This window comes from Undibacterium sp. (genome assembly GCF_030683615.1).
GTDB classification, from domain to species: Bacteria; Pseudomonadota; Gammaproteobacteria; order Burkholderiales; family Burkholderiaceae_D; genus Undibacterium; species Undibacterium umbellatum.
In genome coordinates this window covers 57,672-115,342 of record NZ_JAUXQE010000036.1, presented here as the reverse complement: position 1 = coordinate 115,342, position 57,671 = coordinate 57,672, and the positions used below count along the sequence as shown (strand labels likewise).

Below are 57,671 nucleotides of genomic sequence, written 5' to 3'. Positions count from 1 at the left end.
ATGCACAGCAAAAATGCAGATTGGCATTTTGTTTCGACAGTCGATGACCTTGCCTGGATTTTCAATTTGCGTGGTGCCGATGTCAGCTATAACCCGGTATTTGTTGGTCATGCCTTGATCAGTCAGACTGAGGCAAAGCTGTTTGTATCCGCTGGCAAAATCCCGGCAGAACTGGCAGCAATATTGGCAAAAGATGGTGTCAGCCTGGCGGGCTATAGCGAAGCCGCTGCTGCATTGGCCGCCCTGCCAGCAGATAGCAGCATCATGATAGACCCGCGCAGGATTACTTATGGCTTCCGCCAGAGCATACCAGCAACTGTCAAAATCATCGAAGCCATCAACCCATCGGTATTTGCCAAATCCCGCAAAACCGCAGAAGAAGCGCAATTTGTCCGTGAAGCCATGGAACAGGATGGCGCAGCTTTGTGTGAATTCTTTAGCTGGCTGGAAAGCGCGCTTGGCAAGCAGCGGATCACCGAACTGACCATCGATGAAGCAATTTGTGCAGCCCGTGCGCGACAGCCTCACTTTGTCTCACCGAGCTTTAATACCATCGCTGGCTTCAATGCCAACGGAGCCATGCCTCATTACCGCGCCACCCAGGAATCACATTCAGTCATCGAAGGGGATGGCCTGCTGTTGATTGACTCTGGTGGTCAATACCTGAATGGCACGACGGATATCACCCGCGTTGTTCCAGTAGGCCAGGTATCTGAAGCGCAAAAGCGCGACTTCACTCTGGTCTTGAAAGGCATGATCAATTTATCGCAAATGCGTTACCCGCGTGGTACCTTGTCACCCATGCTTGATACCGTGGCGCGCGCCCCTATCTGGGCCGATGGCGTTAACTATGGTCATGGTACTGGTCACGGCGTAGGTTATTTCCTGAATGTGCATGAAGGCCCGCAAAGCATTTCCCCTGCGATAGCAGAAGCCCATATGGCGATGGAACCTGGCATGATTACTTCTAATGAGCCTGGCATTTACCGTCCGGGCAAATGGGGAGTTCGTATAGAAAACCTGCTGCTGAACGTGTCAGCCATGCAAACCGAGTTTGGCGAGTATCTGGAATTTGAAACCCTGACACTCTGCCCTATAGACACACGCTGCATCACGGTAGAGCTATTGCGTGAAGATGAAATCAAATGGCTCAATGACTACCACGCCATGGTTTTGCAACGCCTGGTTGGCTGCGTCAGTGGCGGGGCATTGGAATGGCTGAAAGAAAGAAGCAAACCCTTGCTGCGCCCCGCCAACTGATCGCCTCTTGCCCATCCCGTCCATTTCACTGTGAAGAAACAAGCTATGGACGAAACTGAGCTTTTGCAGTGCAAGAGTTTTCGTAGCGTTGATAGAGAGGGGCTGCTGTTTCGCAGATGCGCCGTTCAAGTACGCGCTCATCAAACACAGTGAGCTTAAGTGCATGAATATCAATGGCATGCAAGCCTCTGAGTTACTGCGCGTCTATCAGTAAAGCAAAAATGATGAAAGCCGCATATGCGGCTTTCATCATTCTAAGTCTTGATTATTACCCACTCACTATTGAAACTGGAAACTGCACGCAAAATTTACTGCCTACATCCGGCGTCGATTCGATCAATAAATTCGCTTTGTGCCTGAGCAGCACATGCTTGACGATGGCCAGGCCGAGACCGGTGCCCTGGGTTTCGCGGGAACGGCTTTTATCGACGCGGTAAAAGCGTTCAGTCAGACGTGAGATATGTTCAGCGCTAATGCCAATACCATCATCCTGTACGGCAAATTTGGGGCCATTTGCGGTATCTATCCAGCTAATTTTGATGTTGCCGTTTTCTGGTGTGTAACGGATCGCATTCGTCACCAGATTGGTCAGGGCGCTACGTATCTCATCATTGCTGCCGCGGATATCCGGGCCTGTACATTCCAGCGTAATTTTGTGTTTGCCAGCAGACAGGGCATGCGCCTCCTGCATTATCTGATCCAGCAGACCTTGCATACTGATGCGTTCTGGGCGTGGTGGATAATCTACCGATTCCAGTCTGGTCAGGGTCAGCATGTCTTCTACCAGGCGCTGCATGCGCTCACCCTGCTCGGTCATTAGTTTAAGATGCATATTGCGAGTGTGATTATCCAGATCACTTTGCATTGAGGCGATTTCCAGGAAACCGTTGATCACGGTCAGCGGTGTGCGCAATTCGTGCGAGGCATTGGCAATAAAGTCGCGCCGCATCATGTCTATGCGCTCGGATTCGGTGACATCATGTGTCACCAGAATCTGGCGGCGGTTTTCAAATGGAATGATATGAGCAATCAGCTTGCGGTCGCGGAAAGACAGCGTCAAGGGCGTCTCGTAGCGCCCCAGGATAATGTAATCCATGAATTCAGGGCTGCGTACCAGATTGGTCACACGCATGCCCTTGTCCTGTGCATGGCTCAAGCCCAGATGACTTTCGGCTGCAGGATTACACCACTCCAGAAATAAAACGTCATCCATGATGACCACACCGTCTGGCAACAGTGTCATGGCCTGGCGAAAACGTGCCAGCCATTCTGCCAGCTCAGCCTGATTTTTCTCATCACCACGACGCAATTTATACAGACGTGAAAAAATATCAGTCCAGGCCCCCCAGCCATCCGGCAAGCGTGAACTACTGGGATGGTCTAGCCAGTCAGCAAGGCGCTGCAAGTAAAACAACTGTACGCAAAACAGAGCGACCATACCAAATAGCCCCAACACCAATCCTGTTACCGCCCCCCACAAATAGATAGCGCATGCCGTTCCCAGAAAGACCAGGAGGATGCGGACAAATGCAGAAATCCAGAAAATAAGGCGTGGAGACATGATGGGTCCTGAATATTGCTTGGAATGTGATGATGATATATGGTTTGAACTGATATCAGTGATCAGTTTCACGCTACCCCATTCCCATTTTGAAATGAGGTAGCGACACAAGCGCTGGCCGTGACGTTTGCATCAACTGCGCGTTTGCTGAATTATTTTTCAGAAAGCATGTAGCCAACGCTACGTACAGTCTTGATCAGGGATTCCGCATTCTTCAAGACTTTGCGCAAACGCAGGACATGGACGTCCACCGTTCGCTCTTCGATGACGACGTGATCGCCCCAAACTTTATCAAGCAACTGGCTGCGTGAAAACACACGCTCAGGATGAGCCATGAAAAATTTCAGCAACTTGTATTCGGCGTGACCGATATCGACCTTGTTGTCCTCTATCTTGACTGTGCAACTGACAGGATCAAGCACAACAGGACCTGCTGTCAGGGCAGTCTGTGCATGTTCAGGGCTCTTGCGGCGCAGCAGGGCCTTGATCCTGGCGGTCAATTCACGCGGCGAAAACGGCTTGGTAACATAATCATCGGCGCCATGGTCAAGGCCGGCGATCTTGTCTTCTTCCATGCTTTTTGCAGTCAGCATGATGACTGGGATTTCATTGAACTGGCGGTCTGAGCGTATCTTGGACAAAAGACGCAAACCACTCTGATCTGGCAACATCCAGTCCAGCAAAATCAATTGCGGCGTGCGGCGCTGCAAATATTCCCAGGCTTCAGCAGTTGTATTGACGGCAAAAGTGTTCCAGCCTGCCGCACGCAGGGAAAAACTGACAAGTTCTACAATTGCCGGTTCATCCTCGACGATGAGTATTGTTGTGTCTGTAGCCATCATCAATAATTAACTCAGTTTTTCCTGCTTGGTCGCTACATAATCCGAATGGCGGATATCCTTGCCCTCTACGATATAAATCGTATGTTCGGCAATATTCTTGGCATGGTCCCCAATACGCTCGATTGCCTTGGCCACCCACAGCGCATCCAGGGACGATGATATCGTGCTTGGATCTTCCATCATGAAGGTAATCAGATTGCGCATGATAGAGCGGAAATCATTGTCGATCAGCGCATCCTGGGCAATCAACTGCACTGCCTTGTCGCCATCAAGACGGGCAAAGGCATCCAGCGATTGATGCAACATATCTGCCACACTGCTGGCAAGCACACGCACAGTTTCATAGCCGCTGAACATGGGCACACCACGTCTGGTGCTTGCAGCATCCCTTGAAATACGCGCGATTTTGGTTGATTCATCGCCTATGCGTTCAAGATCAGTGATGACCTTGCCAGTCGCCATGACGGTACGCAAGTCATTCGCTGCTGGCTGGCGCTTGACGATAAGGTGGCTGCACATATCGTCCAGCGCCACTTCGAGGCGATTGACTTCCAGATCAGATTGAATCACGGCTTCTGCCTGTTCAGCATTACCGGTACGGAAGCAAGACATGGCATCGTGAAAATGGCTTTCTACCAAGCCACCCATTAACAAGACCTTGGAGCGTATTGTCTCCAGGTCCATATCGTATTGTTTTGAAGAGTGTTCGCCTGTCACAGGTTTCTCCTGAATTCGCAATTGCAAAATGTAAACGTCGCTGCTTTATAAAGCTTCACTTAAGCAGCATCGCTTGTCCACGCATTTGCATGGACAAGCAAGCGCAAATGTGCGTCGTTTGTTAGCCGAAACGGCCAGTAATATAGTCTTGAGTTTCTTTCTTCACGGGGTTCATGAAGATATGATCAGTCTCGCCAAATTCGACCAACTCGCCCAGATACATATAGGCAGTATAGTCAGAGCAACGCGCTGCCTGCTGCATGTTATGGGTCACGATGGCGATGGTGTATTCCTCTTTCAGCTCATTGATCAATTCTTCAATCTTGACTGTAGAGATAGGATCTAGTGCTGAAGTCGGCTCATCCAGCAGCAAGATTTCAGGTTTTACTGATACGGCACGGGCGATGCACAGTCGTTGTTGCTGACCGCCAGACAGGCTCAAGCCACTCTTGCTGAGTTTATCTTTCACTTCTGTCCAGATCGCCGCTTTTTTCAATGCCCATTCAACACGCTCATCCATCTCGCCCTTGGACAGGTTCTCGTATAAACGAACGCCGAAAGCAATATTGTCATATACCGACATAGGGAAGGGAGTCGGCTTCTGGAAGACCATGCCTACACGGGCGCGCAGCAGGTTAATATCCTGATCTGCATCGAGGATGTTTTTGCCGTTATAAATGATGCTGCCTTCCGCACGCTGACCGGGATACAGATCGTACATGCGGTTCAGGGTACGCAACAAAGTCGACTTACCACAACCGGATGGACCGATGAAAGCTGTGACTTTTTTATCGTAAATATTCAGATTGATATCGCGCAGGCTACGTGTTGTCCCGTAAAAGAAATTCAGCCCGCCGATTTCGATTGCTTTTTTCTGTTGATTGTCTTGTAGAGTAGTCATATCGAGGTCAGTATTAATGCTGTGTTTTTTGGTTAAACAAAGTACGCGATAAAATATTCAAACCGAGAACGCTGAAGGTGATCAGCAATGCGCCACCCCAGGCCAGTTCACGCCAGTTGTCGTACGGGCTCATGGCGAACTGATAAATCACGACTGGCAAGTTAGCCATCGGTTGATTCATATTGCTGCTGAAGAACTGATTATTCAAGGCGGTGAACAATAAAGGCGCCGTTTCACCAGAAATACGTGCAACTGCCAGCAAGATACCAGTGACGACACCAGCTTTGACAGCGCGCAAGCGTATCATCAAGGCCACCTTCCAGCGTGGTGCACCCAGAGCAAATGCGGCTTCACGCAAACTGGCAGGCACCAGGCCCAGCATATTATCAGTGGTACGGACGACCACAGGTATAGCGATGAGTGAAATGGCGATACTGCCAGCCCAACCAGAGAAGTGTTTGACGTTGGCCACATAAATCGCATACACGAACAAACCAACAACGATGGATGGGGCCGACAACATGATGTCTGTCACAAAACGGGTAACGCCCCCAAACCAGCTCTTGTCGCCATATTCAGCCAGATAGATACCAGCCAGTATGCCTATAGGCGTAGAGATCAATGTGGCAATGCCCACCATGGCAAAGCTGCCGAAAATGGCATTCATCAAACCACCGCCATCACTACCTGGTGCCGGTGTAGATTCTGTGAACATGGCAAGATTGACTGCTGAAGAACCCTTCATCAACAACGTGAGCAAGATCCACATCAGAAAGAACACGCCCAGCGCCATAGCAATAGAAGACAGAGTGATACCTATCTTGTGCATCAACAAACGCTTGCGATACACCGGATTACTGGCAGATTGCATTGTAGAATTTTGCATTATTTTGCTCCTTCTTTACGTGCCAGACCCAGCAACATTAGCTTAGCTGCGGACAAGACGACGAAAGTAATGACGAACAGTATCAAACCAAGCAGGAACAGGGATGATGTATGCAGTGGTGATTCAGCTTCGGCAAATTCATTGGCAAGTGTAGAAGCGATACTGTTACCAGCAGCAAACAACGACCAGGACAAGTGATGGGAATTACCAATCACGAAAGTAATCGCCATGGTTTCACCAAGTGCACGACCCAAGCCCAGCATGACGCCGCCGACCACACCAATTTTGGTATATGGCAAAACAATCTTGCGCACTACTTCCCACTTGGTACAACCCAGACCATAGGCAGACTCTTTCAGGACGGGAGGCACGACTTCAAACACATCGCGCATCACTGAAGCAATGAAAGGGATAATCATGATGGCCAGAATTACACCAGCAGCCAGAATACCCATGCCTATCTTGGGACCAGTGAAAAGGGCGCCGATCACCGGCAGCTTGCCCAGTGTCGCAGCCAATGCAGGTTGCACATATTGCGAGAACAGCGGCGCAAATACAAACAAACCCCACATGCCATAAATAATACTCGGCACACCTGCCAGCAGTTCAATTGCCGTACCCAATGGGCGTTTGAGCCAGTTTGGGCAAATTTCGGTGAGGAACAAGGCAATCCCGAAACTGACAGGAAAAGCGATCAGCAAAGCGATGACCGATGTCACCAGAGTACCGACGATAGCTATCGTACCACCGAATTTGTCATTAACCGGATCCCACTCTATGGTCCAGATGAATGGCAAACCAAATTCCTTCATGGCCGGAATGGCACGCAGGAACAAAGAAATAATGATACCAACCAACACCACCAGCACAAGGGCGGCGAAAGTGAAGGTCAGCTTATGAAAAAAGAAATCTTGCCAACGCTGGCGACGCATCACCGTTGCCATTTTCACAGGATCGATTTGATCGACCTTTTGCGACATTGAAGTTGCAGCAGGAGGGATTGCAGTTGGTGCAGTCATGTTGACGGAGGACATTTGGGTAGTCATGGGTGTCTTTTCCACCGGAAGGTAATCCGGACTTAACCGGATTACCTCGTTCTGTTTAGTTCAGCTTCTGAACAGGTTAAAACTATTTATTACCAGATCGCCTTGCCTGATGCGTCTTTGATTTTTGCTTTCCAGCCGTCGTCGATCAATTTGACAACAGGTGCTGGCATGGCGACATAATCCAGCTCAGTAGCCATGGCGCCACCATTCTTGAATGCCCAGTCAAAGAACTTCAATACCTCTTTGCCTTTTGCAGCATCGGCTTGCGATTTATGCATAATGATGAAAGAAGCACCAGTGATAGGCCAGGAAGCTTTACCAGGCTGGTTAGTCAAGACCAGGTACATGCCTGGCGCTTTACTCCAGTCAGCGCCAGCAGCAGCGGCCTTGAAATTTTCGTCATCTGGCGCAGCGAACTGTCCATCAGAATTTTTCAACAAGGTGTGAGTCATCTTGTTTTTCTTTACATAGGCGTATTCCACATAACCTATGGAATTTCTAATTTGCCTGACGCTGGAAGCGACGCCTTCATTACCTTTACCACCCACACCGACTGGCCATTTGACCGCAGTGGCAGAACCAACTGCTGTTTTGAAGTCAGCATTGACTTTGCTCAGATAGTCAGTCCACAAGAATGTAGTACCAGAACCGTCAGAGCGATGTACTACCGTAATGTCTTCTGCTGGCAATTTCAAACCGGCATTGATAGCAGCGATTTCTGGCGCATTCCATTTAGTGATCTTGCCCATGTAGATGCCTGCCAATACGTCACCTGTCATCTTCATTGTGCCAGGAGCGATACCTTCCAGATTGACGACAGGAACCACACCGCCGATGATGGCTGGAAATTGCACCAGACCTTCAGCATCCAGTTCTTCGAGCTTCAAAGGGCTGTCCGAAGCGCCGAAGTCTACTGTTTTTGCCTTGATTTGCTTGACACCACCACCGGAACCAATGGATTGATAGTTCAGACCGTTGCCAGTAGCTTTTTTATAAGCTTCTGCCCATTTTGCATAAATTGGATATGGGAAAGTCGCACCAGCACCAGTAATGTCGGCAGCGTGAGCAGCGCCAAATGTGACAGCGACGCCAATTGCAGCGATAAGAGTTTTGACAACACGTTTGATTTGCATGTTCACCTCAGAGTTAAATAACAGTATTCAGTACTACGAGGCGCACTGTACAAGCCAAATATGACAAGATTATGACTTAAAATAAAACCCATGAAATAATTAACCTTATTATCATTTTTATGTCATAAACTTGTCATGCGAACAGTCTAAACTATCCGCGTATATATATGACAGCCTTTATGACATGCAAAAAATTATGCCAAATCAGGATGTACCCTCTTCTGCAACTACGTTGGAAGAAATGAAACAGACTCCCAACACTGAAATCAAGACGGCAACCATGCCAGTCAAAACTGCAGCGCCAGAATTGTCACGCTCTGTGATTTTCCTGGACAGGGAAATGTCACAAATCGCCTTCAACTGGCGTGTACTTGCTCAGGCGGAAGACCGCAGCATCCCCTTACTGGAGCGTTTGAAGTATTTGTGCATCGTCGGCAGCAACCTGGATGAGTTTTTTGAAGTCAGGGTTGCTAGCCTGTTGGCGCAAAACACGATAGACGGCGAACTGGTACAGCATCCGACTTTTCAGGCCATGCTCAAGCGGGTCAGCGATGAATGTCATCAACTAGCAAAAAGACAATATGAATTGCTGAATCAGGAGATCCTGCCGCAGCTATCCAAAAAAGGCATACACCTGTTACGCCATTCAGAGCGCAATGAAGCCCAGCGCGCCTGGGTAAAGTCTTATTTCGAGAGGGAAGTCAGGCCCCTGCTGACACCCATAGGGCTGGATCCGGCCCATCCGTTCCCTCAAGTCGTCAACAAGAGTTTGAATTTCATCGTTTCGCTGGCAGGCAAGGATGCTTTCGGTCGCGGCACGGCCATCGCCATCGTCAAAGCCCCACGCGTTTTGCCACGCATCATACGTTTGCCGGATGAACTTTCCAATAACGGCATGGCCTTTTGTCTGCTGTCTTCTGTTATTCACTCGCATATAGAAGATTTATTTAATGGCCGTGAAGTCATCAACTATTCACAGTTCCGCGTCACCCGCGACAGTGATTTGTGGGTTGATGAAGAAGAAGTCAAGAATCTGCGCCAAGCTTTGCAGGGTGAATTGCAAACCCGTCAGTTTGGTGCTGCCGTGCGTCTGGAAGTGGCAAAAAATTGCCCCGAAAATCTATCCCGCTTCCTGCTCGAACAATTCTCCCTCGACAATGACCGCCTGTATCCAGTCGATGGCCCAGTAAATATGGTCAGGCTGGGTGAACTGGTAGACCATGTCAAACAGCCTAATTTGCGCTTCCCGCCCTTCTCAGCCAAAGCGATAGGAAAATATGCGCATGCCGACATTTTTACTTTGCTGCGCAAGCAAGACATACTCTTGCATCACCCTTTCCAGCCTTTCCAGACAGTCATTGATTTCATACGCTCGGCGTCGCAAGATCCTAGCGTCGTCGCTATCAAGCAGACTATCTACCGAACCGGCATGAATTCCGATTTGATGGAATCCTTGATCACGGCAGCCAGGCTGGGCAAGGAAGTCACCGTCATTGTCGAGCTGATGGCGCGTTTTGATGAAGAAGCGAATATCAACTGGGCCGACAAATTGCAACGTGCCGGTGCACAGGTAGTGTATGGCGTGGTCGGCCTGAAAACCCATGCCAAACTGGCACTGGTGATACGCCGCGAAGAAGGTGGCACTCTGCGCCACTATGCCCATCTGGGCACTGGCAATTATCATCCTTCGACTACACGCTTTTATACTGACTTTGGCTTGTTGACTGCCCACCCCGGCATGGCTGCGGAAGTGAATGAAGTATTCATCCACCTGACTGGTTTGACCAAACCCAAGAAACTCGAATATTTGTGGCTGGCGCCATTTGCGCTGCAACCGCAAATCATCAAGGCCATACGCAATGAAGCACGCATAGCGCGTGAAGGGCGCCCTGCCCGCATCATCGCGAAAATGAATGCTCTGCTGGATGAATCCGTCATTCGTGCCCTGTATGCGGCATCGGCAGATGGCGTCAAGATAGATCTGATCATTCGAGGTGCCTGCGCATTGCGTCCTGGGGTACCTGGCTTGTCAGAAAACATCAAGGTACGATCCATCATAGGCCGCTTCCTTGAGCATAGCCGTATCTATTACTTCCGCAATGATCTGGCGCATGATGTGTATCTGGCCAGTGCTGACTGGATGAACCGCAACCTGTTCCGCCGCATTGAAGTGGCTTTCCCGGTGCTGGAGAAATCTTTGAAGAAGCGCGTCATTTCCGAGGGTCTGGAACCCTATCTGAAAGATAATGTGAATGCATGGACGCTGGATTCAGACGGTCGTTACGAGCGCAAGAAAGCCAGAGCAAAACAAGTGCAATTCTGTGCCCAGCAACACTTGATGCAAACTTTGGGTTCGCTATCTGATACGGATAATTAATAATGGATCTCATTCTCTGGCGTCATGCAGAAGCAGAGCCGGCGACGGCAGAACTGACTGATGAATTCAGAAAACTGACCGGCAAAGGAAATAAGCAGGCAAGTAAAATTGCTTACTGGCTGGATAGCACACTGCCTGAAACATGCAGGATCCTGGCCAGCCCGACCATACGCACCAGGGACACGGCGGAAGCACTGATAGCCTGCGGCAGGAAATATAAGATCATGCCTGAACTTGGGCCAGCGGCCACAGTCAGCGATGTATTGACTGCCGCAAACTGGCCAAATAGCCGAGAACCGGTACTTATCATCGGCCATCAGCCTTACCTTGGACAAGTAGCTGCCGAGCTTCTAGGACATCCCTTGCAAGAGTATGGTGTGCGCAAAGGCAATGTCTGGTGGATCACGCAAAAGCAGCGTGAAAATGAAGTTGTGCAAACCTACTTGAAAGCTATCATGTCGCCAGATCTGGTGGTGAAATAGACATTTACTCGGCACTTAGGCCTGGTAAAAATACCGGTGCTCAGCAGCGAACTTGGCTTGCTGATACTATGGAGGACCGTCTTTACCCATAAAGCACGATGAAACCCTTGCACATCCTTGCCGCCTTGCTTGCCGTCATCACCTGGGGCATTAATTTTGTTGTCATCAAAATCGGCTTGCAGGGTTTGCCACCTGTGCTGTTCACTGCGTCGCGCTTTGTGTTTGCCGCCCTGCCCCTGATTTTTTTTGTTCCCCTGCCCAAGACTTCCTGGAAATGGGTGATTGCCTATGGCATGTTCCAGTTTGCCTTCCAGTTCACGCTGCTGTTTTGCGGTATCAAGCTGGGCTTTCCTGCTGGACTGGCTTCGCTGGTCATGCAGTTGCAGGCATTTATCACCATGGGCCTGGCTGTCGTGATCATGGGTGAAAAACCACAGTTCGTACAAGTATTGGGTGCCTTGATCGCCTTGTCCGGCATGGCGCTGGTCGCCATGAATTTGGAAGCACAGGCAACCATCGTTGGTTTCGTGCTGGTTGTTGCTGGCGCAGTATGCTGGGGTATCGCTAATATCGTCACCAAGAAAATAGGTGTCGTTAATCCCTTGTCCATGGTGGTGTGGGGTTCGGCGATTGCCAGCCCGCCTTTGCTGCTGGCATCTTTCATGATGGAAGGAATGGACGCCTGGCAAGCCGCATATGCGCAACTCAACTGGACTTCGATCGGCGCCATCGCTTATCAAGCCTACCCCAATACCATCGTTGGTTTTGGCATATGGTCGTGGCTGATGCGCAAGTATCCCGCTGCAACAATTGCACCATTCACCCTGCTGGTACCCGTGGTGGGCATGCTGACAGCTTCTATCGTTTTAAATGAGACTTTATTCTGGTGGAAAATTTGCGCTGGATTATTGGTGCTTGGTGGCCTGGCTTGCAATCAACTTGGTATGCGCATCTGGTCGTGGTTCAGACCAGCAGCAGCGACCTGAGCATTAGCTCGTAACGACCTCGAGTTCAGCCTCTTCCACATTGGTATCTCCCACTGCGTCTGCCACATGCTCCGGGTGGCAGATCTCATGCCAGGTCACCAGCCTGAGTTCACCCTTGGCATCTTCCACCAGGGCTGACAAACTCTCTACCCAGTCGCCATCATTACAATACAGGATGCCACCTATGTCGCGAATTTCTGGCTTATGGATATGGCCGCAGATAATGCCGTCCAGGCCTTTGCGCCGCGCCTCATCTGCCAGTGCGTCTTCAAATTGCGTGATGTAGCTGACCGCATTCTTGACCTTTTGCTTCAAGTATTGCGAGAGCGACCAGTAAGGCATGCCAACGCGGGCGCGCCAGTTATTGAATATCTGGTTGAACTTCAGGATCACTGTGTAGAGGCTGTCACCCACATAAGCCAGCCACTTGGCACAGGCGATGACGCCATCAAACCTGTCACCATGCAAAACCAGCATGCGCTTGCCTGCGGCCGTGGTATGCACCAGCTCGTCTCTGATCTTAATGCCACCGAAGTCGAGATCGATAAACTGGCGTACTGATTCATCATGATTGCCGGGCACGAAGATCACATTCGTGCCTTTCTTGGCTTTTTTCAGGACAGTTTGCACGACGTTGTTGTGAGTCTGATCCCAGTACCAGCGGCGCTTGAGTTGCCAGCCATCGATGATGTCACCGACCAGATACAGAGTATCTGAGTCGGTTGCACGCAAAAATTCCAGCAACTTGGCCGCCTGGCAGCCGCTCGTTCCCAGATGCAAATCTGAAATCCAGATAGTGCGGAAACGCTGGGTTTCTTTCTTACCGGTTTTATACAATTTGCTATTCAGGAACTGATCGGCTGGCTTCATATTTATTGCTCCCCTGTACCGTAATGGCGTGCGTAACGGTCGTCCAGATTCGCCAGCGGCAACATGACGAATAAATCAGCACTATGGAAATCAGGGTCCCAGGCTGGATCACCACACACCCAGGCACCAGCACGCAAATATCCTTTCAACAGCGGCGGAATACGTGCTTCTGTCGACGTGCTATCGATTTCATCGAGAGGGAAAGGAGTATGAGGCGTAACGCGGTATTCCAGTGGAGAGAAATCTCCTGCAGACAAACCACGGTATATTGCAGCTGCATTCTGGCCACCATCAGTCAGACTAATACTGGCGCAACCTATCAGGTGCGAGCAACGTTCGCGGCGCATGTAGGCAGCCAGGCCGGCCCACAGCAACATGATGACGGCACCACTACGATAATCTGGGTGGATGCAGGCACGTCCAGCTTCTGCCACGCTATTGCGTATATGCTGCAAGCGGGACAGATCGAATTCTGTTTCAGAATAATAGCGCCCCAACTGGCGGGCAGCATTTGGCCCCAGTATGCGGTAAGTGCCAACCACTTTCAGGGTCTTGGAATCACGCACAATAAGGTGATCGCAGTGCTCATCAAATTCATCTTTATCCAGGCCATCTGGATTGGATAAAGCAGATAAGCCCATGCTTTCTATAAAGACCTTATAGCGCAAGCGCTGGACTTCTTTCACTTCTTTTGCCGTTGTAGCAAGGCTCAGATTGAGTTTGGAAAAACTGGGATTAGCATCGGCGGGTATCGTGAGTAATCGCATTCATCGTCCTTGTCATGTTGTTCGTTGATCCGACGAACGAAGAATAATCAAGGATTACTTCAGCAATATGACAGTAGGATGTCGGTTTGATGACAAGTCAAAAAAACAACAATCCCTGAATGACTTACATCAGACAGGGATTCTCAAGCAAAAATCAATGCATATAGACGGCAGCTCACCTCACTCAAGCGAGTGCAGCCCTTGCCAGTCCATCAGCTTGCATTACTTTTCTTTCTTTGGCCGCCCTGCCTTTAGCGGGGCCAGGCCAGCGATCAATTTTTTTAAAGTAGGCACATCTGTCTTACCCAATAAGGCCACGCCTATACGCAACAATTGGCTTTTCTTGACTTCCACCCCAGCTTTCAGGCAGGCTTTTTTTACGGCACCAAGTGCGGCATATTCACTTTCCGGCATGGTGAAGCTGTCGCGCACCAACTTGGGTTTTTTGAGCTTTTCTACGACGACTTCTGGCACTGGTTTCACTTCCCCGGTTTTTGCTACAGGCTTGCTTCGAGCAGGCGCTCTTGCAGTAACTTTTGCCGTTGTTTTTACTGGCGCTTTTTCATCCGTCACGGGCTTGCTGACAACCTTGTTCTTGCTTGCTGCGACTGGAATTTTCTTAATAGCCACGACTTTTTTCTCTGCGCTTGCTGCCACTACCGGACTCAATTTCTTCGTTGTTACGGTTGCCATTCCAGCCTCCAGGTTAGAAAACATGTAAACAATATAAACAATATATTGTTGTTATGCAAGGAAGAAGCATAGCCAGCAGAAATGACAGGGACATTACGAAAAAATGGTCCCGCCGAAAAAATATCGCATGTCATGAGATAATCCGCGCCATTTTCCTTATGCAGGATCCCGAAATTATTTCGTTTTACTTTATATATGATCTCACGCAATTCTTTATTATTCCCCCTTGCATTACTCCTCTCCCCTGCCATTACCCATGCGCAAATTCAGGGTTCAGGATCGTCAGCAGCAGCTCCACTGTATCAAAGATGGGCTGATGCCTACAGCAAAACTGGCGGTACAAATATAGTCTACCAAGCCCAGGGCTCTTCTGCCGGTATCAAAAAGATCAAAGAAAACAGTGTGGATTTTGGCGCGAGCGACGCTGCCATGAGTCAGGCAGAGCTGAAAAAAGAAAAATTGATACAATTCCCGTCTGCTATTTCTGGCGTCGTTCCTGTCATTAACCTGCCAGGTATCAAGACTGCCGAGCTACGCCTTACTGGCGAGATACTTGCAGGTATTTTTTCTGGTGACATCACAATATGGAATGATGCCGCTATCAGTGCGCAAAATCCTGGCGTGCGACTACCCAATAAAAACATAGAAGTCATCGTGCGTCAGGATGGATCCGGCACGACATATAATTTTTCTGACTATCTGAGCAAGTCCAGTAAAAGCTGGCAGGCAAAATTTGGCAGGAACTTCACTATTCCCTGGAACACCCGCCTGACACAGGTCAAGGGTAGTAGCAGTATAGCCAGCACTCTCAAGAAAACACCGTATGCCATCAGCTACATCGACTACAACTATGTAACTCAGGAAAAACTCGACTTTGCCTTGCTGCAAAATCGCGATGGTAGATTCATTGCCCCTTCAGCCGAGGCATTTTCATCTGCCCTGACAAATAGCAACTGGAAAGCCAATGGAAATTTTGAAGAAATGCTGACCGATAAGCCAGGCCTGAAAAGCTGGCCCATTACCATGGGTACTTTCATCGTCATGCAGCAACGTGCTAAAGATGCACAGCAAACCACCGCCGCCATGAAATTTTTCACCTGGGCCTTTATGCGTGGTGACCGCTATGTCAACAGCGTTGATTTTGTACGCCTGCCCGACCACCTTCAAGCCAGAATATTCAAGGAAATGACGACAGTCACCGATAAAAAAGGGGAAGTATTGAACTGGAATTTGAACCCCATGTAGGGCAAAAATTTCATCCTTGCACGTGGGATGCAGTCCTGGCCCTGGCTATCAACAAGGCAGCAATACTCAACAGCAAGGCGAAGCTAGTAGTCGCACATAGGGCAAGGCGAAAGAGGAAGGCTTCTTTCGCCAATGTACCATCAGCCATGCTGGACATACCATATGCCAAAGGCAAGCCCAGCAAGAATGCCGTCATGGCCGTGCTGACCAATAAAAAATAACGCCATTGGTCGCTTTCTCGAGGTTCGAGTATGACGATATGTGGCAGCTTCTTTCGCCATTGCAGATAGCAGTAAGCAAGGCCGAACAACCCAAAGAGCGTACTCAGATGCTGCAATAGATGAAAAGCTTTAGTATGAATACCTGCTATTTCAACTGGTTTGCGCAGCACCTCGAAATAGGCAACGGCGAATCCGCTGGCATGCGTGAATGCATCCCAGACTATATGTGTCGCCGCCCCCAGGATCAGTGCCAGTGAAATCCAGAAAATTTGCGGCCCCACCAAAGTCTGGGGCAATGTGGCATGCACCTGCAGTGCCTGTCTTTGCATTTGCGGCAACAAATAGATGAAGTGAGCTTGCGTCAAACGCATAAACATGAAAACGGCCCAGCCCATGGGCAGGCACACCAGCAGCAATCCCGGCCACTGATGGGCCAGCGTAGCCAGGTCAAAAGCAAACACATAGTAGCCAAGATCAGGAGCAATACTCCCTATGATCAAAGCCATGAGATTGAAGCGCTGTGGTGCAAGACGTTGCAAGGGAAGGATGGCGAGCGGATGAGCGAATGTCCAGGGCATGGTGACTGGTTGAGCTTAGTTCTTTTTGCAGGGAATGGCGAAATCGACATGATAATGCTCATCATGTCTGATCCATGCTTTACCCTTCATGAAATTCAAATGTTCTTGCAAATAGGAGCCGCGAGGTGTGGCAAATAATTTTGCCTGATACGGCGGGTCAATAATCACCAATGCCAGGCTTCTGCCCTTTGCTTTTGCTGCCAGATCCAATTGATACAAATGCTCGGCCAAGGCGACAAAATCGATACGATAATCAGCAAAGCGCCCTTGCGCATCAAAGTCAATCTCATAGCCATATTTATTGCTGACAGTACCTGGCAGGGGCTTAGATATACCTTGTACATCTACCACTGGGACCATAAAATCGACCGACAAACCATTTTTGTGGGTACGATGGGGGCGTATGCGCCCCCCTTTTTTCCAGCCTGTTTCGCCATAAACAAAAACTTTATCGCTGGCCGTTAATTCCAGTTGCTGATAAGCGAGAGCAATAATGTCTGCCACTGCAGAATGGACATAAGTTCTGCCCAGGCTCACACCTAGGGCACTATAAGCAGAAAAATTACGGCCCTCAGCGGGCAAGCTAATGCCCCCCTCCAGACGCCCATTGGCTACAGTCCCATAGCATGTACTTTTCGCTTGTGCTGCACAAGACAATGCCGGGACCATACATGCCAGCCAGATAAATGCACACCTTAATATGTTCAAGACAATATCCGCAATCCAAATGGTGTCATGATGTAGGCGATCAATTGAGGTGCTAGTCCTGTCAAAACGGGCTTGATTTCTATATTGCCTTCCACTTTCAATTCCTGCATCAATTGAGAAACCCTGGTCGTATCAGGATGCAACAATTCAAGCTTGAGCAAACTCATACCCTGATCATGCATGCCAGTTGCGGGGTGTGCCACAGTATGCCATTCGATTAAGGCAGGCGCGATGCCTTGCAAGGGCAAGGAACCATCTTCTGGTATTGTGATCAGCCAGTGATTGCCTCCACGGCTCATGGCTTCGATGTTACCTAGATTTTCCTGTGTCTGGCCTATGGCCGCTTGTATATCTGTCGTACGCACCACCCAGTTTGATAGCCGTGGCTGGCTAACTGGCATCAGCGTATCCAGCGCAAACCAGCGTGGTCGCGCTGGCCTGGTGGCATTGGGATTTGGTGCTATCACTTCGAGAAATAATTCAGGGCCAAGGCGCACAAACATATTGTGTGTGCCCATGCGCGCGTGTTCGCCGCCAGCCTGTGGCTCAACCCCCAATACGCGTTTGACATACGCTGCACCTGATATCAGATCAGATGCCGTGATGGTGATGTGATCTATGATGCAAGCAGGCAAATTATCCTCGGCATTGTCCAGAAGAAGTAAGCTGAGCCAGTCTATTTGACTGCATCGGCTTTGGCTGGCGGGGGATTTACGGCTGCCGGAGTAATGGTCACAGGTACTAACGGCACCGCTGGCAAGGCACTGCGCCATGCCTCTGGAGTACAGAGTTCCCATTTTGCATTTGGTACATAAAACAGCGCTGCCTGTTTGCGCGAGAGGAAATGGAAAGACGGTTGCTGTATCGCTTTGACCGAGCCATCAGCAATAAAATACTCGATAGAAAAACGTGGATAAGCCATGACCAGACCACCAACGGCAAAAGAAACATCCTCTGGCTTGATGATCTCTGCCACTTTTTCTTCGCTGGTGCCAGTGGTGACCTCCATCAAACGCAGCCTGGTCTTTTCAAACAGCTCACGCTCAGCCATGGATTCGCGCGCACTGTTCAGTTTGCGTAATATGCCGAAAGGATTTGTGCCGATATCGACCAGTGAACCGATTTGCGACAGCGATGGATTATTGACGACTTCGACAATACTGCGCCAAGTGGATTTGCCGGAGAATTGTAAAGTCACTGCGGACGTATTTTGGCTGGCAGCCAGCAGCCCCTCAATCCAGGCATTGGCATCTTTCGCCCAATGATACTTGATGGCCGAGGCATAGCCACGGCAACTATAAAATGCCAGCGCATCTTGTTTGGAGACTGTGCCGGAGAGTTTATTATCGACAAACACCAGGCCACCAATATCTCCATCCGTCATGGCCACATAGGCAATATTGCGTCCTTGAGCATCTTTCATCTCGAAGCGCTCCATGGCTGACTCTGGAGGTACAGTCGTAATCACATAGCGTGCATCGGATTTTTGGTCAACTGCCAGACTTTTGATCGGGCCAGTGTTCTTGCTGGACTGGTCTATATTGTTAGCGGCGAGCACTGGATAAATAAAGCACAGCGCAAATGCTGGCAGGCAGGCAAGTAAAGGTGATCGCATATGATGAAAAAGATTTATAAAGAAGCAATCTTAACTGAAATTACTTCTTTATAGCACTTTTCATCGGCAAAAGACAAGCTGGGTAAGTGAGAGCTTTAATTGACAATCACTTCAACAACGACCATCAACTCAGGGAAATCATCACGCTGGACCCTGACATGATAAACACCGGGCTGCACGGGTGCCGTATAAGCGCCGAGTATATCAATTGTCCCGGCATTGGCTTCCACCAAAGACCAGGTGGTAGGCTGACGTATGTAATACATGCCAGGCGGATAATTTATCCCCGCAGAAAAGAAATACTGAGCCCCGGCTTTCAAGCTGATGCTTCTGGTTTCGACATTCAGATAAGGTGTAAACACTGGTGATGATGCACTATTTACCGTGATTGTGGCTGTGGCATTCAGTGCCGGAAAATCTTCTCTTTGCACCATAACATGGTATACCCCGGCTTTATCCGGCGCAGTATATTCACCGTTGAGCGTGATACTGCCACCATTGTTTTCCTGAACTGACCATTTCACAGGCTGGCGGATATAACGCACATTTGGCGGGTAATTGGTGGCAGCAGAAAAACTCAATTTACCGTTGACTGCCACTGTTGCCGTCATTGGCATGAGTTCCAGAGTAGGTTTGAAACTCAGATCAGGATTATCCAGCGGCAGCCCGACTGCTGTCGCCTTCGCCAACAAATCCAGCATCTGACTTTGTTGTGCTGCACTCATTTTTGCTTTCAGGCTATCCAGCAATTTATCTTGTGCATCGCCAGCACTCGCATTGGCCGAAGTTGCTGCCTTCAAGGGGGTGCTGTAAAAATCGGTCAGCTTGCTGAGATCGGCATAGACTAGTAAAGCTTGCGTGACATCGGCTTGCGCCTGTTTGATGGTGCTGGCTGTCACCGCTTTTTCTATCGCTGCGGCATCAGGATTAGCGAACACCCCGCTCATATCGCTACGCATCAGGCGCGTCGATAACATGTCGGTCAAAGGTGTCAAATTAACGACACCTGCATTGATGGCAATTGCATGCAGTTTTTTATTGTCTGCCGGATTGTTCACTTGTAATACGCACGGCGGCGCACCACCTGCGATTATCAGGGCATAAGCGCCATCAGAAGCTGTTGTGGTGGTGCCACTACCAGTGCGACATTTGGCATTGACAGGGGCGCCGGATATCGCCATTCCTGTCGCTGCCGTACCGGATAAAGCCAGCCCGGTCGCTGGCGTCACTCCGCCAGAGATTGCACCAGTACCCGTGCCACCACCACACGCCGCCAACAACACTGCAGAAAAGCAAAAGCCCAAACCAAGAGCAGGTTTCAATTGACTCACCTTGCAGAAATTTTGAATTGAAGCCAGTGTAAAACTCAGCTTGCGCCAAGTCTGCTTAAAACTGTATGTAAATTGTCACCAAATTGTATTTCGCATATCTCACGCTAGCGGCGAGTTGGATAGAACAAATCCAATACTTTGCGTCCTATTCCATGGCCGCAGACCGGTAACGATTCACTTCAGATGAAGTCAGCACGCCCGCTTTATTCCCCCAGGCGTTGCGCACATAGCTGAGTACCAGCGCAACTTCATTGTCTGTCAGCGTATGGGCGAATGGTGGCATGCCGTAGGGGCGAGGATTATCTCTGGTGACTGGCGGAAAACCACCAGACAAGACCATGCGTACAGGATTGGAAAGAGCATGACTGAGTACAGCTGGATTTGCCTGAAGTGCCGGATAAATATTTGCCACACCCTCACCCTGTGCCCCATGACAATCCAGGCAATGAGTCTTGTACAAAGCACCGCCTTGCTTCAAGACCGCATCCATACGTTCTGCACCCAGCTCAGTGCCAGCCATGGCCTTGTCCAGTATATCTTTTTCTGCCACTTGCACAGTCGGTATCGCCTGCAGATAAGTCGCCATGGATTTGATGTCCGTATTTGACAAATACTGGGTACTGCCTGCGACTACTTCGGCCATGGGTCCAGAAACTGCAGTGTGCTGATTGACACCGGACTTCAGCAAGACAATCAATTCTTCTGCAGGCCATTTAGCCAGATTCACTTCCTTGCTATTTGTCAGCGCTGGCGCATACCAGCTTGCCAACTCACCGCCAGATAAATCACTGACACCCGCATTGGCACCAAGGCCATTTCGGCTACCGTGACAAGCACTGCAATGGCCCAACCCATTAACCAGATAGGCACCACGATTCCACTCTGCAGACTTGCTCTGATCTACCTGATAGCTGGCAGGACGAAAGTAGGCAGCGCGCCAGAATGCCAGCAAAGCGCGCTTATTGTATGGAAAACGCAGTTCATGTGCCTGATTTGGTTTTTCCACCATGGGCAAGGACATCAGGTAGGCATACATGGCATCCGCATCATCACGCGACACCTGAGTGTAATTGGTGTAAGGAAAAGATGGATAAAGCAAACTGCCATCTTTGGATTTGCCATTGTGCAAGGCTTGCCAGAAATCCTCTGCCGTCCATCTACCGATGCCAGTTTTCACATCAGGTGTGATATTCGGTGTTTTGAAGTTGCCAAAATCGGTTTGCAACAAGCGGCCACCAGCAAAAGCTGCCCCACCCCTTGCCGTGTGACAGCCCATGCAATTTCCAGCCTTGACCAGGTACTCGCCCTTACCGATCTTATCGGCTGCCGACAGTTTTTCGGAAGTGGCAACTACCCTTGTGTCATCCACCAGATAATAACCATAAGCTGCCACGGCAATGACCCCTGTCAACAAGAGCAGTAAAACAGACAATACAATTTTTTTCATAGACTTGTTACAGCTAAGTGATTCTTAAGAAGAGATGCGCTTGATTCCAGGCTATGGTGCCACGCCTCCACACTTAAGCGGCAATTGCGCATACTCGTCCGCCTTCAATACTGGCGTAATGCTATCCGCGGGTATTTTCTGCATCGCCAGCCAACTCGACACAGCAGCAACATCCTGGGGATTAAGCTTGCTGGCAACCTGCTGCATGCAATCAGGCGCGTGGGCTTTGCGGCTACCCGTTTGCCATGCCCCCAGTTGGGCAATCAGGTAATCGCGTGGCAAGCCCAGTAAGCCAGGAATGTAGGGTGCCAGCCCGGTCATGCTCTTTCCATGGCAGGAAGCACAGGCAGGCAAGTTGCGCGCCTTGTCGCCCTGCAGAACCAGTAAGCGGCCCTGTTCCAGCATGCTCGAGCTCGCCTCTGTGGCCAGTGGTGCAGAATAAGGAGGATGTTGATCGGCAAAATAGCCTGCAATTTCTTTCAGATAGGCATCCGACATATGACCCACCAAATAGGCCATTGCGGGATAGGTACGCTTGCCATCTCTGAAATTCAGTAACTGGTTATACAAATAACCTGCTGGCTTGCCAGCAATGCGTGGATAGTAACCGTCACTGCCAGCGCGGCCCTCAGCGCCGTGGCAGGCAGTGCATGCTTTCAACCTTTGCTCCAGGGTATCAGGGATTTTTTGCGCTGTTTGCGCGAACGCCGCCACTGGCAAAACCAATAGCAGGCCGAGCAGCTTGGCGTTCAAGCGAAAAATGAAGTGCATGATGTAAAAAACAAATATTGGCACAAAGACGCTAGCTTAACAGTTTGTCCAATTTTTTATCACTACGAGCAGCAAACTCTGATCCAGATCAAAAATAGATCAAAGTTGAATCAAATATTGTCAACGAGTCCACCCCTTGAAGCTTCAAGCAAAACTGCCCAAAAACCATGCAAAGCCAGCATATCCGTGGCATCTGCCAGTGAGTGTGGGCAGGCCGCGGGCAGGCTCTAGAAATTTTCTGCAAAAGAAAGCAAAGTCTTGCTTGTCAAGAATGCCTAAGCCGAGGATAATTCTGCCCTTTCGTCTCTTTTGAGGCCCAGATTCAGCAAGATGACCTGGCCCGCTTTTACCAGCGGGCTTTTTTATCCGCGCCGCGCCTGCCGTTGATCTGCAAATGATGATCGCCAGCAGCTTTTCGCCCTTGCTTTTGCCAAACACCATTGACAAGCATTTGTTGTCGTATTCGAATTTGTTACATGAAAAATAGCTTAACTGACTCAAACACTGCTCCTACAACAAAAACAGGCTCTACGCTCACCTTAGGTAAGAAACCACCACTCCAACTGAACCGTCAGCCGCTCGGCGTCGCGCGTGCGGCTACGGTGCAAACTGTTCAGATGGTGGTTCCCGTTGTGGACACGACTGAAGACACGCCTACACTGGTAACGACGCCTGTGACTGTGATTACCAAACGTCGCTCCAGATTGCAATCAGCCACGACTGACGGCATGACAGATGCAAGCGAGGATACCGCCGACGTGCCAGCAGCAGATACTGAGAGTGTTGACAGCACTAGCATGCTATTCGCAACCGCCACATCTGAGGAAGGCGCCGAGCCAGTGCCTGATGCTGTAGAAAATTACAACAAACCAGAAACAGCAACCAGCATTGCGGATGCCGAAGTGGCCAAGCCACGTGTCGTCGTCATACGCAAAAGCGGGCCCAAGCTCGCAAAGAAATTATTGCTGGCTGACCAGCCTGCTGCCGCCGCGCCGACTATCATCAAACGCGAAGCCCGCATAGGTTCTGGCAAACTGGCACCACCAGCACCGGTAGTCACACTGAAACCGCTGGCTGCAGCCTCGCCCGGCACCCCCACCGGCTTCGCTGCATCGACTACACCAGTCAGCAGCCGTGCAACTACAGTTACAGCTGCCGTAGCGACTACCTTGAATGCCATCGTATCTGCCTCACCTGCGGCGGCTGCATCCAGCATCAAGGACATAGATACATCCGCCTATGTCTTGCCCGCCATGCGCGAGCCAGCCAAGCGTGGCCGCAAGTCTTCTGAGTTTCATTTTGAAAATGATGAAATCCAGGCTTTGAATGCGGCTGAATCGGCAGAGATGAAGCGTGCTGCACGTGTCAAGGCCAAGAAGCCAACACCCGGCAATGCAGCCAGCCAGGAAGCACAGCTGGAGCAATATCGCAAGCAATTGACGAAGCTGATCAATCTGGGCAAGGACCGCAGTTACCTGACCCACGCAGAAATCAATGATCACCTGCCTGATGATGTTGCTGACGCTGAAATGATACAAGGCGTGATCAGTACTCTCAATGACATGGGTATTGCCGTCTATGACGCTGCACCTGATGCCGCCATGATGCTGTTGACCGACAACGTCGCCAACAACGTCACAGAAGATGAAGCAGAAGCCGCTGCGGCTGCCGCACTGGCGACGGTAGACTCTGACTTTGGCCGCACCACAGACCCGGTACGCATGTATATGCGTGAAATGGGTGGAGTGGAACTGCTGACACGTACCGGCGAAATTGAAATCGCCAAACGTATAGAAGATGGCTTGAAAGATATGGTGCAAGCCATTTCCGCCTGCCCAGGTACGATACAAGAAATTCTGGTGATAGCCGACAAGATTTCCAAAGATGAAATACGTGTCGATGACATTATCGATGGCTTGCTGGACCCGGATGCGGCAGACGCTCCTGCGCTAGTACTGAGCGAAAATGATGACCTCGACGATCTGGATGACGACGATGATGCAGTAGCCGAAAATGCCAGCGGCATTAGTGACGAGCAATTGCAGCACATGAAAAATGTGGTCTTGCAAAAATTTTCGATTGTCGCCATGCGTTTTGAACAAATGCAGGCTGCCCGCGCCACGGATGGTTATAAGTCTCCAGCTTACCAGCAGGCACAGGTTGCCATCACGCGCGAGCTGCAAGGCATGCGTTTTAGCGTCAAGACGGCAGAAAAACTGTGCGACAGTCTGCGTAAGCAAATGAAGACCATGCGTCAGACTGAAAAGCAGATGCTGGAATTGATGGTCAATAAATGCGGCATGCCACGAGCGTATTTTGTCGAGCACTTCCGTCAGAATGCGACCAACCCTGAATGGCTGAACAAGGAGATCAATGGCACCTCCAGCTACGCCGCCATCCTGGGCAGGAATATTCATGCTGCCCGCGAATTGCAACAAAAACTGATTGATCTGGAAATCAACGTCCGCTTGCCTTTGCATGATCTGCGCGAAATCAACAAGCAGATGGTAGCTGGTGAAAAACGTTCCAGCGAAGCCAAGGCAGCCATGACCGAAGCCAACTTGCGCCTTGTCATTTCCATCGCCAAGAAATATGTCAACCGTGGCCTGCAATTCCTGGATTTGATCCAGGAAGGCAATATTGGTTTGCTCAAGGCCGTGGACAAATTTGAATACCGTCGTGGTTATAAATTCTCCACTTATGCAACCTGGTGGATCAGGCAGGCAATTGCCCGTGCGATTGCCGACCAGGCACGTACGATACGCGTACCGGTGCACATGATAGAAACCATCAACAAGATGAACCGCGTACGCCGTCAGCTCTTGCAAACCACGGGCCTGGAACCTGAACCGGCAGCGATCGCCGAGAAGATGGGCCTGCCAGAAGTTAAAGTTCGTGAAATCCTGAAGATCGCCAAGGAACCCGTTTCCCTTGATGTGCCTATTGGCGATGATGGTGATTCACAACTGGGTGATTTCATTGAAGACAGCATGACTTTGTCGCCAATGGCTGCAGCGATGCAGGCTTCAGTCCAAGAGAAACTGAAAGAAGCCCTGGATTCTTTGAGCCCACGCGAAGCCAAGGTCTTGCGCATGCGCTTTGGCCTCGATACCAGCACAGAATTCACGCTGGAAGAAGTGGGCAAACAATTTGAAGTTACGCGCGAACGCATACGTCAGATTGAATCCAAGGCTATGAAAAAATTGCGCCACCCTGCCCGTGCAGACCATTTGAAGAGCCTGATGGAAAGCAACTAAGTCAGGCCGGGTGTCAAATAAGAAGCACTGCTTCCGCGAGGTTGCAGTGCTTTTTTAATGAATTAACTGAGCAAAAAAGACAGGGCAAACTGCACTTGCTCAAGCCGTGATTGCGTACTACCCTCGACCAGCAAGAAAGGTATCTCCCTTTCATCCAGCACATTCAATACCTCTTCATGCACGCGGTCGCGCACATAGGCAGACTCGCGCTGCAAGCCATCGGCCTGCCACGGGAAATCTGGTGCGGTAACCAGGCAAAAATCATATTGATGGGAGAGTTCCAGTTCGGCCAGCTCGGCATCTGGCTCACCAAAATAATGACGGCTATAGATAGCTGTCATGATGGGGCCAGTGTCACAAAACAGCCATTGCTTCGCCTGGCTCGATAGCTCTGCTTCGCGCTGCACCTGCGTCCTGGCAATCAGGATTTGCTCTTCCTGCCTTGGCACCCGCTGATGTTGCTCGACAAATTCACGCAGATACTCTGGCACCCACACAGTTTGATAATGTGCCGCTAAAGCCTCGGCCAATATGGATTTACCAGAAGACTCAGCTCCCAGTATGACGATACGATTTACTGAGGACATGTTTTACTCCAGGCGCGCAAGCCCATGATAGCCATGAGGATGAAAATAGCGTACAACAGGGCTGTCAACATCAAGCCCTTGTAAACATACAGGCCAACATACAGGACATCAACGATAATCCAGACATGCCAGTTTTCCAGTTTTTTGCGGCTAAGCAAAACCTGGCCCAGCAAACTGCCTGCCGTCAGGAAGCCATCTGCATACGGCACATCTGTATCGGTAAAAGTCTTTAGAAACCAGGCCAGCAAGACAAAAACCAGCAGGGTCGCCCCTACAGACGCTAGCCTGCTTTGTGCATTCAAGCGCGTGACCTTGAGGCGCTCATGTGCATCGTTACCACGCAACCAGTTCATCCAGCCCCAGATAGATACCAGGATGAAGACAAACTGCAAACCCATGTCCCCATATAACCTGGCGTCAAAAAAAACCCCCGCATACAAACCGGATGACAGGATAGAAAACAGCCAGGCCCAGTGTAACTGTCGTATATTCAAGGCGACCGTGATGACGGATAAAACAAAAGACATCAGCTCCAGCCATGTGGTGCTAAAACCGAGTAAGGGGATAGGATCATTCATCGTGCATAAGATAATTGGCGTGCCCGCATTATCAACGATAGCACCCCTTGCTTCATAGCATATTGCGCGACATAGTGCAGTGCTAAACTGTCAAATGCTGTTTTAACCTACTCCACTCTTGATATTTCGATTGTGACAAGCAAGGCTTATCCGCTATATTGCTAGAAATCAAACAATTTACAGAAAATCAGCTTCATGAAAAAACACTCAGGATTCACGCTATTGGAAATGATGGCCGTCGTAGTGATTATTGCAATTTTATCATCTATAGCCATTCCCACCTTTCTGCTCAAAATCATCCGGGAACAGTTGGAAACCGGGATACGCTTTGCAGATATTGCACAAAAACCAGTTGCGGCTGCCTGGCTGGCAGAGCAGAAATTCCCGGCTGACAACCTCGCAGCCGGCCTGCCAGTCGCCGATAAAATTGTCAGCAATCTCGTCAGCTCAGTATCTGTGCAAAATGGTGTGGTAAATATTACATTTGGGAATAGTGCAAATGGTGCGCTCAAGGGCAAGGTCATCAGTTTGCGTCCTGCTGTTGTTGAGGATGCTCCCATGGTTCCTGTTGCCTGGATTTGCTCCAATGGGCCAGTACCCAATAAGATGACCGTCAAGGGCATAGACAGCACGACAGTGGCGGCAGCCAATCTGCCGTCTTACTGTCGTTCTAAAACCGATGGGAAAAAGTAAGCTGCTCTTGGCCCGTTTTAACTCTGAACATGCAATACAAGGAAGGGCACTGCAAGAATGAAGTGCCCTTCCTTATTTCAGAATTTATGTTCGAACATGACACGTGCTGTCACTGTAGTTGGCGTGATATTGGTTTGAACTGAACCACTAGTGCCGGTATAGCTGCTGGCACTGATATTGTCCTGATGCAGAAGATTACCCAGCGATACCCGCAAATTGGTCTTGGGATCAAATTTCCACAAGGCGTAGACATCCAGCACGCGCTTGGGAACAGAATAAGAACTCTGTACTGCAGAAATATTGACAGGGCCACCACTCTGGAAACTGGCATTACCACCTACAGTTAGTGGTATTTTATCCATTTTGTAATCTATACCCAGATTGGCACTGATCGGCGTCTGTGAATCCAGGCGGTTATTCGGTCCAGGCACGCTACTCAGACTGGACCAGTTGAAAGAGAGATTCGCCCTGAAGTCAATTGCCGGCGCCCCTTCCATCATGGCGCGCAAAGGAAATTTGGCTTCCAATTCTATACCCCTGGTCGTTGCCTGACCATCATTGGCTGGCATGCTGACAAAAACTTCTTTAGTGCCATCCATTTCCTTCACCAGAATTGTGCGCGTGATATCTTCAATCTTGCGCAAGAACACACTTGCACTCAACATGCCGCCACCAGGCAGATAATGCTCGTAGGCCACATCCAGCCCCCAGGCCAACTCTGGCTTGAGATTAGGATTACCCTGAGTATCTGGGTTGCTGGCGCTATTGTCGTTTGAATAGAAACGACGCGGTATCAAACGGCTCGCATCAGGTGCTTTATAGGTGCGGGTAATACCTAAGCGGACTTGGTCATTTTTACTGTTTGGCAGCTTATACAAAGTCTGCAATATCGGACTCCACACACTGGACTTATTATGTATGCTATACGGAGTATTGTCGGAATTCAGACCGGACGATTTGAAACTACCGCTGCTACGCGTATCAATACCCTCCCAGCGCAAACCACCATAGATAGACCATTGCTTGGTTACATTCCACTCATCCTGAGCAAACAATGCCAGACGAGTTACGTCAGCATTAAAGTTTTCGTCAAGAGGTTTCGCTTTTAGGCCTTCCAGGGCATTGGCAGCGAAACTAACATTATCTTTTTGCGTGCGAGTCTCACTGCGTTTGCTGTACGCTCCATCCCAGCCAAAGACAAATGAGTGATCCTGAACAAATGGCGCACTGTATTTGCCACTCATGGTGAGCCCTTTGTCAGTCGCACCGGAAATGCTCTGGCGATCCAGTATTTGGGCATTATTCTGGTTATAGCCTGCAAATCCAACATCCGAATTACGCTTGTTATAATTCACACCCAATTTGAGATCCAGCTTGGCGCTGTCGGCCAGCTTGCGTATCCAGTTCAAATTGCTGCGCAACATGGAAAAGTCAGAGTGTATTTTTTGAAAATCACTCGCATAAATTGGTCTCAATCGATCCTTGAGATCGTCTGGCACTGCACCAAACTCAGGCGTCCTGACATTGCTGGAATAACCATCAAAACGGCTAGCATTGACAAAACTTTGCGTTGTCAGCGTATCACCATTTTCAAAATTCCAATTTATCCTCGGTGAAAACCCCACGTTGCTGAAAGTACCCCAGCCCAGGTTATAAGTGTGGGTGTTGACCAGTGAATTACCATTAGCATCCATACGAACTTCATCAGAATACGAAGGCCGTTCATATTTCCCATGATTCAGATTACCGGAGATAGAGTAAGACATGCGACCAGCCTTATCAGATACCTGGTAATTAATATTCTCGCCAAACTTGCCACCATCTTCAAACAAGCCAAGCTTGAGTTCTTTCTGCGCTGTTTGCACTGATTTTTTCAAAACAATATTGATGGTACCAGCGATCGATTGGGTGCTCAGTTCTGCAGTCGCTGCGCGTATGACTTCGATGCGCTCTATCAAGTCAGGGGAAAGCGAATCGAGTGAAAAGCCCGGCGGGCTAGGTTCGCCATTGAGCATGACCTGAGTATAGCCAGCGCCCAAGCCACGCATGCGGATATCACCACCACGACCCTGTACGCCACCAATAGTCACGCCAGGCAGGCGCTTGAGTACTTCACTGACCGTGGTATCACCATAGCGGACGATGTCCTCTTGGGTGACCACGATCTTGGTCGCGGTGTCCTGGCGACGCTCGTCATAGTTGCGTGTGCCTTGTACTTCCACTTTTTGCATCTTGGGTTCTGCTGCTTTTGCATCGGTTTTTTCAGCCAGTTCAGCTTTGGGTGGCGTTGCAGTTTGTGCAAAGGAAGATTGGCTGAAAGCCGCCATAATGGCCAGAGATAAAATAGTCGGGCGCAAAGAAAAGCTGTTTACTTGCATATAGATATTATTGTGGCAATAGATGTGGAGAATGAAGCTGAGACCATACCACATCAAGCCAAGTTCAATATCGCAACAATTCGTTACTTACTCCTGTACATCATTGCAACTGACTATGACCATATCATTCTTGAAACATTCATAAAAAGAATTACAATAAACTTGTCAACGCAAATACCATCTCGCGCATTTAGAGTTGTGTAGTACAACAGGAGTACATCATGCGTATCAACATCATCGCACTTGCGACAGTCGTGGCAGGCATGTTCAGTTTGTCTGGCTGCATAGTCGCACCAGCTCATGGGCATGGCTATGGACATAGGCACGGATATGGATCAGGGGTGTATGTCAGCCCACCACCCATCATTATTCACCGTGGTCACAGTGGTTCGCGCTGGGGCGGCAGGCATTGGCGTCGCTGGTAGGAAGCAGCAATATTGAATGAGACTGCTGCAATTACTTGCATATGATTGCTAGAACTCATTCAAACAGTGGGGCTATAGCAATAGGGGGAAGTTGCACCAGCACTTGACTTTTTTCTGTCACATCTGCAAAGCGCAGGCTTGCGGTCTTATAAGCCTTGTTGCTCTCATCAGGAAAAGCACTATTCTCTTGCAAAGCCAGCGCATGCATTTGCATGTCTGCTCCCCTGAATTTTATCCCCGACTGCAACAGATTTTTTGCATAAGAAAATCTGACCCCTACGCAGGATTTAGCATCTGCTTTGATGTCACCTACACTTTTCAAATACGTCAATGCCTGCTCACATGCCAGGCGCAAATCGGAAACTTCATACACACCGTCGGCCCTGGCCACTATCGATATCCTGCTTTGGAAATTGAGTTGTCCTGATGCCTGGTTCAAGACCAACTCTGCATTTTCATCATAAGCTGATTTCAGCAAAGGAAAACTGGCACGGCCAAGCGCATCCAAAGGCAGGTTAAGGCGCATGCTCTTGCTGACAAGATTTAATTGCAAATTGTCCGGCAAAGGGATGGTTGCCTTATTGAAAACCTGAAAATGACTTTGAATGAGATGTTTTGACTTGCCGTACTTCTCAAACTGTATCATCAGGCGATACGCATTCCGGTAGCTTATCCATTCAGCATCCGCCTGGCTTTCAGATACCTGTGCCGCCGCTTGCTTCGTGCCAGGCGTTGCGCTATTGGTTTGCGCAAAGGCCTGCATGGAAACAAACTGCATCAGGACAAAAATGGAGGCGTACTTAATGATCATGCTTTTATAAAATTAAAATCGATATGCCAAACCGGAATACACCGTGACATAATTTCGCTTACCCAACCACAAGCTATCCTTGTCAATATCAAACTGGTGTGTTGCCGTCACATGCGAAGTAACTATCCAGGACGAACTCAAGTCCCAGTTCCAGTTCAAACCCAGATAAATATTTCTGACATTGGCATTCTTGTTGAATACGGGTTTAGTCGATTTCCAGGTAAATCCCTCACTACCTGAACCTGTCATAATATTTCCTGGCCCAGCAACTGATACATGGGAGCCATCAGCCAGGTTTGGGTCAAATCGCGAGTTGGCAGAATCGAAATAGCGCCTGCTCCACGTTACACCGGATGACAACACGAGCCCATGATGGGAAGCCAGTTTGTAATAACTCCGTCCTTCTATATTCAGGTAAGTGGTTTTTTTTCCTGCCCCTGTCCCGAGCAACAATTTGGTACCTACCCTCAGGTTAGTCAGTGGACGGAAGTTAAAAAAACCGCCAAGCTGAAAACTGCCATCCACATCGCCATAGCCTGCCAGTTTGCGTGCAGCTGATGCACTGCATCCCCGTTGATAAGAAAGCAGAGGGCCAACTTCATAGTCACTGGATGGACTCAAATGCATGCCAAGATTGGTATTACGTAAAAAAACACCATTGCTCCATTGCATTTGCACATTAGGCATGATCCGTGTAGTTTGCTCGCCGCCTACCTCACAACTTGGTTCAGAGAGCACACCGAGGCCGACATACATATCGGAACTACCGTCCGGCATGATGCTTGATGCCGGGGTCTGGGCACAGGCAAGACGGGCGACACAAAAAAGGGATGCGAAGAGAATAGATTTCATGCTGATCAATTGTAGTCGTGTATATACCCAGCCTATCGCCGATATCATCAAAAAAGCGAACCGGCGCCACAGGTACAAAGGCGTGAGAAATCCGCATCATAGACAGCTCTTTCTATTTTCGCAACGTCAATAATCATGCTCAAGGCTCTTTCGTATTGCCTGAAATCACATCTACATACAGGCGCACATAATTTTTCGCCATCATTTCGGCAGTGAATATCGTTTGGCAACGTTTTTGCGCAAAATTGCCCATCTGCGCTGCCAATCCCGGCTTATCCCATAAACGGTTCATGGCGGCACGCAAGGCAAATACGTCTTCTGGTGGCACCACCAGACCAGTCTCATCGGCAATATTGACATAAGTGCTGCCTATCTCTATCTCGCTGGAGATCATGGGTTTGGCATACATCGCTGCTTCCAATAGCGAAATACCAAAAGCCTCTGAACGCAAATGCGATGGAAACACTACACCATAACAAAGACTAAGCAAGGCTACTTTATCCGCTTCTGGCAGAGCTCCCAGAAAATGGACATTCCCCATTTCCAAGTCACTTGCTTGTTGCTTCAGGGCGGCCGCTTCAGGTCCGTCGCCCACGATGACAACCGACATATCAGTATCTGCCACAGCTTCCAGCAAAATATGCAAACCTTTGTAATAACGCAACACACCCACAAACAAAAAGAATCGCCCGGTGAAACGCTCGCGCCATTTTGCCAGCAACTCGCTAGCTGGCTGAGGATAAATATCCTTGTCCAGACCATAGGTGACCGCTTCAGTTTTATCGGGAAATTGATTCAGGAGCGGGCTACCGGGCAAGTAATTGGGCGTAGTCACCACGATCCTTTCCACATCATTCAAAAACCAGTGGCGCAGCGGCTGATACACTTTGTCCAGAAATTTTTTCCGCACGATGTCTGAATGATAGGTCACGATTTTGGTTTCCTGATAACACAAAAATGCACAAGCAGCGACGAAGACAATACGAAGAGTACGACCAGGAGTTGCAAGGCTTTGGGACGGTTTTGCGTAAGTCCTAATGTACTAAGAATGATAGAGAGCGCGAGACAGCAAGTCTTCCCCAACTTGTCTGGCAAATGTCATCAATTTGTAAGTCTGGGACTTAGGGCGCTTGCAGCGGCAAGGAAATGATGAATCTGGCACCACCAAATTGCCCTTCTTGCACGACAATTTGCCCGCCATGTGCCGCAATTGCTTTTCTGGTAATCGCCAGGCCCAGGCCAAAACCCCCTGTGTTGCGATCGCGGCTACGGTCCAACCTGTAAAAAGCCTCAAAGATGCGCTCTCTCTCGGCTGCGGGTATCCCTGGGCCATCATCTTCCAGCACAATTTCCACCGTACTGTCTGTTCTTTTTGCGACCAGCCAGATACGGCCACTGGTGTACTTGGCAGCATTGCGCAAAAGATTGCTGACAGCCCGCATCAGCAAGCGCTGGTCTGCCCGCAAGCTGCCAAGATCGGTTGCCAAATCCATCACCAGTTGATGCTCGGCCAGCACATGCTGCAAGCCCGCCACGCAATTCTTAAGGCTGTCGCTCAATTCAATTTCACTGCAGTTGTGCTTGGCGTCATGATCCAGCTGATCCAGCTTACCCAAATCCAGCAATTCACTGACCAGCGCATTCAGTTCAGCGACATCCGCTTCCATGGCTTGCATGCGCGGTTCAAGTTGCGGATTTTTTGCTGCATTTCTCAATAGTTCCAAAGCAAACTCCAGCCTGGCGATGGGCGTGCGCAACTCATGCGATACCGAATGCAAAAGATTTTTTTGCGCCTCCAGCAAAGCTTCTATGCGCGTCGCCATCTGGTTCATGCGCTGCGCCAGTGGGTAGATGCTGTCGCGCTCACTGGTCTGTGCCCTGACTTTCAAATGACCGGCACCAAATTCATCGGCAACTTTTTCCAGGGCCTGCAAACCGCGCCAGTGCGTGCTGGACCAGATCGCAATCGGGATCAGCAGGCACAATGCAACGATGATGTAGCGCAGCGCTTCGGTTTTTAATACGGGGGCGACATTGATGGGTAATTCCTGGGCGTGGATGACTTCTTCATCACTGCCGATATATCGTTCGCCCTTCAAATCGACACGACGGTAAAAAGACTTGCCTGCGACATCTATGACGACTTCACCGCGCATGAGTTGCGCCTGTTTTGCTGCCACCACTTTGGCTTGCGCAGACTGCAGGGGTATCAGTTCCAGTCTCGCGTGGGTGATTTCTCTGATCTTGTTGAGGCGAGTCAGCCATTCATCAGGCCCGGCCTGATCGACATATTCCGTCAATAATAAAATTTGTCCTGATGCCTGTTGCTGCGCAACTTCTTCCAGTGGGTCACCAAAAAACAGTGTGATGGAAGCGTAAATCGCCAGCGTGGCAACGCTAATGGACAGCATCACCAAGGCAAAAAAACGCAGGAACAGGCGATTCATTTGCTAGTCCCAGGCAGACGGGCTGAACAGATAGCCCTCTCCCCAGACTGTCTTGATTTTATCGGCATGCGAGTCATCAAATTTGCGCCGCAAGCGGGATATTTTATTGTCGATGCTGCGGTCTAACCCATCAAATTCTATGCCGCGCATCTGTATCAGAATATCATTGCGCGACAAGACCTTCCCTGCTGCATCAGCCAGTACCAGCAGCAATTTGTATTCTGCACTATTCAAAGCAACCGGTTCATCGCGCCAGAACACGGTGCGGTCACCACGGCACAGGCGAAAAGCGCCAAATATCAGATCAGCATTTTCATCAACAGGCTCGTCCTTGACGCGCCTCAGCAAAGCGCGCAAACGCGCCAGCAATATCCTGGGCTGGACAGGTTTGTTGACATAATCATCAGCACCTTGTTCGAGACCAGAGACTTCATCAAAGGCATCTTCACGTGCAGTCAAAATCAAAATCGGCACGGCGCTGATGGCCCGCAACTGGCGACAAACCACCATGCCATCCATGCCTGGCAACATCAGATCCAGCACCACAATATCTGGCGAAGTTTGCTGAAAATGGCTCAGTGCCACATCGCCACGGCTGACGATATCTATCGTAAATTCATATTCACTCAGGTATTCGGCGACCAGTGCTGCGAGTTTTGCATCATCTTCCACCAGCATTACACGAAACATACTTCCTCCTTTTTGCCCGCATTGTAGTCGAACAGGCCGCGATTTTACGCAAAAAACCCGCTCTGCTTGCGTGACTTACAATTTTCAGACAATTTCCCGGCAAGCCAGCCTCATCTGTCACGACCTACAAATTTGAGACAAATACTCTACATTTTGAGAACGTTTTCCTTTTCTGACGGCGCTATTCTCTGTCCCTATCAAGCCCTTATTAACTGATGACATCTTAAACTTGCAAGATCGCTATCTTACTAGTTTAAGCCATGTCGCATCTTTAGGTTTTTCCCATGAATTTGCCCAGACATCTATTTTTTGCAACTTTTGCAACCATTGCTGCCACTGTGCTGAGTGCCTGCGGAGGCAGCAGTGATTATATTCCCCAGCCCTTGCCTGCGCAGGTCAACATAGACTTCAGCACAGAACCGGCGGGCTGGATTTTTGGCACATCTGACTTTACCAGCCAGACCAAGCCGACCGATATAGTCACGGAATACCGCAACCTGCCACTGCCATTTAGCGGCAAAGGTTTATACACTTATGGCACCAACCGCAGCGATGATTTATTTATCTATATCAAGAAAAAGTACGCGGGCTTCGCCCCCAATACCGAATATGCGTTGAGCTTTCAAACCACTGTAGTCAGCAATGTCGCTACTGGTTGCTATGGTGTGGGTGGTTCGCCTGGTGAAAGTGTCTGGCTATTCGGCGGAGTCTCCCCCACGGAACCATTGACGATACAAAAGGGAGATGACTTTATCATGAACATAGACCGGGGCAACCAGGCTGGGCCGGGCAAGTATGCCACGGTGCTAGGCACCATAGGCAATGCCAGCACAGATTGTGGCAAAGCGCCCTATATGGAGAAAAAACTCAGCAATCAAACTCCTTTGAAAGTCAGGACCGAGGCAGATGGCAGCCTGTGGCTCTTGTTTGGCTTGGATTCCGGATTTGAATCAAGCAGCCACATCTATTACAAAAGCATCACAGTGAATGCCGTACCTGTCGTCAAATAAGTGAATGCCGTGCCGTTTGCCTGTACGCCAGGCACGCGGCACAGTAAAATTCTCTATTGTGAAAACAATAGATGAACCACCATGTCAGCAGTTACACCTCCCACAGCAGATCAATCCGGCATTGCCGCCCAGATACAGACCAGCGCCCTGGAGGCAGGCATAGCTCAGCGCCTGGCACAACGGGACCAGGCAGTAGGGCCAGCATATCTTAAAGCAAAAAAAATTTTTGGCCACAAACTGTCCATGCGCAATGCCACCGTAGCAGATGCAAGTTACATCGTCGCCTTGCGTACTGATGAACAAAAATCCAGGTTTATTTCCAGTACCTCAGTCGACGTACAGCCACAAGTGCAATGGCTGGAAAAATATGCCCGCGATGACAAGCAAATCTACTTCATCATCCAGAATATGGAGGGAGAGAATATAGGTACTGTGCGCCTGTATGATCAGCAAGCTAACTCATTTTGTTGGGGCTCGTGGATCATACAAGCTGGCGCAGCCAGCAGCAGCTCAATAGAGTCCGCTTTGATGGTTTACCACTATGCGCTGGCTTTGGGCTTCCAGCGAGCGCATTTTGATGTTAGAAAAGCCAACGAATCCGTCTGGAAATTCCATGAACGCTTTGGTGCAAAAAAAACCGGTGAAACGGCAGAAGACTTGCATTACAGCATCGCAGCAAATGACATCCTCAACTCCCTGAGCAGGTATGCAAAATTCCTGCCGAGGGGGATACAAATTCAGTTCTGAATCAGCCGTGCTGGCGCGTCAGCTTATCAGCCATCCTTGTTGATACGGCTAATCAGTGTCGCCAGAACCTGTTCAGCCTGGTCATTGGCAACCTGGCAAGTACCCGCATTTTCATGACCACCGCCGCCAAACTCCAGCATCATTGGGCCAATATTGGTTTTCGAACTACGGTTCAAAATCGACTTGCCAGTGGCAAACACGGTATTCTGATTTTTCAAACCCCAAAGCACGTGGATGGAAATATTGGTCTCGGGGAATAGTGCATAGATCAGGAAGCGGTTACCGGCAAAAATGGTTTCCTCTTTGCGCAGATCAAGCACCACCAGGTTTTTATGCACGGTCGCACAGCGAAGTATCTGCTCCTTGCACTTATCTTCATGCTCAAAGTACAGGTCCACCCTTTCCTTCACATCGGGGTTTTGCATTATTTCTGTGATGCTCTGCGTCTTGCACAGGTCTATCAATTCCATCATCAGATTGTAATTTGATATCCTGAAATCGCGGAAACGCCCCAGGCCGGTACGCGCATCCATCAGGAAGTTCAGCAAATCCCAGTCTTGCGGATGCAAGACTTCCTGGCGATTGAATTGCGCAGAATCACCCTTATCGACCGCTGCCATCATGCTGTCCCAGGACGCCGGGAAAACTTTCAGTCCACCATAATAGTCATACACCACCCGCGCGGCTGACGGTGCGTCTGGCATGATGACATGGTTTTTTCTGGTCCCACCATCAGCATTACGCAAGGTTTCTGACAAGTGATGGTCAAACGCCATATGTAGGCCATCTACATATGGCAAATTAGTGCTGATATCATTTTCAGTGACAACAATCTTGCCATCCTGCATATCTTTTGGATGCACAAAGAGTATGTCATCAATCAAATTCAGGTGCTTGAGCAAGACTGCACAAACCAGCCCGTCAAAGTCACTACGTGTAATCAAACGGAATTTCTTGGCATTGTCAGACATGAATACTCCCCCAGTTTAGTGGTTTATTCCTGATACAACAAAACTCGCTTCGTAAAGGCTGGTAGCTTTTGTTTAATGTAATCACTTTCCCTGCGCTTGTCCATAAAGTAAGTGAATATGGAACAAGTCGTACCAATCACAAAGGGGCGCGCCCCTTTGTTGCACCTGAAAACTAGCGCCTGCTGACCGTGTTGTCATTGCCAGAAGTCTGCACTTGCGGCTCTTGGCCATTCAGCGCCTGCGCCCATTTGACCTGATTATCATTACCTACCACTTGCACCTTTCCGAGTTGTGCCACTGTGATCTGGTTATCGTTACCATTCACCTTCACTTGCGGGCAAGTTCCACTCAGGTTAATCTGATTGCCATTGCCCTGTATGTACACAGGCTGGCCATTGCACTGCGTGCTTTTGCTCATGTCGTTACCATTCATCCGCAGGCCGTCTGCAGACGCAGCCTGCTTGCCGCTTACAGCGCCCACGCTGACACCTGGGGCTTTGACGTTGATATTCGTATTGGCCCCAGTATTCTGGTTCGTGTTCACGCTAATACCTGGCATGTTGATCGATACATCACCTGCATAGGCGCTTGCGCTTGCAAACATCAAGACTGCCAATAAATACTTTTGAATCTTCATTATTCTGCCTTTATTCATTTTAAGAAATTGATCAACCAATTTATATATCTCATGAAGATGTGTCTCAAAACAACTTCATCAAAGCAAATGTGATGCATTGCTCGACAGTATTTGAGAAAACAATTGGGCTCCACCCATGAAGCAACAGTTGCTGAGCTTACAAGGGTGGGACAAGGCAGAATGCTATCATAGTGCCGATAGCGACCCTGAAAATGGAAAATGCCAGCTTGCGCAAAGCAGAGAATCTGAGTGCTGTGCGTCCTGCGTTCTGAGCATGCTGCCTGGTAGCCCAGTTGCTAGGCGACCAAGAACTTGACAAGCCTCTTGCTGCGATGTCACTCGGGTAAGTGTCCTCTGGCTGCTTTCAACTATTGATTGCGGCTTGGTTCATGGCCATCATATCGCGGTAAATTTGCATCCAGATCATCCCAGCTTGCTCTGGATGAGACAAAGTTATGAGAAATTGGCCTTTCAATTATCGGAGAGTCCAGGATACCCAACCTTAAGCGCAATTTTTCAGGAGCATGTTCATTGCTGCTAAAAATGGGGGAAGCACATACTTTGCAAAAATGTCGCTTTTTACCCGGCGCTGTTTCGTAATGATGAATGGATTCCTGCCCGGTTTTTATCAGCATATCGCTGGTGCTGACAAAACCATTGGTCGCATATGCGGTTCCGCTACTTTTCCTGCACTTTGAACAGTGACAATGAATAATAGCGTCTATCGTGCAGTGTACTTCCAATGTCACTGCGCCACAAAGACAACTACCTTGGTACATAGATCTCCTTAACGCTAAGTTGATTGCGGTGGACCACATAGCCCGTCCAATTGTGGGCTATGGGTACAAAAAAAAATTTTGGTGTCGTGCTTAAAATTTGAGCGCAATTTCCGCATTTAAATGCCTTCAACGACTTTGCAATTTGCTTTTCGTCTAAGGTGGGCCTCGAATCGCGCTTCAGTTTTTTAAGTCGGACAGACTGCTAGAAGGATAAATAGTATCAAAGAACACCGTACCTAGTTACACACACCAACATTTATTCCCACAGTTGACATCAGTTTTTTACATTCAAGGCGGCACGGATAGAAGGAACCCCTCAAGTATTTCGTTTCCTGCAAACTCTAACAACATTGAATTTACTTCATCATACGCTTGTCAGAGTTATATCCTTCTTACTGTCCCCTGCATATTCAAACAACACAATAAAAATGCTTTTCCATTTTCGGTTAGGCTGAGAATCCGTCTAATAGCTGTTGTATCCGGCTCAGCTCATAAGGCTTGGGTAACATATGGCAAGGAAAATTGACGTAAGAATGAATATGAGCACCATGACCTGATGAAATGATGATGTGCATGTCTGGTGCCTCGAGTATCGCTTGTTTCCCAAGAGCGATGCCGGACATGTTAGGTAAATTGATATCTGTTAGCAGCACTTGGTATCGTTGCTGCTGAAGCAACTCCAAGGCCTGCTCCCCACTCGCTGCTGCGGTGGGGATGTGCCCTATCATCGCCAGCATGTCGCAAAGCATTTCCAACAAATCCTGATTATCTTCAACAACCAGAATGCGCAAGCCAGTACACCTTTTATCTGCAGCGTCATTGGCGATGGCAGTGTGGAGTGCAGTAGCGGGAAACGGATTTAGCATAAATACCTATCTGGACAAAAAATTGTCCTCACCTGTAGAGCATGGCAAGATCACAAGTGGGACAAGACCAAGCTGAATTAGTATTCGCCCCATTCGCCCCGCCTGACTAAGTCCCGTGCTGAACGAACATGATAGATTAAGAAAAATAATCGACCAAATCTGTACGGTAGGTCACATGCGGTGTTACCAGTGGAGATATTCCATGCTGGAAGCATAGATTGCTCTGCACGAAATATGGAGACAATTTCAACTTGAACAAGGCCAGGTCAACGTGAAATTCCTGGTAAATTGAATATCAGTGCGTGGTAAGATTTTTCCTACAAATCAAGTCGCAGTTATCCTGCATTCTACATCTGGAAATGTCACTATCATGGCAGGGCTATCGCGGCGTAGCTCTGACAAGTCATCTGTACTTCCTGCGCCGTTGTGGTCGAGAAAGTAAACAATAAGACTATTTTCAGAGGAGTCATCATGAGTGATTTTTTCAGTTTTCATTTTTCAACAAGAAATATAAACCTTGCTGCACGCCACGAACAGAGGATTACTCCCAGCATTACGGCAACGGACATGAGTCGTACACAGGAACCCAAAAATTTGACCCCCGCAAAGCAAAACATCCATTTGAAAAAAATGGAAGAGCGCAGTCGGCATTTGCGAACCATGTATTTCTCGAGTTAAATTGAACAGCTTGCGCGCTGACCTCACTCCGCCCAGCATTTGAGACTCGGAAGATTCTGTACCTGCCTGCTCCAGTCGAGATGAATGTGCTCTAGCGCACAGATTTGTTCAGTATCAGACTCCACTATCATGGCATGCGTCTGGCTTTATTGACGTAACTCCCCATATCGGCATATCGCCGTAGACCTTCAATTGACAGGCATGGGATACACACGAGGCCTACCATGATGCACGAATTTTTGATCGCCCATCGCGCAGAGCTTGAGCGCAGATGCCGCGAAAAAGTTTTAGCTCGATCAGGCAGATCGCCGAACAAGCAACAGCTGGAGCAAGGCATTCCCATGTTCCTGAATCAACTGATACGCACGCTAGAGGCTGAACACCGGGGAACCACAGGTGAAGCACTGGCCATATCAGGTTCATCACTAGGCGAAGCTGATCAACAACCAGAACTTGGCGTAACTGCTGCAATTCATGGGGCTGATCTCCTGGCACTGGGTTACTCGATCAATGAAGTAGTTCATCATTACGGCGATCTTTGTCAGGCCGTATCAGATCTGTCGATCGATCTCAACGAAAAATTTGAACTCCATGAGTTCCGCACACTTAATCGTTGCCTTGACAACGGTATCGCCGACGCTGTGACAGGCTTTAGTGAACACCGAGACTTGGTGATTGCCGATGAACAGGCCTTGGAGGCGAACGAACGTTTAGGATTTTTTGCACATGAGCTTCGCAATTACTTGCACACCGCAATGCTGGCAATAGCGGCGATCAAGTCTGGCAATGTTGGTCTGAATGGTTCCACAGGAGGTGTACTGGATCGCAGCATGGTGGGACTACGCGGCCTGATTGACCGTTCTCTCGCTGAAGTTCGAATAGGGCCTGGCATGATACTGCGCCGTGCAGTTTTCAATCTTGCAAATTTTATTGGAGAAGTGCAATATTCCTTTTCACTTGAAGCTGAACTGCTCAAGTGTAACTTTCACGTTGAACAAACTCCGGCCATACTAATGGTTGATGCCGACAAGGACCTGTTGTTCTCTGCGCTTGGCAATCTTCTACAAAATGCATTCAAATTTAGTGGCAAAGGAGGCGTGGTCACGCTTAGCGTTGGAACCAAAGATGACCGCATACGTATCAATGTCAAAGACAGTGGACCTGGAATGAGCATGGAAGATACGCAGGGAATTTTCCTACCTTTCACACAGAGCGGCACCAACAAAAGCGGCCTGGGACTTGGGCTATCCATCGCACGACGCAGTGTCGAAGCGAACGACGGATTACTGACTGTGGAAAGCCAGCCCGGACAAGGCTGTGTGTTCACGATTGATCTGCCTCGTCGATCAGTTACACAAGAAGACGTGCCGAATGCTGCGACAGTCAAGGGACGATGCGAAGACAGATGAAAAGTGCCAGAGAGTCAGCAACGATACCTGTCAGTTTTCGCAGATTTTCAATAATGAAATCTGGCGCAAATCACAGCTACCTCAGATTTACAGGACTTACGCAAAATTGTCCCAGCGAGGCTATCGTTTGAGGAAACCTCTCTTGCAAGAGAGGTTCGTTACGTTAGTCGGTAACATGTTGCCTGAAACCCCAACTACACCGTAGCGACGGAGACTGTACTTTAATACGCGGCTACCAGAAGATGATCTGCAACGTAGCTGGTGCGGTTTTGTGCAAGTCCTAGTAAATTATCCTGCAGTCTGTCGCTGAGTCAATACAATTTTCAGGCCACTGAGTTTCTACAAGGGATGTGAAGTTCTATGCAATTTGTTATTAGCCATTACAGACCTGATTTTAAGCGCTAGCGCTTCACGGCTATATGGCTTGCTCAACAATTCCACACCTGTATCAAGCCGGCCGACATGCAAGACTGCATTTTGCGTATAGCCCGAGGTAAACAATACCGCCAGGTCAGGCAGACGCTCGCGTGCCTTGAGCGCCAGATCCGGGCTTCTCAATGGTCCGGGCATGACTACATCAGTAAACAACAAATCAATTTTGACACCAGTTTCAATAACAGACAGTGCACTCTCTGCGTCCGCAGCATGCAATACTGTATATCCCAATGCAGTCAGTATCTCAATTGCGGTGGCACGAACCAGCTCATCATCTTCCGCAACCAGAACAGTTTCAGTCCCACCAACAACTTCTTCCTGCAACTGTACCTCCAGCTGGCCTTCCTGTCCTGTCGAACGGGGAAAATAAAGTTTAATGGTGGTGCCGCAACCTAATTCACTATGTATATTGACATGCCCGCCTGACTGCTTGACAAAGCCGTACACCGTAGACAAACCTAAGCCTGTTCCCTTGCCTTCTGGTTTAGTCGAGAAAAAAGGATCAAATGCCTTGGATACGACTTCTGACGGCATACCTGAACCCACGTCGGAGACTGACAGCATCACATATTCACCAGCGTTGACTTCAACATGCGTGCTTGCGTAATTTTCGTCCAGAACGGCATTGCTAATTTCTATGGTGAGTTTGCCAACTGACCCCATGGCATCTCGTGCATTGACAGCCAGATTCAGCAAGGCATTTTCGACTTGAGCAACATCGACAAAGGTATTCCACAAGTCATCAGACAGAATAGTTTTGACTTCGATAGTCTCCCCCAGGCTGCGTTGCAGTATATCTTCCATATCAACCACAAAGTGACCAATGTTAGTGACTTTGGAATTGAGTGCCTGGCGCCGTCCAAAAGACAGTAAATTACTGGCCAGTTTGGCACCGCGCCTGACGCCCGCCAATGCATTGGTAACCCGCCGCTCTGCATGCGTATTTCCTGCGATTTCGGCAGAAAGTAGTTGAAGGTTGCCTGAAATGATCTGTAACAGGTTATTGAAATCATGAGCTATACCACCAGTCAATTTACCTATTGTTTCTATCGTCTGCGCCTGCTGCAATGCTTGCTCGTTTTTTTTCAGTGCGACATCAGCTTCATGTTTTTTGGTAACGTCCCTGGTAATCTTTGCATAACCAAGGAATTCATTGAATGCATTGTAAATAGGATCAATCACGACATGAGCCCGGAACTGACTTCCGTCCTTCCTGACGCGCCAGCCTTCCTGCTCAAAACGACCTTCGGTTCTGGCAATCAATAGAGCAAGCTGCGGCAGCTCGCTATGCTGATCCTCTTGAGTATAAAAGCGCGAAAAATGTGTACCGATAACCTCATCTTGTCGATATCCCTTGATACGTTGCGCACCCGCATTCCAGTTATTGACATAACCTTCTTCGTCCAGCATGCATATCGCATAGTCAGTGATCGCGTCTACCAGCAACTGAAAGCGCTGGAGGTCCATCCATTTTTTATCATCCGGCAGATTTTGGCTGGTCATTGGCTATTTCCACAGAAAAAATTTTGTTAGCTATTGCATCAATCAAATCTGCAGCCAATGAAAAAACCATGACTTCTACCAATGCATACCCAATCAAGCTACCAAGAACATGTGCCCCCTGGCAGCCTCGGGGTACCAAGATCGTTTTTTGAATGCACAATGAATTCAATATGATGATTTTCATTTTTCATTCCAAGCACACCAGCTCTTAAAACACCTTGATCCGAAATCTACGTCCATCGAAGGTATAAATGCGAAACTATCCATTTTTACGTTCTATACAGTTTCAATCTGTCCACAACAAGCGAACCTTTGCCTGCGCTTTATCGATCATCGCCGTTGTCGATATTGTTGACAATATCGACAACTATTGCCCGAACACCATGAGATTGCATGTCACCATCGTCATGTCCAACTTTTTCCAGCTCATCTCCAACTCTGATCGTTTGCGTATTTGGCTCTTCGGCTTGTGCTGGCTGTTTTAGGTCGCCTTCAGCGAGAGAGCCCTCAGAGGTATCACATCGATCAGGCCCAGTGCTGTCCTTGCAATCGCTATTTTTCGGTTGCAAAGTCGTCGCGCCAGCATCAGGTGTAGTGGCAGTGTCATTGATGTCTCTCTCAAGAATTAACGTTAGAACACATGTCCTGCAACGGACACCTCACGCAAATCTACCCGTTATTGACTGGCGATAATTAACGCTTGCTAGAGCTGGAACCAGAGCATGATTTAAGCTCTGAGCCAGAAGCAGTCTTGGAACTACTGCGGCCTGGGTCGCCAGCGAATTTGCTGCTACCGAAACTATTGCCATCTTTTTTGTGGCTTTGTCGCCCGGCTTTCACGTGTTGTTCGTGCGTACCGCCCTGAGTATCTGCAGATACGTTAGAATTTGAGAAACCTGATTTATTACTGGCAGAATTAATAGACATGAGACACTCCAAAAATTCACGCAAAATCTTACTGTGACATTACACTGGCTATTCATAACCAATGACGTCATCATAGTCACTGCGCAGGTAAGCGGTAGTCAGCAAAATCGAATTCACTCTGTAGGAGCTCAGGCTGTTTTCAACAGTCCCAAAGCCCACACCCCAGTAAGCGTCCTATGATTCGCCTTTGAGTTTCTTCAATCCGTCAATACGTGTTCTCATCCTTGGATACGAGGTACGTATGTCAATGCAAGCAACTTTGAATTGGATATCTGGAAGTTCAGATGCTACCGTACTTCCCATGCAAACCAATTTAGTCTCTGTTGCACTTCTTACTTGAGCTCGTGCAACAAAATAAGACCCACAACATCCGCTTTGTTTTTGTTTTTGGAAATTCAACTTTAATTACAATTCTGCGCAAAGTCAGATGCAACCTTACAAGTTGTTTTGCGAGGAATTACAGGACTTTCCAATGCATGAGCCCGTCCACGCGGGGACGCAAAGAAAAAGCCCCTGGTTACCCAGGGGCTTTTTCAGTATTGCTGGCGGAGATGGTGAGATTCGAACTCACGATTCAGGTTACCCCAAATGCTTCCTTAGCAGGGAAGTGCCTTCGGCCACTCGGCCACATCTCCACACTATTGCAACCGCCAAAAGCTCAGCTGCAATTGAGACCGTGATAATAGCTGCTTGTAAGACTTTGGTCAACAGTCAGGCCAGAAAAATTTTTAAGCGTTTTCCAGACCAAATGCTTTATGCAGGGAACGAACTGCCAGTTCCATGTATTTTTCATCAATCAGGACCGAGATCTTGATTTCTGACGTGGAGATCATCTGGATGTTGATTCCCTCCTCCGACAAGGTGCGGAACATCTGGGATGCGATACCAACGTGGCTGCGCATGCCTACACCAACGACGGATACCTTGGAGACCTTGGAGTCACCAACGATGCTGCCAGCGCCGATATGCGCCTTAACGCTGGTTTCCAGCACGTCCATGGCCTTGGCATATTCACCACGTGGCACGGTGAAGGTAAAGTCAGTCTTGCCTTCGACGGACTGGTTCTGGATGATCATATCGACTTCGATATTGGCATCAGCAACCGGGCCCAGGATTTGATAGGCAATGCCTGGCCTGTCTGGCACACCCAGGACGGTGATTTTTGCTTCATCACGGTTAAACGCGATGCCGGTGATGGTAGCTTGTTCCATGTGTGTATCTTCCTCAAACGAAATCAGGGTGCCGGAATTCGCTTCTTCTTCCAGCGGTATTAATGGGTCGGTCAGTGATGACAAAACGCGGGTAGGCATGCGGTAGTTACCGGCAAATTCAACGGAGCGGATTTGCAGTACTTTGGAACCCAGCGAAGCCATTTCCAGCATTTCTTCAAAGGTAACGGTGTTCAGGCGGCGTGCATCAGACACGACACGCGGATCGGTCGTGTAGACACCGTCAACGTCAGTATAAATCAGGCATTCTTGCGCCTTGAGTGCTGCAGCAACAGCAACGGCAGAAGTATCAGAGCCACCACGACCCAGGGTCGTGATATTACCCAGTTCATCAACACCCTGGAAACCGGTAATGATGACGATCTTGCCTGCATCAAGGTCAGCCTTGACCTTGGCTTCATCAATCGAGGCTATTCTGGCCTTGGTGTGGGCAGAATCAGTCTTGATGGCAACTTGCCAGCCAGCATAAGACACTGCCTGCTTGCCTATGGCTTGCAGGGCAATAGCCAGCAAACCGACAGAGACTTGTTCGCCGGTGGAGGCAATCATGTCGAGTTCACGGGGATCAGGCTGGGCAGAAATTTCTTTTGCCAGGCCAATGATACGATTTGTTTCACCAGACATTGCTGAAGGCACCACGACTATCTGGTGACCGGCATCATGCCATTTGGCGACGCGCTTGGCGACGTTCTTGATGCGTTCTGTCGAACCCATCGAAGTACCGCCGTATTTGTGGACGATTAAAGCCATAGATATAGAAACTGAGATAGAAGACTAAAGGGTGAAAAATGCGGAAAATCAGCCTCTTACTGTACATGTTGCTCTGCAAAATAACAAGGCACTTGAATCCAGAAAAACGGAAGAAACGCTGGCCTGGGATTTGGTGCAAGCAGATTTTTTACAGAAAGATGGCAATAGAAGTAAGGCATTTGCAGGAAAACCGGCTGGAACAGTACGATATGCGGTACACAAGCCAGCCATTATTTGCCAGGTGGCGGCAAATAGAAGGGAAGTAACAAGGAAATATTGGCTTATTTCCTTTTAAAATCAAAAACTTAAAAAAATATACTCCCTATCAGTATATTCATTTCTAATGATTTACACTGATTAGCGATAAAAAGTAAATTGTAAATTACTTATTTGCATATCAATATAAGAATTCAATTGATTGATATGCAAACCGCTTTTGTTTGATTTTGCTGATCCAGACTTACTTTTTTTCGTATTTGGAAAACAGGCGACGCCAGCCTTCATGGCCGAGCTCGCGCATGGTCTCCATGTTCTTTTCATAGATTTGTTCAGCCTCAGGAAAAGCCTCTACTGCCTTGTCTATGCTTTCTTCACGCAACAAATGCAAGGTGGGGTATGGAGAGCGATTGGTATAGTTTTCTATATCGTCTTGCTCGGTACCAGCAAACTGATAATCAGGGTGGAAGCTGGCAACTTGCAGGATACCATCGAGCTCCATTTCTTCCAGCATGCCATCGGCGACATCCAGGAAATCATTGAAGTCGAGAAAGTCATTCAATGCCAGAGGATGAATCAGCAAGGTGGTTTCTATCTTCTCTGGATTAGCTTCGGCCAGTAATTCAAGCTCGCGCTCCAGGTCTTCCAGCAAGGCTTCTGGAGTTTTGGCCTGGCTGACAACATAACGCACTTGCTGTTTGACCTGCACAGCCTTGGCAAATGGACAGAGGTTCAAGCCGATGACGGCCTTGTCCAGCCAGGCTGCGGTTGAAGAGATAACGTCGTCGGTATCGATGAGATTGCTGGGCATGATATGCATAAAAAGGGGGAAGGCCCGAGGATACCATGCCAGATTTTCAGATGCATGACATCCGACAAATTTGCATGAGATTGAGGAGCCTTCAGTGCTAGCGCCCTGCCCTCAGATTTTACTTGGACTCACCAGCGATTGCCTTGTAGCTGACAGCACCCAGCACTGCACCGACAATAGGAGCAAGCCAGAACAGCCACAATTGCTGCAGAGCCCAACCACCCACATAGATGGCGACACCAGTACTACGTGCAGGATTGACCGATGTATTGGTGACGGGAATGCTGATCAGATGGATCAGCGTCAAACCCAGGCCAATCGCGATAGGTGCAAAGCCTTGTGGTGCCCGGCTGTCTGTCGCGCCAAGGATGATGACCAAGAACATCATGGTCATCACCACTTCTGTGACCAGTGCTGCCACCATGGAATAACCACCAGGCGAATGCTCGGCAAAACCGTTTGAAGCAAAACCAGCAGATACGTCAAAACCAGCCTTGCCACTCGCGATCAGGTACAAGACCCCACCAGCAACGATGCCTCCCAAAACCTGAGCAATAATGTAAGGCAGTAATTTATTGGCTGGAAAACGACCACCTGCCCACAGGCCGATAGAGACGGCGGGGTTTAGGTGGCAGCCAGAGATATGGCCTATCGCATATGCCATGGTCAGCACGGTCAAACCAAAAGCCAGTGACACACCGTGCAAGCCTATGCCTACACCAGGAAAAGCCGCCGCCAGCACGGCACTGCCACAGCCACCCAGCACCAGCCAGAATGTTCCCAAAAATTCAGCACCATATTGTTTCATTTTTTACGCTCACTTTTCTAAGGTATGAGATTGCCCGGGTTCTGTGCAAGGAATTTGCAAGTACCCAGCACAGTGAACAACAATATAACAAAGCTATATTGCTGCATTGTTAAAATATGTAATGAATTAAACATGTTTTTCAAAAACAATACACTTCCCCTGCAAAATAAAAAAGCGAACACCTTAGTGTTCGCTTCTTCAATCATCTGCAAGCCGGTCAAACTTGCAATGTATCTAGCGCATCAGATTTCTTCGTACAGAGGCAAAGTCAGGAATTCGGCAAAGTCTTCAGAAGTCGACATTTCTTCAAAAATTTGCGCAGCGCGGTCATAGGTAACACCTGTACCAGCCACTTCTTTGACCTTGGCCAATTCTTCAGGGATCATGGCGCGTACCATCTCGGCTGTGACCTTGCGGCCATCTTCCAGGTTGCCCTTGGCAGAGCGTATCCATTGCCAGACTTGGGAGCGGCTGATTTCTGCGGTAGCTGCATCTTCCATCAGATTATGGATAGGTACGCAACCATTGCCAGCCAGCCATGCGCCCAGGTAATGGATGCCGACGTTGATGTTGTAACGCAGGCCAGCTTCAGTGATCGGGGCTTCTGGCTGGAAGTTCAGCAAATCCTTGGCACTGACTTCGATATCTGGGCGCTGCTTGGAAATCTGGTTAGGGGCATCGCCCAATACTTTCTTGAATTCTGTCATCGCCAGTTCTACCAGGCCTGGGTGAGCTACCCAGCCGCCATCGTAGCCATCTGTTGCATCACGGGCTTTGTCATTGCGCACGCCGCCCATGGCGATCTCGTTTTTCTCAGGATCATTCTTGATAGGAATGAGTGCTGCCATACCGCCAATAGCTGGTGCATTGCGCTTGTGGCAGGTTTTCAACAACAGCAGAGCATAGGAACGCATGAAAGGCGCAGTCATCGTGACCTTGGCACGGTCAGCCAGGCAGAAATCTTTGTCGTTCTTGAATTTTTTGATGCAAGAGAAAATATAATCCCAGCGACCAGCATTTAGGCCAGAGCTGTGTTCGCGCAGTTCATACAAAATCTCATCCATCTCGAATGCAGCAACAATGGTTTCGATCAATACTGTCGCTTTGATGGTTCCTTGTGCCAGGCCGATTTCATTTTGTGCCATCACGAAAATATCGTTCCACAGGCGTGCTTCCAGATGGGACTCCATCTTTGGCAAATAGAAGTAAGGGCCAGCGCCACGTGCCAGTTGTTCTTTGGCGTTATGGAACAGGAACAGGGCAAAATCAAAGATGCCGCCAGAGATACGTTTGCCATCGACCAGCACATGTTTTTCATCCAGGTGCCAGCCACGTGGACGTACAACAAGTGTTGCGATCTTGTCATTCAGCTTGTAGGATTTGCCGTTTTGTTCCAGGCTGATGGTGCGGCGCACGGCGTCGCGCATATTGATCTGGCCTGTGATCTGGTTATCCCAATTTGGTGTATTGGAATCTTCAAAGTCAGTCATGTAACTGTCAGCGCCAGAGTTGAAGGCATTGATGACCATCTTGCGCTCTACCGGGCCAGTGATTTCTACACGGCGGCATTCGAGTGCTTTGGGGATAGGTGCAATCTTCCAATCGCCTTCGCGGATATGCAGGGTTTCTGGCAAGAAGTCTGGCGTCTCACCGGCATCCAGGCGTTTCACACGTTCTACGCGGGCAGCCAGCAATTCCTGACGGCGTGGCTCGAACGCACGGCTCAGTTTGGCAACCAGTGCCAGGGCTTCTGGTGTCAGAATCTCGGCAAAGCCTGGCTTGATTTCGCCGCTGATTTGCATGCCTTCAGGTAAAGTCAGTTGTGTCATTGTGGTCTCCAAAAAAATGAAATAAAACGAAATCAGTTGCGGTGTTTTGCTATAAAGGGAATCAGGTCTTGCAGCATGCGCCCTTCGCCATGTGGCGTGACGCACAGTTGTTCCAGTGGTGCGTTTTGCCGGTTGACCCAGAATGTCGTGTAGCCAAACCAGGTGGCACAGCAGGCATCCCAGCAATTGCTGGATACGAACAGGATATTTTTGGCAGGCACACCAAATACATCAGGTGCCATTTGATAGGCTTCAGGTGCAGTCTTGAATTTCTTGACGACTTCGACAGACAGCAAATGGCTGAATATGCCCTGCATGCCAGCCGCATCGACAGCAGACTGTAGCATGTGCAGATTACCGTTCGATAAAATCGACATTTTTATGTCTTGCGCCTGCAAGGCTCGCAGGACAGGCAGGTTTTCAGGAAAAGCTTTCAGTTTTGCGTACTGGCCCATCAGGCTATTTTGCGCATCCAGCGTCAATTCCAAGCCCAGCTTCTGGCAGCAAAATATCAATGCGTCCTGCGTCACTTCCCAGAATGGTTTGTACATGCTGCACATGGTACGCAGATGTGTGTATTCAATTTGCTTGTCGCGCCAGAGTTCAGCCAACGCCCGTCCCTTGCCGGGAAATAGCTTGTCTGCCTGTTCACTGATGGAATACACATCGAACAGGGTACCGTAGGCGTCAAAGGCGATGGCAGAGATGGTCATGGTTTTCTTTAACGACTGAACGACATGCAGTAATTGTAAATGTAGAAAATTGAATAGTAATCATCATGGAAGCAGTATATTCAATATAAAATACTATAATCATCGCATTTCATCACTACATCTTTTCATTTTAGTTGCAAATGAAAGATTAAGAAGCCAAGCTGCTATGGATCAATTCAAACAAATTTCTACCTTTGCTGAAGTGGCAACACGTGGCAGCCTGTCGGCAGCGGCGCGTGCTGAAGGTGTGGCTCCCGCCATGATAGGCCGCCGTCTTGATGCTCTCGAAGAACGCCTGGGCGTCAAGCTTTTGCAACGCACTACCCGCAAGCTGGCGCTGACCAATGAGGGCGAAGCATTTCTGGAAGATTGCCAGCGCATACTGGCTGACCTGGAAGCGGCGGAAGGTGCGGTATCAGAACGCAGCGCACGTGCCAGCGGTACGCTGACGATTTCTGCACCCGCTGGTTTTGGCCGCCAACATGTCGCGCCTTTGATGCCCTCCTTTCTGAGTGAGCACCGAGATGTGAAACTGACACTAAGCCTGAATGACCGCGTGGTAGACCTGATCGGTGAAGGCATAGACGTGGCGATACGCATCGCCGCATTGACCGACTCCAACCTCATCGGCGTCAAGCTGGCGGATAACAAACGTGTGGTGGTCGCCTCGCCCACCTATCTCAAGCGTCATGGCACACCGCAAACCCTGGATGAACTCAGCAAACACAATTGCCTGGCTTTCAGCTCTGACGGCAGCCAGCGCGGCTGGACTTTTCGCCAGAACGGCAAGAATGTGACGCTAAAAGTGGAAGGCAATATGGTCTGCAATGACGGTGAAGTTTTGCATGACTGGGCGCTATCCGGCAAAGGACTGGCTTGGCGGTCGATGTGGGAAGTGGGGGCAGAAATTGAATCAGGCAAGCTGATTACTGTACTGGATGAATTCAATGCGCCGGGCAATGATATCTATGCGATATTTGCCCAACGCCGTCACCTGCCCTTGCGCATACGTGCCTTCATCGACTTTCTGCGCCATGCCTATAGCCAGCCAAATTACTGGAAAAAATCCTGAGCAGAATTTTCTGAATTTTTCTGAGTCCCTGCTCCGCATCAAGCACGCTCCGGATGCGGAGGGAAGTTGCCAAACGCTCTTACACCCTGTTCACGATCTGTAGCGAGCGGGCGTCACGAGGTGAAGAGCAGCACATGAGCCCCCATCACGCACGCGCAGTAAGATCGTGAACAGGTTCTTAAAATTCTTCCCAGTCATCCTGCGCAGCTGACGGGGCTCCTTTAGTCGTCTTATTTTGTGCTGTCGCTGCTGCTGCGGGCAGCGAATTGACCGTCGCACGTTTGGCAGCAGGGGTTTTTTTGATCATGGCTTTTGCTGGCGATATCACAGATGCATTGCCGCGACTATTACCACCATTAGTGCCGCCATCATTGGCATCAATTTTGAAAATACTGACAGCATGATTCAGATTATTCGCCTGATCCCGCATACTGCTTGCTGCCGCTGCTGCCTGTTCCACTAAGGCGGCATTTTGCTGGGTTGCCTCATCCATCTTGCCTATGGCCAGGCTTACCTGGTTGATACCATCTCTTTGCTCAGCGCTGGCAGAAGTGATTTCTGCCATGATGTCGGCCACATTCTTGATCGAGACGACGATTTCATCCATGGTTTTGCCTGCATCATCCACCAGTCGTGAACCGACCTCCACCTTATCAACAGAATTGCTGATAAGTTCTTTGATTTCTTTTGCTGCATTGGCAGAACGCTGCGCAAGATTACGCACCTCGGTTGCCACTACAGCAAAGCCTCTGCCCTGCTCACCAGCGCGCGCCGCTTCAACTGCCGCATTCAAGGCAAGAATATTGGTCTGGAAAGCGATGCCATCAATAACACCAATAATATCGACAATCTTCTTCGAGCTTTCTTTGATCGATGACATGGTATGCACCACATCGCCGACCACTTGACCACCTTTGCTGGCGACTTCAGAAGCATTTGACGCCAGCGTATTTGCCTGACGGGCATTATCGGCATTTTGCTGTACGGTCGAAGTCAACTCTTCCATGGAAGAAGCAGTTTCTTCAAGGCTGGCAGCCTGCTGCTCAGTACGGCTGGACAAGTCCATATTGCCACTGGCAATTTCCTCAGAAGAGATGGCAATAGACCCACTTGAATTACGCACCATGGTGACGGTTTGCATCAGGCTTTGGCGCATGTTTTCCAGAGCAGAGACCAGTTGCCCCATTTCGTCTCGGGACGTTGGCTTCAGTTGCTGCGTCAAATCACCATTACCTATGGCTTCAAACTGGGAAATTGCCAGTTTTAATGGATGAGAAATGGCCGCGAGTAAAAAGTAAGCCGAAATAAAGACCGCAACCAAGCCACCTATCACTCCGAGAACATCAACCCAAACGAAGGTTGTAAATGCGCTTTCGCTGAGCTTTAATGAATTGGCTGCACCAGTAAATTGATACTCACTGAGCATTGCCATTTTGTCAGAGTAGGCGCTATAGGCGGGTGGCACTATCTTCATATTGATATTATCCGCCTCCTCCTTATTACCTGCCTTAATGGCATTCACCATTGGAAGATGTGCATCCTTGATGTATTTTTCTCGCAAGACAGAAACCTCATCGGAGATTTTTTTCTCTCCTGCGTCTTGCGGTAAAGCCAGGTATTTTTTCCAATATACTTCTGACTGATTGAAGAAATCTTCGGAACGCTTGATGGTCTCCGCAGTATCAGGGAATTCCGGATGGGCGATCGCCCGGTCAAGGGCTGTGCGCGCCCGCAGGATAAGGACTCGTGACTGCCCGAGTGACTCGACAGAGGGCAATTGATTGGAAAAAATTTCCTTGATGACGGCGTTACTGTTTCTGACACCATAAATCCCCATCAATCCACCTATGACCAACATGATTGCCATGAAAGCCATTACGCCTATCAGTCTTAACCTGATTGTCAGATTAAACATCTTTACTTCCCCTTTTTAAGGTTCCTAGCCAATTTAAAGCAAGAATACAAAAATTCTTAATGAAAGTATTGATCCGAGACAACTTTAGTAGAAATGTCGCAAAACTAGTATAAATACGTTTGCAATTATTGGGGGAAGAAAATTTTGTATTTTTATAAAAAAAATCCCCGACATGTCGGGGATTTCTTAGAGCAAATCTGGCGTTACACCAGACTAACAAAGAAGCAATTAGATTGCTTGGATGTTAGAAGCCTGCTTGCCTTTAGGGCCTGTCGTTACTTCAAAAGAAACGCGTTGGTTTTCTTTCAAAGATTTGAAGCCGTTAGATTGGATAGCGGAGAAATGAGCAAACAGATCTTCACCGCCTTCATCTGGAGTGATGAAGCCGAAACCTTTTGAATCATTGAACCATTTAACAATACCTGTTGCCATTACAATTTCCTATTTCAGTTAATGTGGGCATGTGCCCGATAGATCGTTTCAACCAAGTAAGAAATGACAGACTGATACTGCACTACCACTTTGAATCTCAACGACTGAACGATTATACGCAGAATTTCGGGAAAAAGTAAAATAAAACACTACACACTCGATTAATCTTACACTTTCGGAGGGAAAAGTCGCCTTTCTGACGCAAAATCCATCGTAATTTGTCATGCGATTGTCACATTTCTCACCTAGCCTGAATATTGCATAAATCTTCGGAGCGTCAATTGATCGCGGCCGTTTCCGTCATCGGAGGGCCTTTTGTTTCAGGTGCAGGGTGATGAGGTAAATTCTTCCCCTGGTTGCAAAGTCCATTACCCCCTAAATTGAATCTGAAAATACAAAAATATTTTTCCCAGACTTTTTTGCTTTATACATAGCATCGTCAGCAACTGAATAAAAGAAAAACTACGTACAACCACTGAGTGGCGCATGAACGACATTGAGTTCAAACTTGGGCGCTGACAAACTTACTTTCAGGATGCCTTGGTGAAATACGCAGTTTTATCTATTTGAATGTCGAATCACTAATTCAGCTTGCAACCAAAATGAGCCGTGCGTTTATCCAGGAAGGCTGATACCCCTTCAGCAAAGTCCGGTGTCATCGTGACCGTTGCAAAAGCCTCGATCTCGTCATTGACCTGCTGTTCAAGCGAAGTCGCGTCTGACTGATAGATCAGGCGCTTCATTCTGGCATAAGTTTCTTGAGGACCACGCAGTAGCTTCAACGCCAGCTTCTCAGTCACATCTTTTAATTGCTCTGGAGGTACGACAAGATTAATGAGACCAAAGGACAAGGCTTCATCGGCATCGAAATTCTCTGAAAACAATAACCATTCCAGCGCCTTGCGGTTACCCACCAGGCGCGGCAAGAACCAGGTATTGCCGACATCAGGGCTGGCGCCTATCTTGGCGTAAGCCATATTGAAGCGCGTGCCCTTGGCAGCTACGACCAGATCAGCCGCATTCATAGTGCCCATGCTGCCACCGGCAACCGCTCCGTGGACAGAGGCAATGACAATCGCAGGCAATTTATGCAGCCGCAATATCGCCTGATTCAGTTCAGCACCGATTTCACGTATGGCTTCAGGGGATGCCGGGTCGCCAGGCTTGAAGCTGGCAATGTCGCCGCCAGCGCCAAATACCTTGCCCTCGGCACGAACAATCACGACGCGTATGCTGTGGTCTTCTGCAAGCAACTGTGTCAACTCGTTCAGGGAGCGTATCTCGGCTGCCCCCATCACGTTCATGCAACTCGGATTATCAAAGATGATGGTGGCCAGTCCATTGGCTTTTTCAAGACGTATGCTCATGTCAGTCTCCCTTGTTTTGGCTTGGAACCTGTTTGCGATCTGTAGCGAGCGTGCGTCAGCGGGGTCAGGGTAACAAAAACGCAGCGCAAAAAGCGGAATGTACTCCAGTTCATGAGCATTTTGAGCAGCACATGAGCCCCGCGTGGACTCCGATTGCGCACGCGCAGTAAGATCGCAAACAGGTTCTTACATCTACTATCCTAGTACAAGTAGGCAAAAAGGCAATCAAGCACGTCCATGTAACATGAATGCGGCTGCACCTGTCGCAATTCTGTCACCATTTTCATTACGCAAATCCATCAGGACATTGGCGACGCGCTTGCCCAGACGGGTGACTTCAGCGGTAGCGACAAAGTGCTTGCCACGCCCAGGCTGCAGATAGTCGATGCGTAAATCGATGGTACTCATCTTGCCAAATTCCTTGAGCTGCGAGATCACATCATCTTGCGGGCTTTGCTGTGCCATTTTGAGCAAGATGGCAAAACCCGCCACGCTGTCCAATACAGAGGCAATCACACCGCCATGCAGCATGCCTTGGGCAAAATTGCCTAATAACTCGTCCCGCATGCCTATGCTGAGGCGCGGTGCATCCGGGTCAAAACTGTCCAGCTTCATGCCGAGCAAATGACAAAATGGGATTTTTTCCTCTATCACCATTTTGAGCATGCCTTGAAACTCAGGGTTGTTTATGATGTTTTGTGTCATTGCGTATTTTCCTTATGTCCTGTGGCAAAATCTGACTCACAGCATTTAATCAAGCATTTGCTTTATTAATTGTATCATCATACACTTGAGCACTTACAAAGCCATATATCCCTTCCAGTACAGACCAACAGACAGGAGAATGAAATGACCGAAGCCTATCTTTTTGATGCACCACGCACACCGCGCGGCAAGGGCAAGAAAGATGGTTCACTGCATAGCGTCAAACCTATCTCCCTGCTGTCTGGCCTGATGCAGGATATGCAAGAACGTCTGTCGCTTGATACTGCACTGATCGATGATGTCGTGCTTGGCTGTGTCACCCCCATTGGCGACCAGGGCGCAGACATTGCCAAGACGGCGGCGCTGGCTGCGGGCTGGGACTGGCAAGTGGCAGGCGTGCAACTGAACCGCTTTTGCGCATCCGGCCTGGAAGCAGTCAACCTGGCAGCTCAAAAAGTACGTTCAGGCTGGGAAGACCTGGTGGTCGCTGGCGGTGTCGAATCCATGTCACGCGTGACCATGGGATCAGATGGTGGCGCCTGGGCAGCCGACCCGCAAACCAGCATGCGAACTGACTTTTTGCCGCAAGGCATAGGGGCAGACCTGATCGCCACGCTGGAAGGATTCAGCCGTGAAGATGTTGATGCCTTTGCCCTGCGTTCGCAAGAAAAAGCCACTGCAGCGCGCGCGGCTGGCCGCTTCAAATC

57 protein-coding genes and 1 tRNA gene (2 of these 58 cut by a window edge) are annotated in these 57,671 nt (G+C 49.1%); 14 read left to right on the top strand and 44 right to left on the bottom strand.

Annotated features, from left to right (window positions below; genetic code table 11):
• Positions 1-1,260 carry the 3' portion of an aminopeptidase P family protein gene (locus Q8K39_RS18935; RefSeq protein ID WP_305262656.1) on the top strand. The gene continues 573 nt to the left of window position 1, outside the view, so 1,260 of the gene's 1,833 nt are visible here — the last part of the coding sequence; its start codon lies beyond the left edge, outside the window; the stop codon is at positions 1,258-1,260.
• 268 nt (positions 1,261-1,528) lie between these two features.
• Here the strand turns inward: Q8K39_RS18935 and phoR are convergent, their stop codons facing one another.
• The 7 genes from phoR to pstS (Q8K39_RS18900) form a co-directional block, all read right to left on the bottom strand.
• Positions 1,529-2,821, bottom strand: coding sequence for a phosphate regulon sensor histidine kinase PhoR (phoR, locus tag Q8K39_RS18930; protein WP_305262654.1), 1,293 nt, complete (start codon positions 2,819-2,821; stop codon positions 1,529-1,531).
• A gap of 152 nt (positions 2,822-2,973) precedes the next feature.
• The gene (gene phoB, locus Q8K39_RS18925; RefSeq protein ID WP_186951889.1) at positions 2,974-3,660 is read right to left on the bottom strand and encodes a phosphate regulon transcriptional regulator PhoB; all 687 of its coding nucleotides are present in this window, start codon (positions 3,658-3,660) and stop codon (positions 2,974-2,976) included.
• Between the two features lie 9 nt (positions 3,661-3,669).
• Positions 3,670-4,380 carry a phosphate signaling complex protein PhoU gene (phoU, locus tag Q8K39_RS18920; RefSeq protein WP_186951890.1) on the bottom strand — a complete coding sequence of 237 codons (711 nt, stop codon included), beginning with the start codon at positions 4,378-4,380 and terminating at the stop codon, positions 3,670-3,672.
• 121 nt (positions 4,381-4,501) lie between these two features.
• Positions 4,502-5,281, bottom strand: coding sequence for a phosphate ABC transporter ATP-binding protein PstB (gene pstB, locus Q8K39_RS18915; protein WP_186951891.1), 780 nt, complete (start codon positions 5,279-5,281; stop codon positions 4,502-4,504).
• 13 nt (positions 5,282-5,294) lie between these two features.
• On the bottom strand, positions 5,295-6,167 hold the full coding sequence (gene pstA / locus Q8K39_RS18910) for a phosphate ABC transporter permease PstA (protein ID WP_186951892.1): 873 nt from the start codon (positions 6,165-6,167) through the stop codon (positions 5,295-5,297).
• Positions 6,167-7,147 (bottom strand): phosphate ABC transporter permease subunit PstC, encoded by a 981-nt coding sequence (gene pstC / locus Q8K39_RS18905; protein ID WP_370868645.1) that lies wholly within the window; start codon positions 7,145-7,147, stop codon positions 6,167-6,169. Before pstC ends, pstA begins: the two co-directional genes overlap by 1 nt.
• A 155-nt stretch (positions 7,148-7,302) precedes the next feature.
• Positions 7,303-8,346: a phosphate ABC transporter substrate-binding protein PstS gene (gene pstS / locus Q8K39_RS18900; protein ID WP_305262652.1), complete on the bottom strand. Its 1,044-nt coding sequence runs from the start codon at positions 8,344-8,346 to the stop codon at positions 7,303-7,305.
• Between the two features lie 280 nt (positions 8,347-8,626).
• Here pstS (Q8K39_RS18900) and ppk1 point away from each other — a divergent pair, with 280 nt between their 5' ends.
• The 3 genes from ppk1 (at position 8,627) to Q8K39_RS18885 (ending at position 12,191) form a co-directional block, all read left to right on the top strand.
• Positions 8,627-10,723 (top strand): polyphosphate kinase 1, encoded by a 2,097-nt coding sequence (gene ppk1 / locus Q8K39_RS18895; RefSeq protein WP_186952032.1) that lies wholly within the window; start codon positions 8,627-8,629, stop codon positions 10,721-10,723.
• Positions 10,724-10,725: 2 nt separating this feature from the next.
• Positions 10,726-11,205, top strand: a complete 480-nt coding sequence (sixA, locus tag Q8K39_RS18890) for a phosphohistidine phosphatase SixA (protein WP_186951894.1) — start codon at positions 10,726-10,728, stop codon at positions 11,203-11,205.
• 98 nt (positions 11,206-11,303) lie between these two features.
• Complete coding sequence (locus Q8K39_RS18885; RefSeq protein WP_305262650.1) at positions 11,304-12,191, top strand: EamA family transporter; 888 nt, start codon at positions 11,304-11,306, stop codon at positions 12,189-12,191.
• Positions 12,192-12,194: 3 nt separating this feature from the next.
• On the opposite strand, the gene Q8K39_RS18880 is transcribed toward Q8K39_RS18885, so the two are convergent.
• The 3 genes from Q8K39_RS18880 to Q8K39_RS18870 all read right to left on the bottom strand — a co-directional run bounded on the left by Q8K39_RS18880 (position 12,195) and on the right by Q8K39_RS18870 (position 14,521).
• Positions 12,195-13,061 carry a UDP-2,3-diacylglucosamine diphosphatase gene (locus Q8K39_RS18880; protein WP_305262648.1) on the bottom strand — a complete coding sequence of 289 codons (867 nt, stop codon included), beginning with the start codon at positions 13,059-13,061 and terminating at the stop codon, positions 12,195-12,197.
• Between the two features lie 2 nt (positions 13,062-13,063).
• Positions 13,064-13,828 (bottom strand): GNAT family N-acetyltransferase, encoded by a 765-nt coding sequence (locus Q8K39_RS18875; RefSeq protein WP_186951897.1) that lies wholly within the window; start codon positions 13,826-13,828, stop codon positions 13,064-13,066.
• Between the two features lie 222 nt (positions 13,829-14,050).
• Positions 14,051-14,521 (bottom strand): hypothetical protein, encoded by a 471-nt coding sequence (locus Q8K39_RS18870; protein ID WP_222616382.1) that lies wholly within the window; start codon positions 14,519-14,521, stop codon positions 14,051-14,053.
• Positions 14,522-14,716: 195 nt separating this feature from the next.
• Here Q8K39_RS18870 and pstS (Q8K39_RS18865) point away from each other — a divergent pair, with 195 nt between their 5' ends.
• Positions 14,717-15,766 (top strand): phosphate ABC transporter substrate-binding protein PstS, encoded by a 1,050-nt coding sequence (gene pstS / locus Q8K39_RS18865; protein ID WP_186951898.1) that lies wholly within the window; start codon positions 14,717-14,719, stop codon positions 15,764-15,766.
• A gap of 10 nt (positions 15,767-15,776) precedes the next feature.
• Here pstS (Q8K39_RS18865) and Q8K39_RS18860 read toward each other — a convergent pair whose 3' ends face one another.
• From Q8K39_RS18860 to Q8K39_RS18825, 8 genes are all read right to left on the bottom strand, one after another.
• Positions 15,777-16,565 carry a DUF4184 family protein gene (locus tag Q8K39_RS18860; RefSeq protein ID WP_305262646.1) on the bottom strand — a complete coding sequence of 263 codons (789 nt, stop codon included), beginning with the start codon at positions 16,563-16,565 and terminating at the stop codon, positions 15,777-15,779.
• A 15-nt stretch (positions 16,566-16,580) separates the two neighbouring features.
• Positions 16,581-17,273 (bottom strand): penicillin-insensitive murein endopeptidase, encoded by a 693-nt coding sequence (locus Q8K39_RS18855; RefSeq protein ID WP_305262645.1) that lies wholly within the window; start codon positions 17,271-17,273, stop codon positions 16,581-16,583.
• On the bottom strand, positions 17,270-17,908 hold the full coding sequence (locus Q8K39_RS18850) for a VOC family protein (protein ID WP_305262643.1): 639 nt from the start codon (positions 17,906-17,908) through the stop codon (positions 17,270-17,272). Before Q8K39_RS18850 ends, Q8K39_RS18855 begins: the two co-directional genes overlap by 4 nt.
• Positions 17,909-17,949: 41 nt before the next feature.
• A complete protein-coding gene (locus tag Q8K39_RS18845; protein ID WP_186951901.1) occupies positions 17,950-18,888 on the bottom strand; it encodes a hypothetical protein in 939 nt (312 codons plus the stop codon).
• Between the two features lie 95 nt (positions 18,889-18,983).
• Positions 18,984-20,210, bottom strand: coding sequence for a hypothetical protein (locus Q8K39_RS18840; protein ID WP_305262641.1), 1,227 nt, complete (start codon positions 20,208-20,210; stop codon positions 18,984-18,986).
• 154 nt (positions 20,211-20,364) lie between these two features.
• Positions 20,365-21,666 (bottom strand): cytochrome c, encoded by a 1,302-nt coding sequence (locus Q8K39_RS18835; RefSeq protein ID WP_305262639.1) that lies wholly within the window; start codon positions 21,664-21,666, stop codon positions 20,365-20,367.
• A gap of 51 nt (positions 21,667-21,717) precedes the next feature.
• Complete coding sequence (locus Q8K39_RS18830) at positions 21,718-22,437, bottom strand: c-type cytochrome (protein ID WP_305262637.1); 720 nt, start codon at positions 22,435-22,437, stop codon at positions 21,718-21,720.
• A 144-nt stretch (positions 22,438-22,581) separates the two neighbouring features.
• Positions 22,582-22,938 carry a hypothetical protein gene (locus Q8K39_RS18825; protein ID WP_186951905.1) on the bottom strand — a complete coding sequence of 119 codons (357 nt, stop codon included), beginning with the start codon at positions 22,936-22,938 and terminating at the stop codon, positions 22,582-22,584.
• A gap of 227 nt (positions 22,939-23,165) precedes the next feature.
• Between Q8K39_RS18825 and rpoD the strand changes: the two genes are divergently transcribed.
• The gene (rpoD, locus tag Q8K39_RS18820; protein WP_370868644.1) at positions 23,166-25,694 is read left to right on the top strand and encodes an RNA polymerase sigma factor RpoD; all 2,529 of its coding nucleotides are present in this window, start codon (positions 23,166-23,168) and stop codon (positions 25,692-25,694) included.
• A 62-nt stretch (positions 25,695-25,756) separates the two neighbouring features.
• Here rpoD and Q8K39_RS18815 read toward each other — a convergent pair whose 3' ends face one another.
• Complete coding sequence (locus Q8K39_RS18815) at positions 25,757-26,281, bottom strand: AAA family ATPase (RefSeq protein WP_186951906.1); 525 nt, start codon at positions 26,279-26,281, stop codon at positions 25,757-25,759.
• Positions 26,269-26,859 (bottom strand): nicotinamide riboside transporter PnuC, encoded by a 591-nt coding sequence (pnuC, locus tag Q8K39_RS18810; protein ID WP_186951907.1) that lies wholly within the window; start codon positions 26,857-26,859, stop codon positions 26,269-26,271. The genes Q8K39_RS18815 and pnuC overlap by 13 nt, the downstream gene beginning before the upstream one ends.
• A gap of 195 nt (positions 26,860-27,054) precedes the next feature.
• On the opposite strand from pnuC, the gene Q8K39_RS18805 reads away from it, so the two are divergent.
• Positions 27,055-27,552, top strand: a complete 498-nt coding sequence (locus tag Q8K39_RS18805; protein WP_186951908.1) for a pilin — start codon at positions 27,055-27,057, stop codon at positions 27,550-27,552.
• 77 nt (positions 27,553-27,629) lie between these two features.
• On the opposite strand, the gene Q8K39_RS18800 is transcribed toward Q8K39_RS18805, so the two are convergent.
• Complete coding sequence (locus Q8K39_RS18800; protein ID WP_305262634.1) at positions 27,630-29,930, bottom strand: TonB-dependent siderophore receptor; 2,301 nt, start codon at positions 29,928-29,930, stop codon at positions 27,630-27,632.
• A 221-nt stretch (positions 29,931-30,151) separates the two neighbouring features.
• On the opposite strand from Q8K39_RS18800, the gene Q8K39_RS18795 reads away from it, so the two are divergent.
• Positions 30,152-30,355, top strand: coding sequence for a hypothetical protein (locus tag Q8K39_RS18795; protein WP_305262633.1), 204 nt, complete (start codon positions 30,152-30,154; stop codon positions 30,353-30,355).
• Positions 30,356-30,410: 55 nt separating this feature from the next.
• Here Q8K39_RS18795 and Q8K39_RS18790 read toward each other — a convergent pair whose 3' ends face one another.
• The 5 genes from Q8K39_RS18790 to Q8K39_RS18770 all read right to left on the bottom strand — a co-directional run bounded on the left by Q8K39_RS18790 (position 30,411) and on the right by Q8K39_RS18770 (position 35,155).
• On the bottom strand, positions 30,411-31,166 hold the full coding sequence (locus Q8K39_RS18790) for a hypothetical protein (RefSeq protein ID WP_305262631.1): 756 nt from the start codon (positions 31,164-31,166) through the stop codon (positions 30,411-30,413).
• 12 nt (positions 31,167-31,178) lie between these two features.
• Positions 31,179-32,018: a MipA/OmpV family protein gene (locus Q8K39_RS18785; protein ID WP_305262629.1), complete on the bottom strand. Its 840-nt coding sequence runs from the start codon at positions 32,016-32,018 to the stop codon at positions 31,179-31,181.
• Between the two features lie 139 nt (positions 32,019-32,157).
• On the bottom strand, positions 32,158-32,949 hold the full coding sequence (locus Q8K39_RS18780; protein ID WP_305262627.1) for a glycosyltransferase: 792 nt from the start codon (positions 32,947-32,949) through the stop codon (positions 32,158-32,160).
• A 190-nt stretch (positions 32,950-33,139) separates the two neighbouring features.
• Complete coding sequence (locus Q8K39_RS18775) at positions 33,140-34,465, bottom strand: ATP-binding protein (protein ID WP_305262624.1); 1,326 nt, start codon at positions 34,463-34,465, stop codon at positions 33,140-33,142.
• Positions 34,466-34,468: 3 nt separating this feature from the next.
• Positions 34,469-35,155: a response regulator transcription factor gene (locus Q8K39_RS18770; protein WP_230413566.1), complete on the bottom strand. Its 687-nt coding sequence runs from the start codon at positions 35,153-35,155 to the stop codon at positions 34,469-34,471.
• Between the two features lie 284 nt (positions 35,156-35,439).
• On the opposite strand from Q8K39_RS18770, the gene Q8K39_RS18765 reads away from it, so the two are divergent.
• A complete protein-coding gene (locus tag Q8K39_RS18765) occupies positions 35,440-36,165 on the top strand; it encodes a hypothetical protein (RefSeq protein WP_186951914.1) in 726 nt (241 codons plus the stop codon).
• 81 nt (positions 36,166-36,246) lie between these two features.
• The gene (locus Q8K39_RS18760) at positions 36,247-36,912 is read left to right on the top strand and encodes a GNAT family N-acetyltransferase (protein ID WP_305262620.1); all 666 of its coding nucleotides are present in this window, start codon (positions 36,247-36,249) and stop codon (positions 36,910-36,912) included.
• A gap of 26 nt (positions 36,913-36,938) precedes the next feature.
• Here the strand turns inward: Q8K39_RS18760 and Q8K39_RS18755 are convergent, their stop codons facing one another.
• From Q8K39_RS18755 to Q8K39_RS18745, 4 genes are all read right to left on the bottom strand, one after another.
• Positions 36,939-37,883 (bottom strand): exopolyphosphatase, encoded by a 945-nt coding sequence (locus tag Q8K39_RS18755; protein ID WP_186951916.1) that lies wholly within the window; start codon positions 37,881-37,883, stop codon positions 36,939-36,941.
• 172 nt (positions 37,884-38,055) lie between these two features.
• Complete coding sequence (locus Q8K39_RS18750) at positions 38,056-38,520, bottom strand: DUF3060 domain-containing protein (RefSeq protein ID WP_305262617.1); 465 nt, start codon at positions 38,518-38,520, stop codon at positions 38,056-38,058.
• Between the two features lie 368 nt (positions 38,521-38,888).
• Entirely contained in the window at positions 38,889-39,299 is a 411-nt protein-coding gene (locus Q8K39_RS25010; RefSeq protein WP_370868639.1) for a GFA family protein, read from the bottom strand.
• Between the two features lie 446 nt (positions 39,300-39,745).
• Positions 39,746-40,165, bottom strand: a complete 420-nt coding sequence (locus Q8K39_RS18745) for a response regulator (RefSeq protein WP_305262616.1) — start codon at positions 40,163-40,165, stop codon at positions 39,746-39,748.
• A gap of 902 nt (positions 40,166-41,067) precedes the next feature.
• On the opposite strand from Q8K39_RS18745, the gene Q8K39_RS18740 reads away from it, so the two are divergent.
• The gene (locus tag Q8K39_RS18740; RefSeq protein WP_305262615.1) at positions 41,068-42,252 is read left to right on the top strand and encodes a HAMP domain-containing sensor histidine kinase; all 1,185 of its coding nucleotides are present in this window, start codon (positions 41,068-41,070) and stop codon (positions 42,250-42,252) included.
• A gap of 339 nt (positions 42,253-42,591) precedes the next feature.
• Here the strand turns inward: Q8K39_RS18740 and Q8K39_RS18735 are convergent, their stop codons facing one another.
• From Q8K39_RS18735 to Q8K39_RS18710, 6 genes are all read right to left on the bottom strand, one after another.
• Positions 42,592-44,190 carry a PAS domain-containing sensor histidine kinase gene (locus Q8K39_RS18735; RefSeq protein ID WP_305262613.1) on the bottom strand — a complete coding sequence of 533 codons (1,599 nt, stop codon included), beginning with the start codon at positions 44,188-44,190 and terminating at the stop codon, positions 42,592-42,594.
• On the bottom strand, positions 44,165-44,374 hold the full coding sequence (locus Q8K39_RS18730) for a hypothetical protein (protein WP_305262611.1): 210 nt from the start codon (positions 44,372-44,374) through the stop codon (positions 44,165-44,167). The genes Q8K39_RS18735 and Q8K39_RS18730 overlap by 26 nt, the downstream gene beginning before the upstream one ends.
• Positions 44,375-44,513: 139 nt before the next feature.
• Positions 44,514-44,759 carry a hypothetical protein gene (locus Q8K39_RS18725; RefSeq protein WP_305262609.1) on the bottom strand — a complete coding sequence of 82 codons (246 nt, stop codon included), beginning with the start codon at positions 44,757-44,759 and terminating at the stop codon, positions 44,514-44,516.
• A gap of 124 nt (positions 44,760-44,883) precedes the next feature.
• On the bottom strand, positions 44,884-45,117 hold the full coding sequence (locus Q8K39_RS18720) for a hypothetical protein (RefSeq protein ID WP_305262607.1): 234 nt from the start codon (positions 45,115-45,117) through the stop codon (positions 44,884-44,886).
• 543 nt (positions 45,118-45,660) lie between these two features.
• Positions 45,661-45,752 (bottom strand) — tRNA-Ser (locus Q8K39_RS18715).
• 93 nt (positions 45,753-45,845) lie between these two features.
• Positions 45,846-47,096 carry an aspartate kinase gene (locus tag Q8K39_RS18710; RefSeq protein WP_186951925.1) on the bottom strand — a complete coding sequence of 417 codons (1,251 nt, stop codon included), beginning with the start codon at positions 47,094-47,096 and terminating at the stop codon, positions 45,846-45,848.
• A 31-nt stretch (positions 47,097-47,127) separates the two neighbouring features.
• Between Q8K39_RS18710 and Q8K39_RS18705 the strand changes: the two genes are divergently transcribed.
• Positions 47,128-47,391 carry a hypothetical protein gene (locus Q8K39_RS18705; RefSeq protein WP_186951926.1) on the top strand — a complete coding sequence of 88 codons (264 nt, stop codon included), beginning with the start codon at positions 47,128-47,130 and terminating at the stop codon, positions 47,389-47,391.
• Between the two features lie 165 nt (positions 47,392-47,556).
• On the opposite strand, the gene Q8K39_RS18700 is transcribed toward Q8K39_RS18705, so the two are convergent.
• From Q8K39_RS18700 to Q8K39_RS18685, 4 genes are all read right to left on the bottom strand, one after another.
• Entirely contained in the window at positions 47,557-48,123 is a 567-nt protein-coding gene (locus Q8K39_RS18700) for a DUF1415 domain-containing protein (RefSeq protein ID WP_110254278.1), read from the bottom strand.
• A 118-nt stretch (positions 48,124-48,241) separates the two neighbouring features.
• Positions 48,242-48,931 carry an aquaporin Z gene (aqpZ, locus tag Q8K39_RS18695; protein WP_305262604.1) on the bottom strand — a complete coding sequence of 230 codons (690 nt, stop codon included), beginning with the start codon at positions 48,929-48,931 and terminating at the stop codon, positions 48,242-48,244.
• Between the two features lie 242 nt (positions 48,932-49,173).
• A complete protein-coding gene (aceB, locus tag Q8K39_RS18690; protein ID WP_186951928.1) occupies positions 49,174-50,760 on the bottom strand; it encodes a malate synthase A in 1,587 nt (528 codons plus the stop codon).
• Positions 50,761-50,792: 32 nt separating this feature from the next.
• Positions 50,793-51,473 (bottom strand): haloacid dehalogenase type II, encoded by a 681-nt coding sequence (locus Q8K39_RS18685; protein ID WP_305262602.1) that lies wholly within the window; start codon positions 51,471-51,473, stop codon positions 50,793-50,795.
• Positions 51,474-51,639: 166 nt separating this feature from the next.
• Here Q8K39_RS18685 and Q8K39_RS18680 point away from each other — a divergent pair, with 166 nt between their 5' ends.
• The gene (locus tag Q8K39_RS18680; RefSeq protein ID WP_186951930.1) at positions 51,640-52,545 is read left to right on the top strand and encodes a LysR family transcriptional regulator; all 906 of its coding nucleotides are present in this window, start codon (positions 51,640-51,642) and stop codon (positions 52,543-52,545) included.
• Between the two features lie 178 nt (positions 52,546-52,723).
• Here the strand turns inward: Q8K39_RS18680 and Q8K39_RS18675 are convergent, their stop codons facing one another.
• From Q8K39_RS18675 to Q8K39_RS18660, 4 genes are all read right to left on the bottom strand, one after another.
• Positions 52,724-54,460 (bottom strand): methyl-accepting chemotaxis protein, encoded by a 1,737-nt coding sequence (locus tag Q8K39_RS18675; protein ID WP_305262600.1) that lies wholly within the window; start codon positions 54,458-54,460, stop codon positions 52,724-52,726.
• Positions 54,461-54,688: 228 nt separating this feature from the next.
• Positions 54,689-54,892 (bottom strand): cold-shock protein, encoded by a 204-nt coding sequence (locus Q8K39_RS18670; protein ID WP_007878889.1) that lies wholly within the window; start codon positions 54,890-54,892, stop codon positions 54,689-54,691.
• Between the two features lie 581 nt (positions 54,893-55,473).
• A complete protein-coding gene (locus tag Q8K39_RS18665; protein WP_305262595.1) occupies positions 55,474-56,259 on the bottom strand; it encodes an enoyl-CoA hydratase/isomerase family protein in 786 nt (261 codons plus the stop codon).
• Positions 56,260-56,484: 225 nt separating this feature from the next.
• The gene (locus Q8K39_RS18660; protein ID WP_305262594.1) at positions 56,485-56,964 is read right to left on the bottom strand and encodes a thioesterase family protein; all 480 of its coding nucleotides are present in this window, start codon (positions 56,962-56,964) and stop codon (positions 56,485-56,487) included.
• 144 nt (positions 56,965-57,108) lie between these two features.
• On the opposite strand from Q8K39_RS18660, the gene Q8K39_RS18655 reads away from it, so the two are divergent.
• On the top strand, positions 57,109-57,671 hold the 5' portion of the coding sequence (locus Q8K39_RS18655; protein WP_305262592.1) for an acetyl-CoA C-acetyltransferase. The gene runs 640 nt beyond the window's last position; 563 of the gene's 1,203 nt are visible here — the first part of the coding sequence; the start codon lies at positions 57,109-57,111; the stop codon falls past the right edge of the window.

Bases quoted from the DNA above. Each gene is read 5' to 3' on its own strand.
- Q8K39_RS18700 (WP_110254278.1), bottom strand. From the start codon at position 48,123: ATGCCCAGCAATCTCATCGATACCGACGACGTTATCTCTTCAACCGCA.
- Q8K39_RS18795 (WP_305262633.1), top strand. From the start codon at position 30,152: ATGCGTATCAACATCATCGCACTTGCGACAGTCGTGGCAGGCATGTTC.
- Q8K39_RS18870 (WP_222616382.1), bottom strand. From the start codon at position 14,521: ATGGCAACCGTAACAACGAAGAAATTGAGTCCGGTAGTGGCAGCAAGC.
- Q8K39_RS18800 (WP_305262634.1), bottom strand. From the start codon at position 29,930: ATGCAAGTAAACAGCTTTTCTTTGCGCCCGACTATTTTATCTCTGGCC.
- pstC (WP_370868645.1), bottom strand. From the start codon at position 7,147: ATGTCGCAAAAGGTCGATCAAATCGATCCTGTGAAAATGGCAACGGTG.
- Q8K39_RS18730 (WP_305262611.1), bottom strand. From the start codon at position 44,374: ATGAAAATCATCATATTGAATTCATTGTGCATTCAAAAAACGATCTTG.
- phoR (WP_305262654.1), bottom strand. From the start codon at position 2,821: ATGTCTCCACGCCTTATTTTCTGGATTTCTGCATTTGTCCGCATCCTC.
- Q8K39_RS18815 (WP_186951906.1), bottom strand. From the start codon at position 26,281: ATGTCCTCAGTAAATCGTATCGTCATACTGGGAGCTGAGTCTTCTGGT.
- Q8K39_RS18805 (WP_186951908.1), top strand. From the start codon at position 27,055: ATGAAAAAACACTCAGGATTCACGCTATTGGAAATGATGGCCGTCGTA.
- Q8K39_RS18775 (WP_305262624.1), bottom strand. From the start codon at position 34,465: ATGAATCGCCTGTTCCTGCGTTTTTTTGCCTTGGTGATGCTGTCCATT.
- Q8K39_RS18830 (WP_305262637.1), bottom strand. From the start codon at position 22,437: ATGCACTTCATTTTTCGCTTGAACGCCAAGCTGCTCGGCCTGCTATTG.
- sixA (WP_186951894.1), top strand. From the start codon at position 10,726: ATGGATCTCATTCTCTGGCGTCATGCAGAAGCAGAGCCGGCGACGGCA.
- Q8K39_RS18675 (WP_305262600.1), bottom strand. From the start codon at position 54,460: ATGTTTAATCTGACAATCAGGTTAAGACTGATAGGCGTAATGGCTTTC.
- Q8K39_RS18685 (WP_305262602.1), bottom strand. From the start codon at position 51,473: ATGACCATCTCTGCCATCGCCTTTGACGCCTACGGTACCCTGTTCGAT.
- Q8K39_RS18860 (WP_305262646.1), bottom strand. From the start codon at position 16,565: ATGCCCTGGACATTCGCTCATCCGCTCGCCATCCTTCCCTTGCAACGT.
- Q8K39_RS18750 (WP_305262617.1), bottom strand. From the start codon at position 38,520: ATGAAGATTCAAAAGTATTTATTGGCAGTCTTGATGTTTGCAAGCGCA.
- aceB (WP_186951928.1), bottom strand. From the start codon at position 50,760: ATGACACAACTGACTTTACCTGAAGGCATGCAAATCAGCGGCGAAATC.
- pstA (WP_186951892.1), bottom strand. From the start codon at position 6,167: ATGCAAAATTCTACAATGCAATCTGCCAGTAATCCGGTGTATCGCAAG.
- pstS (WP_186951898.1), top strand. From the start codon at position 14,717: ATGATCTCACGCAATTCTTTATTATTCCCCCTTGCATTACTCCTCTCC.
- pnuC (WP_186951907.1), bottom strand. From the start codon at position 26,859: ATGAATGATCCTATCCCCTTACTCGGTTTTAGCACCACATGGCTGGAG.
- aqpZ (WP_305262604.1), bottom strand. From the start codon at position 48,931: ATGAAACAATATGGTGCTGAATTTTTGGGAACATTCTGGCTGGTGCTG.
- Q8K39_RS18720 (WP_305262607.1), bottom strand. From the start codon at position 45,117: ATGTCTATTAATTCTGCCAGTAATAAATCAGGTTTCTCAAATTCTAAC.
- ppk1 (WP_186952032.1), top strand. From the start codon at position 8,627: ATGCCAGTCAAAACTGCAGCGCCAGAATTGTCACGCTCTGTGATTTTC.
- pstB (WP_186951891.1), bottom strand. From the start codon at position 5,281: ATGACTACTCTACAAGACAATCAACAGAAAAAAGCAATCGAAATCGGC.
- Q8K39_RS18710 (WP_186951925.1), bottom strand. From the start codon at position 47,096: ATGGCTTTAATCGTCCACAAATACGGCGGTACTTCGATGGGTTCGACA.
- Q8K39_RS18665 (WP_305262595.1), bottom strand. From the start codon at position 56,259: ATGAGCATACGTCTTGAAAAAGCCAATGGACTGGCCACCATCATCTTT.
- rpoD (WP_370868644.1), top strand. From the start codon at position 23,166: ATGACAGATGCAAGCGAGGATACCGCCGACGTGCCAGCAGCAGATACT.
- Q8K39_RS18755 (WP_186951916.1), bottom strand. From the start codon at position 37,883: ATGTCTGACAATGCCAAGAAATTCCGTTTGATTACACGTAGTGACTTT.
- Q8K39_RS18885 (WP_305262650.1), top strand. From the start codon at position 11,304: ATGAAACCCTTGCACATCCTTGCCGCCTTGCTTGCCGTCATCACCTGG.
- Q8K39_RS18790 (WP_305262631.1), bottom strand. From the start codon at position 31,166: ATGATCATTAAGTACGCCTCCATTTTTGTCCTGATGCAGTTTGTTTCC.
- Q8K39_RS18785 (WP_305262629.1), bottom strand. From the start codon at position 32,018: ATGAAATCTATTCTCTTCGCATCCCTTTTTTGTGTCGCCCGTCTTGCC.
- Q8K39_RS18875 (WP_186951897.1), bottom strand. From the start codon at position 13,828: ATGCGATTACTCACGATACCCGCCGATGCTAATCCCAGTTTTTCCAAA.
- Q8K39_RS18770 (WP_230413566.1), bottom strand. From the start codon at position 35,155: ATGTTTCGTGTAATGCTGGTGGAAGATGATGCAAAACTCGCAGCACTG.
- Q8K39_RS18670 (WP_007878889.1), bottom strand. From the start codon at position 54,892: ATGGCAACAGGTATTGTTAAATGGTTCAATGATTCAAAAGGTTTCGGC.
- phoB (WP_186951889.1), bottom strand. From the start codon at position 3,660: ATGGCTACAGACACAACAATACTCATCGTCGAGGATGAACCGGCAATT.
- Q8K39_RS18660 (WP_305262594.1), bottom strand. From the start codon at position 56,964: ATGACACAAAACATCATAAACAACCCTGAGTTTCAAGGCATGCTCAAA.
- Q8K39_RS25010 (WP_370868639.1), bottom strand. From the start codon at position 39,299: ATGTACCAAGGTAGTTGTCTTTGTGGCGCAGTGACATTGGAAGTACAC.
- Q8K39_RS18735 (WP_305262613.1), bottom strand. From the start codon at position 44,190: ATGACCAGCCAAAATCTGCCGGATGATAAAAAATGGATGGACCTCCAG.
- Q8K39_RS18765 (WP_186951914.1), top strand. From the start codon at position 35,440: ATGAATTTGCCCAGACATCTATTTTTTGCAACTTTTGCAACCATTGCT.
- Q8K39_RS18760 (WP_305262620.1), top strand. From the start codon at position 36,247: ATGTCAGCAGTTACACCTCCCACAGCAGATCAATCCGGCATTGCCGCC.
- Q8K39_RS18680 (WP_186951930.1), top strand. From the start codon at position 51,640: ATGGATCAATTCAAACAAATTTCTACCTTTGCTGAAGTGGCAACACGT.
- Q8K39_RS18845 (WP_186951901.1), bottom strand. From the start codon at position 18,888: ATGCGATCACCTTTACTTGCCTGCCTGCCAGCATTTGCGCTGTGCTTT.
- Q8K39_RS18740 (WP_305262615.1), top strand. From the start codon at position 41,068: ATGATGCACGAATTTTTGATCGCCCATCGCGCAGAGCTTGAGCGCAGA.
- Q8K39_RS18745 (WP_305262616.1), bottom strand. From the start codon at position 40,165: ATGCTAAATCCGTTTCCCGCTACTGCACTCCACACTGCCATCGCCAAT.
- Q8K39_RS18835 (WP_305262639.1), bottom strand. From the start codon at position 21,666: ATGAAAAAAATTGTATTGTCTGTTTTACTGCTCTTGTTGACAGGGGTC.
- pstS (WP_305262652.1), bottom strand. From the start codon at position 8,346: ATGCAAATCAAACGTGTTGTCAAAACTCTTATCGCTGCAATTGGCGTC.
- Q8K39_RS18880 (WP_305262648.1), bottom strand. From the start codon at position 13,061: ATGAAGCCAGCCGATCAGTTCCTGAATAGCAAATTGTATAAAACCGGT.